Annotated in this window: 37 protein-coding genes and 3 tRNA genes; 18 read left to right on the top strand and 22 right to left on the bottom strand. The window is 69.8% G+C overall.

Annotated elements, in window-relative coordinates; translation table 11 throughout:
- The 4 genes from GWI24_RS07020 to GWI24_RS07005 all read right to left on the bottom strand — a co-directional run.
- Positions 1-849, bottom strand: an 849-nt coding sequence (locus tag GWI24_RS07020) for a glycosyltransferase family 39 protein (RefSeq protein WP_210945030.1), incomplete at its 3' end; no start/stop codon positions are given.
- A complete protein-coding gene (locus tag GWI24_RS07015) occupies positions 846-2144 on the bottom strand; it encodes a bifunctional glycosyltransferase family 2/GtrA family protein (RefSeq protein WP_210945029.1) in 1299 nt (432 codons plus the stop codon). The genes GWI24_RS07020 and GWI24_RS07015, both read right to left, overlap by 4 nt.
- 26 nt (positions 2145-2170) lie before the next feature.
- Entirely contained in the window at positions 2171-4063 is a 1893-nt protein-coding gene (locus GWI24_RS07010; RefSeq protein ID WP_247615995.1) for a HAMP domain-containing sensor histidine kinase, read from the bottom strand.
- A 152-nt stretch (positions 4064-4215) separates the two neighbouring features.
- On the bottom strand, positions 4216-4953 hold the full coding sequence (locus tag GWI24_RS07005) for a response regulator transcription factor (protein ID WP_138914898.1): 738 nt from the start codon (positions 4951-4953) through the stop codon (positions 4216-4218).
- A gap of 174 nt (positions 4954-5127) precedes the next feature.
- Between GWI24_RS07005 and GWI24_RS07000 the strand changes: the two genes are divergently transcribed.
- On the top strand, positions 5128-6000 hold the full coding sequence (locus GWI24_RS07000; RefSeq protein ID WP_210945027.1) for an LLM class F420-dependent oxidoreductase: 873 nt from the start codon (positions 5128-5130) through the stop codon (positions 5998-6000).
- Between the two features lie 112 nt (positions 6001-6112).
- On the opposite strand, the gene GWI24_RS06995 is transcribed toward GWI24_RS07000, so the two are convergent.
- Positions 6113-6979, bottom strand: coding sequence for an amidohydrolase family protein (locus tag GWI24_RS06995; RefSeq protein ID WP_210945026.1), 867 nt, complete (start codon positions 6977-6979; stop codon positions 6113-6115).
- Positions 6980-7134: 155 nt separating this feature from the next.
- Here GWI24_RS06995 and GWI24_RS06990 point away from each other — a divergent pair, with 155 nt between their 5' ends.
- Positions 7135-7842, top strand: coding sequence for a hypothetical protein (locus GWI24_RS06990; protein ID WP_308343528.1), 708 nt, complete (start codon positions 7135-7137; stop codon positions 7840-7842).
- Positions 7843-7929: 87 nt separating this feature from the next.
- Here the strand turns inward: GWI24_RS06990 and GWI24_RS06985 are convergent.
- Positions 7930-8003, bottom strand: a tRNA-Met gene (locus GWI24_RS06985).
- A gap of 69 nt (positions 8004-8072) precedes the next feature.
- Entirely contained in the window at positions 8073-8321 is a 249-nt protein-coding gene (locus GWI24_RS06980; RefSeq protein ID WP_247615994.1) for a hypothetical protein, read from the bottom strand.
- Between the two features lie 183 nt (positions 8322-8504).
- Between GWI24_RS06980 and GWI24_RS06975 the strand changes: the two genes are divergently transcribed.
- Positions 8505-9137 (top strand): hypothetical protein, encoded by a 633-nt coding sequence (locus GWI24_RS06975; RefSeq protein ID WP_210945024.1) that lies wholly within the window; start codon positions 8505-8507, stop codon positions 9135-9137.
- Positions 9138-9175: 38 nt separating this feature from the next.
- Here the strand turns inward: GWI24_RS06975 and GWI24_RS06970 are convergent, their stop codons facing one another.
- From GWI24_RS06970 to GWI24_RS06950, 5 genes are all read right to left on the bottom strand, one after another.
- Positions 9176-9856 carry a response regulator transcription factor gene (locus GWI24_RS06970; protein ID WP_210945023.1) on the bottom strand — a complete coding sequence of 227 codons (681 nt, stop codon included), beginning with the start codon at positions 9854-9856 and terminating at the stop codon, positions 9176-9178.
- On the bottom strand, positions 9853-11199 hold the full coding sequence (locus tag GWI24_RS06965) for a sensor histidine kinase (protein ID WP_210945022.1): 1347 nt from the start codon (positions 11197-11199) through the stop codon (positions 9853-9855). The genes GWI24_RS06970 and GWI24_RS06965 overlap by 4 nt, the downstream gene beginning before the upstream one ends.
- A gap of 206 nt (positions 11200-11405) precedes the next feature.
- Positions 11406-13697, bottom strand: a complete 2292-nt coding sequence (locus tag GWI24_RS06960; RefSeq protein WP_210945021.1) for an MMPL family transporter — start codon at positions 13695-13697, stop codon at positions 11406-11408.
- A gap of 309 nt (positions 13698-14006) precedes the next feature.
- Positions 14007-14648, bottom strand: coding sequence for a hypothetical protein (locus GWI24_RS06955; RefSeq protein ID WP_210945020.1), 642 nt, complete (start codon positions 14646-14648; stop codon positions 14007-14009).
- A gap of 173 nt (positions 14649-14821) precedes the next feature.
- The gene (locus GWI24_RS06950) at positions 14822-15520 is read right to left on the bottom strand and encodes an SDR family NAD(P)-dependent oxidoreductase (RefSeq protein WP_210945019.1); all 699 of its coding nucleotides are present in this window, start codon (positions 15518-15520) and stop codon (positions 14822-14824) included.
- Here GWI24_RS06950 and GWI24_RS06945 point away from each other — a divergent pair.
- The 5 genes from GWI24_RS06945 (at position 15504) to GWI24_RS06925 (ending at position 20995) form a co-directional block, all read left to right on the top strand.
- Positions 15504-15725, top strand: coding sequence for a hypothetical protein (locus GWI24_RS06945; protein WP_210945018.1), 222 nt, complete (start codon positions 15504-15506; stop codon positions 15723-15725). The genes GWI24_RS06950 and GWI24_RS06945 overlap by 17 nt on opposite strands.
- Positions 15726-15877: 152 nt before the next feature.
- Positions 15878-17329 carry an amidase gene (locus tag GWI24_RS06940; protein ID WP_210945017.1) on the top strand — a complete coding sequence of 484 codons (1452 nt, stop codon included), beginning with the start codon at positions 15878-15880 and terminating at the stop codon, positions 17327-17329.
- A 155-nt stretch (positions 17330-17484) separates the two neighbouring features.
- Positions 17485-17883: a hypothetical protein gene (locus GWI24_RS06935; RefSeq protein WP_210945016.1), complete on the top strand. Its 399-nt coding sequence runs from the start codon at positions 17485-17487 to the stop codon at positions 17881-17883.
- 727 nt (positions 17884-18610) lie between these two features.
- Positions 18611-20113, top strand: coding sequence for a PIN-like domain-containing protein (locus GWI24_RS06930; protein WP_210945015.1), 1503 nt, complete (start codon positions 18611-18613; stop codon positions 20111-20113).
- Between the two features lie 222 nt (positions 20114-20335).
- Positions 20336-20995: an HAD family hydrolase gene (locus tag GWI24_RS06925; protein ID WP_210945014.1), complete on the top strand. Its 660-nt coding sequence runs from the start codon at positions 20336-20338 to the stop codon at positions 20993-20995.
- Here GWI24_RS06925 and GWI24_RS06920 read toward each other — a convergent pair.
- Complete coding sequence (locus GWI24_RS06920; RefSeq protein WP_210945013.1) at positions 20976-22259, bottom strand: transcriptional regulator; 1284 nt, start codon at positions 22257-22259, stop codon at positions 20976-20978. The two genes, GWI24_RS06925 and GWI24_RS06920, sit on opposite strands and share 20 nt — an antisense overlap.
- A gap of 205 nt (positions 22260-22464) precedes the next feature.
- Here GWI24_RS06920 and GWI24_RS06915 point away from each other — a divergent pair, with 205 nt between their 5' ends.
- Positions 22465-22836 (top strand): DUF6415 family natural product biosynthesis protein, encoded by a 372-nt coding sequence (locus tag GWI24_RS06915; protein WP_210945012.1) that lies wholly within the window; start codon positions 22465-22467, stop codon positions 22834-22836.
- Between the two features lie 1200 nt (positions 22837-24036).
- Here GWI24_RS06915 and GWI24_RS06910 read toward each other — a convergent pair.
- Positions 24037-24465 (bottom strand): GntR family transcriptional regulator, encoded by a 429-nt coding sequence (locus GWI24_RS06910; RefSeq protein ID WP_210945011.1) that lies wholly within the window; start codon positions 24463-24465, stop codon positions 24037-24039.
- Between the two features lie 143 nt (positions 24466-24608).
- Between GWI24_RS06910 and GWI24_RS06905 the strand changes: the two genes are divergently transcribed.
- The 7 genes from GWI24_RS06905 (at position 24609) to xerC (ending at position 30320) form a co-directional block, all read left to right on the top strand.
- A complete protein-coding gene (locus GWI24_RS06905) occupies positions 24609-24947 on the top strand; it encodes a hypothetical protein (RefSeq protein ID WP_208515119.1) in 339 nt (112 codons plus the stop codon).
- A complete protein-coding gene (locus GWI24_RS06900) occupies positions 24944-25147 on the top strand; it encodes a hypothetical protein (protein WP_210945010.1) in 204 nt (67 codons plus the stop codon). Before GWI24_RS06905 ends, GWI24_RS06900 begins: the two co-directional genes overlap by 4 nt.
- Complete coding sequence (locus tag GWI24_RS06895; RefSeq protein ID WP_210945009.1) at positions 25144-26535, top strand: FtsK/SpoIIIE domain-containing protein; 1392 nt, start codon at positions 25144-25146, stop codon at positions 26533-26535. Before GWI24_RS06900 ends, GWI24_RS06895 begins: the two co-directional genes overlap by 4 nt.
- A 54-nt stretch (positions 26536-26589) precedes the next feature.
- Entirely contained in the window at positions 26590-27270 is a 681-nt protein-coding gene (locus GWI24_RS06890) for a DUF2637 domain-containing protein (RefSeq protein WP_210945008.1), read from the top strand.
- A gap of 133 nt (positions 27271-27403) precedes the next feature.
- Positions 27404-28867, top strand: coding sequence for a replication initiator (locus tag GWI24_RS06885; protein ID WP_210945007.1), 1464 nt, complete (start codon positions 27404-27406; stop codon positions 28865-28867).
- On the top strand, positions 28858-29046 hold the full coding sequence (locus GWI24_RS06880) for a helix-turn-helix domain-containing protein (RefSeq protein ID WP_374103277.1): 189 nt from the start codon (positions 28858-28860) through the stop codon (positions 29044-29046). Before GWI24_RS06885 ends, GWI24_RS06880 begins: the two co-directional genes overlap by 10 nt.
- On the top strand, positions 29046-30320 hold the full coding sequence (gene xerC / locus GWI24_RS06875; RefSeq protein WP_210945006.1) for a tyrosine recombinase XerC: 1275 nt from the start codon (positions 29046-29048) through the stop codon (positions 30318-30320). Before GWI24_RS06880 ends, xerC begins: the two co-directional genes overlap by 1 nt.
- Before the next feature lie 90 nt (positions 30321-30410).
- Here xerC and GWI24_RS06870 read toward each other — a convergent pair.
- Positions 30411-30483, bottom strand: a tRNA-Arg gene (locus GWI24_RS06870).
- Between the two features lie 327 nt (positions 30484-30810).
- A tRNA-Ser gene (locus GWI24_RS06865) sits at positions 30811-30901 on the bottom strand.
- 289 nt (positions 30902-31190) lie between these two features.
- On the opposite strand from GWI24_RS06865, the gene GWI24_RS06860 reads away from it, so the two are divergent.
- A complete protein-coding gene (locus tag GWI24_RS06860; protein ID WP_210945005.1) occupies positions 31191-31640 on the top strand; it encodes an SSI family serine proteinase inhibitor in 450 nt (149 codons plus the stop codon).
- A 213-nt stretch (positions 31641-31853) separates the two neighbouring features.
- On the top strand, positions 31854-35876 hold the full coding sequence (locus tag GWI24_RS06855; RefSeq protein ID WP_210945004.1) for a PAS domain-containing protein: 4023 nt from the start codon (positions 31854-31856) through the stop codon (positions 35874-35876).
- 144 nt (positions 35877-36020) lie between these two features.
- Here GWI24_RS06855 and GWI24_RS06850 read toward each other — a convergent pair whose 3' ends face one another.
- The 6 genes from GWI24_RS06850 to GWI24_RS06825 all read right to left on the bottom strand — a co-directional run bounded on the left by GWI24_RS06850 (position 36021) and on the right by GWI24_RS06825 (position 42116).
- Positions 36021-37676 carry a long-chain fatty acid--CoA ligase gene (locus GWI24_RS06850; RefSeq protein ID WP_210945003.1) on the bottom strand — a complete coding sequence of 552 codons (1656 nt, stop codon included), beginning with the start codon at positions 37674-37676 and terminating at the stop codon, positions 36021-36023.
- Positions 37677-37849: 173 nt separating this feature from the next.
- Positions 37850-38380 carry a SigE family RNA polymerase sigma factor gene (locus GWI24_RS06845; RefSeq protein ID WP_210945002.1) on the bottom strand — a complete coding sequence of 177 codons (531 nt, stop codon included), beginning with the start codon at positions 38378-38380 and terminating at the stop codon, positions 37850-37852.
- A gap of 222 nt (positions 38381-38602) precedes the next feature.
- Positions 38603-39454 carry a DUF1906 domain-containing protein gene (locus GWI24_RS06840; RefSeq protein WP_210945001.1) on the bottom strand — a complete coding sequence of 284 codons (852 nt, stop codon included), beginning with the start codon at positions 39452-39454 and terminating at the stop codon, positions 38603-38605.
- Positions 39455-39507: 53 nt separating this feature from the next.
- Positions 39508-40674: a lipid-transfer protein gene (locus tag GWI24_RS06835; RefSeq protein WP_210945000.1), complete on the bottom strand. Its 1167-nt coding sequence runs from the start codon at positions 40672-40674 to the stop codon at positions 39508-39510.
- Positions 40671-41123, bottom strand: a complete 453-nt coding sequence (locus tag GWI24_RS06830; protein WP_210944999.1) for a MaoC family dehydratase — start codon at positions 41121-41123, stop codon at positions 40671-40673. The genes GWI24_RS06835 and GWI24_RS06830 overlap by 4 nt, the downstream gene beginning before the upstream one ends.
- Positions 41124-41147: 24 nt before the next feature.
- Positions 41148-42116 carry a bifunctional MaoC family dehydratase N-terminal/OB-fold nucleic acid binding domain-containing protein gene (locus GWI24_RS06825; RefSeq protein WP_210944998.1) on the bottom strand — a complete coding sequence of 323 codons (969 nt, stop codon included), beginning with the start codon at positions 42114-42116 and terminating at the stop codon, positions 41148-41150.
- Positions 42117-42603 lie beyond the last annotated feature (487 nt).

Genomic DNA, 42603 nt, shown 5'->3' with positions numbered 1-42603 from the left:
GTTGTGCTGCGAACCGCCGATGTACGGGCGCGAGGACGCCGGCCACAGCTCGACGATCGCGACCCACCAGCCGCCGGACACCACCATCGCGAGCCCCGCGAGCAGCAGCTGCCCGATCCGCCGGCCGAACTTCGCCGGGGCGCACACCGCGTACACCACCGCGAGCGGCGGCAGGATCAGCCACGCCTGAAGCGTCTTGGTGAGGAAGCCGAGGCCGAAGCAGACCCCGGCCAGCACCAGCCACTTGGTGCGCGCGTCCTCCAGCGCGCGCAGCACGCAGTAGATGGCCGAGACCATCAGCAGACACAGCAGCGCGTCGGGGTTGTTGAAGCGGAACATCAGCGCCGCGACCGGGGTCACCGCGAGCGCCGCGCCCGCGATAAGCCCGGCGGCCGCGCCGAACCTGCGCCGTACGGCCGCGTACAGCACCCCGACCGTCGCGACGCCCATCAGCGCCTCGGGGGCGAGGACCGCCCAGGAGGAGAGGCCGAAGAGCCGCACCGACAGGGCCATCGGCCACAGCGCGGCCGGGGGCTTGTCGACGGTGATGGAGTTCGCGGCGTCGGAGGAGCCGAAGAAGAACGCCTTCCAGCTCTCGCCGCCCGCCTGCACGGCGGCCGAGTAGAACTGGTTGGCGTAGCCGGACGCGCCCAGGCTCCACAGATAGAGCACGGTGGTGGCGGCCAGCAGGGCCCACAGGGCGGGCCGCGCCCAGCGCGGGTCCTCCGGCCGTCCTCTCCAGGCCCGCGCCAGGCGCGAGCCGCCGGGTGCCTGCGGCCCCGGCCGGGGAGCGTCGGCGGGGATCGGCGGCGGCCCGGCTTCCCGGGTGCCGTAGTCGTAGGTGGTCATCGATCGGTCCTCGGGTCGTGGTCGGTCGTGGCCCCGCTGTCCGACGGGAAGACCCAGGCCCGGAAGAGCAGGAAGCGCAGTACGGTCGCGGCGAGGTTCGCCGCGATCAGCACGGCCAGTTCGGTGCCGTGCGAGGCGGTGCCGGGGACGGCGTCCAGGGCGGCGAGGGAGCCGCTGGTCAGCACGAGGCCGATGCCGAAGACGACCAGCCCCTGGGCCTGGTGGCGCATCGCGCGGTCCCGGCCGCGTACGCCGAAGGTGAGCCTCCGGTTGGCCGCGGTGTTGCCGAGCGCCGACAGCAGCAGCGCCAGGGCGTTGGCCACCTGCGGACCGGTGCCCATCCGGAAGAGGGAGTACAGCAGCAGATAGACCAGTGTGCTCAGCGCGCCGACCACACAGAACCCGACCAGCTGGCGGGCCAGGGCCTTCGGCACCCCGCTCAGCTCCCGGTCGCGCGGATCGTCGCCGAACGGACGGCGCACCCGGTCCAGCGGCAGCGCACCGGTGGCCAGCGCGCGCCCCACCCGCCACACACCCTTGAGGTCCTCCGTGGCCGTCTTCACGATGTGGACCGTGCTGTTGGGGTCGTCCACCCAGTCCACCGGCACCTCGTGGATGCGCAGCCCGGCCCGCTCGGCCAGCACCAGCATCTCGGTGTCGAAGAACCACCCGGTGTCCTCGACCAGTGGCAGCAGCCGCTCCGCGACGTCCTTACGGATCGCTTTGAACCCGCACTGGGCGTCGGAGAAGCGGGCGGCCAGGCTGCCGCGCAGGATCAGGTTGTACGCCCGCGAGATGAACTCGCGCTTGGGCCCGCGCACCACCCGTGAGCTGCGGGACAGCCGGGAGCCGATCGCCAGGTCGGAGTGACCGGAGATCAGCGGGGCCACCAGCGGCAGCAGCGCCTTGAGGTCCGTGGACAGATCGACGTCCATATAGGCGAGCACGGGCGCCTCGGACAGCGACCACACGGTGCGCAGCGCCCGCCCGCGCCCCTTCTGCTCCAGCCGGACCGCCGTCACCTCCTCGATGCTCTCGTCCAGGTAGGCCGCGAGGTCGGGCGTGCGGTCCGTACTGGCGTTGTCGGCGATGGTGATCCGGAAGCCGTACGGGAAGGTGCGGGCCAGATGGTCGTGCAGCCGTCGTACGCACCGCTCGAGGTCCGCTTCCTCGTTGTAGACGGGGATGACGACGTCCAGCACCGGACGGCCGCGCACGACCGTCACCGGCCCGCGCACGGGCAAGGTCTGCAGGGGTGTCTCGGGCGGAGCCCCGAGAGGGGTGTCGGTTCGCATGAGGTCGACGGTCGCGGGCCGCGCTGTCACGGCTGTGTGGTCAGCCTGTGGCCTGCCTGTGAGTCCGTTACGCCCTGGTGAACGACCCGGTGCACGGGCAGGTGGACGCCGAACACGGTGCGCCCGGGCACGCTGTCCACCGTCACCTGCCCGTCGTGCGCGGCCACGACCGCGTGCACGATGGCCAGGCCGAGCCCCGTGCTGCCCGCGGCGCGGGAGCGCGAGGCGTCGCCGCGCGCGAACCGCTCGAAGACATGCGGCAGCAGCTCGGACGGGATGCCCGGACCGTCGTCCTCGATCTCCAGCGAGACGTACGAGGGCGGCTGCGGCGGGCCGAAGGCCCCGGCGGCGCGGGCGGCCGCGTACGGGGAGCCGTAAGGCTGGGCGTACGGCTGGGCGTGCGGCTGGGCGTACGGCTGGGCGTGCGGCGAACCGCGCCCCTTACGGTGGCCATGGGAGGACGCCCCGTAAGGCATCCCATAGGAGAGCCCGTACGGCGCCGGATACGGCGACGCCTGCGGCCCGCCCCACAGCACCCGCGCCGTGACCGTGGTACCGGCCGGGGTGTGCGTCCGGGCGTTGGCGAGGAGGTTGACCAGCACCTGGCGCAGCCGGGCGTCGTCGCCGTAGACGACCGCCGGTTCATCGGGCAGCTCCAGCCGCCACTCGTGGTCGGAGCCGACCGCCCGCGCGTCGCTGACCGCGTCCACGACCAGCGGGGACAGATCGACCTCCGCGCATTCCAGCGGCCGTCCCGCGTCCAGCCGGGCCAGCAGCAGCAGATCCTCGACCAGCCCGGTCATCCGCCCGGCCTCGGACTCGACCCGGCCGAGGGCATGCCGGGTGTCGGGCCCGATCTCCTCCCGGCCGCGCCGGGTCAGCTCGGCGTAGCCGCGGATCGAGGCGAGCGGTGTACGGAGCTCATGGCTGGCGTCGGCGACGAACTGCCGCACCCGCGTCTCGCTCTCCTGGCGGGCCGCGAGCGCCGACTCCACATGGCCGAGCATGCGGTTGAGCGCCGCCCCCACCTGGCCGACCTCGGTGCGCGGATCGGCCTCCGAGGCCGGGACGCGCTCGCGCAGCGCCACCTCGCCGCTGTGCAGGGGGAGTTCGGAGACCCGGGTCGCGGTCGCGGCCACCCGGCGCAGCGGGCGCAGCGAGATGCCGACCATCGCGGCCCCGGCGATCCCGGCCGCGACCAGCCCGGCCGCGGCCACACAGACCTCCACGAGGATGAGGGTGTTGACCGTCTCCTGGGTCTGGTCGAGCGGGAAGGCGAGGATGATGCCGCCTTCCCGGTGGTCCGACTGGGCCACGGCCCGATAGCCGCCGAGGCCGGGCAGATCGATGGTGTGCACGTCTCCGTCCAGGGGGACGGCGGCGATCGCCTTCCGCTGACCGCTGGTCAGGGGGTCCACCCGGCTCTCGGCGTCGACCTCGTTCGTCATGGGCGAGTCATTGCTCTTGCCGGACATGGAGATCTCGCCGTTCTGGCCGAACCGCGCCCCGACCGTGCCGATGGGCTGGCCGGGCGAGGCGACGAAGAGCACATCGTCCCGGGGGAGCCCGCCCACCGGACCCGGCTTGTTCAGGAACCGCCCGACGGACGCGCGCAGATCGTCGTCCACCTGGCCCTGGAGATACGACTGCAGGGCGAGGGTGGTGACCGTGCCGATCACCGCGCAGACCACCGCGATCAGGGCGACGGCCGAGACGACCAGGCGGGTGCGCAGGGACCAGGGACGGCGCCCGCCCCGCTGAGTGCGCCCGGCGCGTTGAGCGGTCCCGGCTCGTGGAGCGGTCCCGGCTCGTTGAGCGGTCCCGGCTCGTTGAGCGCGTCCCGCCCGCTGGGCGCGCCGGGCGTGCGCGCGCCCCTGCGCCGCTCCCGCGCCCAGGGGCGGCTGGGAGGCGCCGGGCATCCCGGAAGTCCCAGGCGCCTCGGGGACGCCAGGAGTCCCGGACGCCCCGGGGACGCCAGGAGTCCCGGACGGCTCGGGGACGCCAGGCGTCCCGTGGGTGCCGGGCATGTCGGGGCCCCGGGGCGGCCGGGGCGGGGGGTGCGCCACGGTGTCTACTCCCCGGGCTTGATCAGATACCCGGCGCCGCGCCGGGTGTGGATCATCGGGCTGCGCCCCGCGTCGATCTTGCGCCGCAGATACGAGATGTAGAGCTCGACCACGTTGGCCTGGCCGCCGAAGTCATAGCTCCAGACCCGGTCGAGGATCTGCGCCTTGCTGAGCACCCGGCGCGGATTGCGCATGAGATAGCGCAGCAGCTCGAACTCGGTCGCGGTGAGATGGATCTCCTGCCCCCCGCGCGACACCTCGTGGCTGTCCTCGTCCAGGATCAGATCGCCAACGGCCAGCACCGACTCACTGCGCGCGGCCGCCGCCCCCGACCTGCGCAGCAGCCCGCGCAGCCGGGCGACGACCTCCTCCAGGCTGAACGGCTTGGTGACGTAGTCGTCCCCGCCCGCCGTCAGCCCCGCGATCCGGTCCTCCACCGCGTCCCGCGCGGTCAGGAACAGCACCGGGACATCGGGCAGTTCGCGGCGCAGCCGCCCCAGCACCGCGAGCCCGTCCATATCGGGCAGCATGATGTCCAGGACCACCGCGTCCGGGCGCAGCTCACGGGTGATGCGGATCGCCTCCGCGCCGTCACCCGCGGTGCGCACCTCCCACCCCTCGTAGCGCAGTGCCATCGACAGCAGGTCGGCGAGCGCCGACTCGTCGTCCACAACCAGCACCCGGACGGGGCTCCCGTCGGGGCGCAGCAGCTCGGTACGCCCATGAGGCGAGGTCGGCATCATGACCTCCACCCTCGGAGCGGGCCCTGAGAGGTCCCTTTCGGCTGCCTGTGAATTACCTGAGAATCCTGTGGAGGCGGGGACGGGACCGGCCGGGTGGCGAAACGGCGGATCCGGGGCACGGAACAGCTGTGGGAGCCACGGAATAACCGGAAGGACTCTCCGGCTTCCCTCTGTATGACTTCTCGTCCCGCACTTGGCAAGATCGGCATCTGGACCGCCGCCCTGAAGACGGACTTCGCCCCATCAGAGCAGGTCAGCGAGGCGGCGGCCGAGCTGGACGAGCTGGGGTACGGCGCCATCTGGCTCGGTGGCAGCCCCGGCCCGGATCAGGCCGGAGTCCTGCTGGACGCCACCTCCCGGATCACCGTCGCGACGGGAATCCTGAGCATCTGGGACCACGAGGCGGCCTACGTCGCCGAGCGGCACACCGCGCTCAACGCGGCCCACGACGGCCGCTTCCTCCTCGGCCTCGGCGTGAGCCACAGCGCGCTCGCCGGTGAGCGCTACCAGCGCCCGTACACGGCGATGAAGGAGTACCTGACCGCGCTGGACTCCGCCCCGGCACCGGTCCCCGCCGCCCAGCGGGTCCTGGCCGCCCTCGGCCCCAAGATGCTCAAGCTGTCCCGCGACCGCGCGGCCGGCGCGCATCCGTACCTCGTCACCCCCGAGCACACCGCAAAGGCCCGCGACGTCCTGGGCAAGGAGGCCGTGCTCGCGCCGGAGCTGAAGGTCGTCCTCGACACGGACCCGGACCGCGCCCGCGCCACCGCCCGCGACTACCTCGGCCGCTACCTGGCGCTGCCCAACTACACCAACAACTTCAAGCGGCTGGGCTTCGAGGACGCGGACTTCGCGGACGGCGGCAGCGACCGTCTCCTCTCCGCCATGTACGCCCTCGGCGACGCGGAGACGATCCGGGCGCGCGTGGACGAGTTCCTTGCCGCGGGCGCGGACCACATCGCGATCCAGGTGGTGAGCGACGACCAGGGTCTCCCCCGCGAGCAGTGGCGCACGCTGGCCGAGGCGCTGCCGCTGGACAAGAGCTGACCGATCCCCGCACCCCCCCCTCGCCCGGCGCCGACGCAGGCACCGGGCGAGCCCCATATCCAGACAGCCGCGCTCCATCCACAACCGGCGCATCCGGAGCGGCCACAACCCGTCATATCCCGAACAACCGCGCCGCGTTCCCGTAACACACCCCGCGCAGCCACTCCTCGTCCTGCCCGACCCGCGTCAGCGCGTCCAGCGCATGCCGGTATCCGTACGGGATGTTGGGGAAGTCGCTCCCGAACAGCACCCGGTCCCCCAGGGCGGCCAGCCTCCCCTGCCCCGACCGCGGAAACGGCCACCGGCTCTCGGTGAAGTCGGTGAAGGCCATCGTGGTGTCCAGGTGGACCTCCTCGTACCGCTCCGCCAGCCCCAGGAAGTCCGCGTACTCCGGCAGCCCCATATGCGCGATGACCAGGCGCAGCCGAGGATGACGGGCCAGCACCCGCCCCACCGGCTCCGGTCCGGTGTACTTGCCCGGGTGGGGCCCCGAGCCGCAGTGGATGACGACGGGCGTCCCGCTCTCGGCGAGCATGCCCCATACCGGGTCGAGCAGCGCGTCGCCCGGGTCGTACGCCCCCACCTGCACATGGGCCTTGAACACCCGCGCCCCGCCCTCGAGCGCCGCGCGCACATACCCCTCCACACCGGGCTCGGGGAAGAAGGTCGCGGTGTGCAGACAGTCGGGCGTACGGGCGGCGAAATCGGCCGCCCAGCCGTTCAGCCACCGCGCCATGTCCGGCTTGTGGGGGTAGAGCATGGCGGTGAAGGCCCGCGCCCCGAACGCCCGTAGCGTCGCGAGGCGTTCGTCCTCCTCCTCGCGGTAGGTGATGTGCCAGCGGGGCTCGACGGCGTCGAAGAAGGCCCACACCTTGTCCAGTACGCGCTGGGGCATGAAGTGGGTGTGCACATCGATGAGTCCGGGCAGCCCGAGTTCCTGCCAGAACCGCTGCACCGACACCACGGCGGGATCGTCCATACGGATCACGGTAGTTGCCCCGGGCGTATTGCTACAGCCTCGTCTCAAGCTCTCGCCTCGAGTTGATCACAGCCTCGACCAGTGGTTTTGTCACGCCCATGATGATCTGTAGCAAGATCACCACAACGGGAACCGAGAAGGTGAACTGACGCTCCGTGACCGGCGTATCCATCTACGGCAGTCATCACTCGCTCGACGTCATCACCGATCGACCACCATCAACCACCGGGGGACCGTCCATGCCCAACTGCCCGCCTCGCGCCGCCGCCCGATCCGGGACCGCCCTCGTCTGCGCCCTCGGCGTCACCCTCCTCGCCCTCGCCACCGCCGGCTGCGAGGACGACACCGCCGCGTCCGGCCGACGGCGGCCCGCGACCCGCGCCGACATGGCGGCCGACAGCGACGGCGGCAAGACCCTCCGGCTCGGCGAGCCCACGTCGGTCACCTACAAGCGCGGCTCGGACCATATGCGCGGCGCCCTGCGGGTCACGGCGGTGAGCGTGCGCAAGGGCACCCATGCCGAGCTGAGGACGGCGGGTGTGGAGCCGTCCGACGTACGGACCACCCAGCCGTACTACGTCACCATGACCTTCGAGAACGTCGGCGAGAACTCCCTCCACTACCCCTTCCTCAACACCCCCACCGGCCTCGAGGACACGAGCGGTGTGGACGACCAGCCGCTCATCACCGGCGACACCGAGGTGACGGCCTGCCCGGGCAAGGACCCGGACGACTTCGCGGTAGGGGCGAAGGTCTCCCTGTGCAAGGTGTTCCTGGTGCCCAACGGCATACGGCCGTCGGTAGTGACGTACAGCACAGGCGATGACACCAAGCGCCCGGTGAGCTGGAAGGTCACGCGCTGACGGCGGCGGGGCCCTCGGCGCGACCGAACTCTCGGCGAACGACCGAGGGCCCGGCACTGAAGAAGTGCCGGGCCCTCGATATCTGAGTAGCGGGGACAGGATTTGAACCTGCGACCTCTGGGTTATGAGCCCAGCGAGCTACCGAGCTGCTCCACCCCGCGTCGGTAGACGTAACTCTACGTCGTTCTCGCCGCTAAGGGAAATCCATACCGCCGCCCCCGGCCGACCACTCAGAAAAGCGCCTCAACCAGGGCCGAGACAGCACCGACGACCGCCCCGTACCCAAGGACCGTCAGCAGCGGCCAGGGAACGGGCCGGGGAACGGGCACCCGCCAGTGGAAGCCGTAGTCCCGGTACTCGGCCATGCCCTCCGTCCCGGGCAGCACCATGAACCGGGGCCGGACCGTGCAGAACAGCCACCAGTCCAGAACCACCAGGTCGAAGACGACGAGCGCGAGCCAGACGAGGGCCCCGGACAAGAGCGCGGGACCCCCGGCTAGCCGCCACCGGCTCATGGCACCGCAGCATCGGTAACCACTCCACTCCGACGGCCCGTCCGGGCATTAGTGGAGCGTTAGCCGTACGGCGGTAGATCATCAGCGATGACCGACAGCCTTGTTCTCACGAGCCCGAACCACCACATCACGAGAACGGGGAAGACCATGTCGCACCGCACCGCCCTCCGCCACACCCGCCACGCCCGCCACGCCCGCAAGGCCGCCGCCGCCATGATCATCGCCGTGGCCGCGCTCGGGCTCACCGCATGCCAGGACGGCGAGACCGGCTCCTCGTCCTCACCCTCCACCTCCGCCTCCGCGAGCGCCCCGCAGTCCCCCGCATCCACGGCGAATGCCCAGGACCAAGCCAAGGACTCCGCCAAGGGCACCCCGTCAGGCACCCCCAGGAAGTCCGGGATGCGCTGCACGGACCAGATCAACTACGCCGGGGACTCCCGGTCCAACGCCGAGATCAACTCCATCGGCGAGGACACCGGCTACTGCCCGGAACCGGAAAAGACCGACACCCCCTCGGGCACCCCCAAGAAGCCCGACGTGAAGTGCACGGACCAGATCAACTACGCGGGCGACTCCCGGTCCAACGCCGAAATCAACTCCATCGGCGAGGACACCGGCTACTGCCCGGAACCGGAAAAGACCGACACCCCCTCGGGCACCCCCAAGAAGCCCGACGTGAAGTGCACGGACCAGATCAACTACGCGGGCGACACCAGGCCCAACGCCGAAATCAACTCCATCGGCGAGGACACCGGCTACTGCCCGCCGGTCCAGAAGTGAGTTCTCGCGGTGACGCCGGTCGGCGGCCACGGCCACGGTCACGGTGTGGGCGGCGTCGCCCGTACCAGACCCGTCTGGTAGGCGATGACCACCAGTTGGGCGCGGTCGCGGGCGCCCAGCTTCGTCATCGCGCGGTGGATGTGGGTGCGCACGGTCAGCGGGCTGAGCGTGAGGACCTCGGCGATCTCGGTGTTGGACCGGCCCTCGGCGGCCAGGCCCATCACCTCGCGCTCGCGGACGGTGAGCTCCGACAGGCGCTGCGGGGGCGCGAGGTGGGCGTCGGGGGCGGGGGACATGAGGAAGTTCGTGATGAGGGTGCGGGTCGCGGCGGGTGACAGCAGCGCCTCGCCGGAGGCCACCGTGCGCAGTCCGGCCAGCAGGGTGTCGGCGGTGACGTCCTTGCCGAGGAAGCCACTCGCGCCGGCGCGCAGCGCCTGGGCGACGTAGTCCTCGGTCTCGAACGTCGTCAGGATGAGGACCCGGGTGGCGGCCAGCTCCGGGGCGGCGCAGATCGCGGAGGTGGCGGCGAGACCGTCCGTACCCGGCATCCGGATGTCCATGAGGACGATGTCAGGGTGGTGGGCGCGGGTCAGCTCCAGCGCCTCCGCGCCGTCCGACGCCTCCCCGACCACCGTCATGTCCTCGCAGGAGTCGATCAGGATCCGGAAGGTGGCCCGCAGCAAGGTCTGGTCATCGGCGAGCAGCACCCTGATGGTCATGACTCTTCTCCTCCCGCTGGAGCATCTGTGGCGCCTACGGCCGCTTCGGGTGCCGAGGGTGCCGAGGGTGCCGAGGGTGCCGAGGGTGCCGAGGACTGGAGCGGCAGCGCGGTGGTGACCTCGAAGCCGCCCTCCGGGCGGGGTCCCGCACAGAGCTCGCCGCCGATGGTGCGGGCGCGTTCACGCATCCCCATGACGCCGAAGCCCCGGCCCGGCACGGCCTTGGCGGTATCGGCGGCCTCGGCGGCATCGGTGGCCTCGGCGGCTCCGGTGGTGCCGGTGGTGTCCGGGCCGTCGTTGCTGACCGTGATCAGCAGGCGAGATCCGGAGTAGGCCAGACGTACCTGTGCGGAGTCCACGGCGGCGTGCTTGGAGACATTGGTGAGCGCCTCCTGCACGATCCGGAACGCGGTCAGGTCCACCCCGGGGGAGAGCGGGCGGGGCTCCCCTGTCGTGCTGACCGTGACGGCGAGCCCCGCCGACGCGCACGCCGAGACCAGTTCGGGCAGTCGGGCGAGGCCGGGAGACGGCTCCAGCGACGCGGAGGCCGGGTCGTCGCATCGGCGCAGCAGTCCCAGCGTGGCCTTCAGCTCGCGCAGCGCGGAGGACGTGGTGCCGGTCAGATCGGTGAGGATCTTCTTCGTCTGCTGCGGACTGGTGAGCGCGAGATGGGCGGCCGTACCGGCCTGCGCGTTGGCCAGGGCCATGTGATGGGCCACGACGTCGTGCAGCTCGCGGGCGATCCGCATGCGCTCCTCGGTGACGCGCAGCCGCGCCTCCTCCTCCCGGGTGCGCTCGGCGTGTTCGGCGCGGGCCTGCACCGAGGCCAGGTAGGCGCGCCGCAGCCGGGTCATGTTGCCGGCGGCGAGCGGCAGCAGCAGCCAGAAGAAGGGGCCGATCGTCCGGAGCACCAGGGACAGACTGTCCATGGAGTCGGAGACCGCTGACGCGGTCATCAGCGCCGCCATGATGGTGACGCCGAAGACGCGTGTGGTCTTGCGGTCGGTGAGCATGGCCAGCCAGTAGAGCGCCGCCATGACGGGTCCCAGCAGCAGGGGGGTGAGCAGGTACCCCAGCCAGATCGCGATCACGGTGCAGACCGCGGTCACGACGACCGCGGTGCGCGGATGGCCGCGGTACTTCAGCAGGGCGAGGCAGGACACGCCCATGAGGACGGTGGCGGTCTTGTCCTGGTCGGGTGGCTCGGCGCCGGGCATGGTGAGGTTGCTGCCGAGGACCGCACAGCCCATCAGCGCCAGGACCAGCACCACGTCGATGACATGGGGGTAGCGGTCGGCGTACTGCTCGAAACGGTCCGTGTAACGCTCAAGGCTGGTGCTCATCGGCTGGGCTCTCCGCTCGGTGCTGTGGGCCATCGTGACCGATTCGGTGCTCTGTGAGCCACTGTGACGGATTCGGTGCTCTGTGGGCCGCCGGGACCGATTCGGTGCTCTGGAGCCACCGCACTCGTTCCCCGCGCGGACCGCCGCCGGGGCCGCCCATGTCGTTCGCCACGGGCGGCCCCGGCGGGGGCGGGTCGGGCCGTCGATCAGGTGCGGGCCACTTCCCGGCCGGTCGTCCCGGCCGGTTCCGGGTCCGATCCCGCTCCCGCTCCCGCTTCCGCTTCCGCTCCCGCCTCCGCTTCCGATCCCGGTCCCGCTCCCGGTCCCGGTCCCGCTTCTGACCGGCGGCCGAGCGCCTCGCCCTCGACGTCGACCTTGGGCAGCAGCCGGTCCAGCCACTTCGGCAGCCACCAGGCCTTGTCGCCGAGCAGGGCGAGCACGGCGGGCACGATCGCCATCCGTACGACGAAGGCGTCGAACAGGACGGCGGAGGCGAGCCCGAACCCGATCATCTTGACCATGGAGTCGCTCTCGCCGACGAACCCGGCGAACACCGCGATCATGATCAGCGCGGCGGCCACCACCACGCGCGCGCTGTGCCGGAAGCCGGATGTGATCGCCTGGCCGGGCCGCTCGCCGTGGACGTACGCCTCCCGCATCCGCGAGACGAGGAACACCTCGTAGTCCATGGCCAGGCCGAAGATGATGCCCACCAGGAAGATCGGCATCAGGCTCATGATCGGGCCGGTCTGCTCCACGCCCAGGAGTCCGGCGCCGTGGCCCTGCTGGAAGACGAGGACGACCACGCCGAGGGAGGCCAGCACCGACAGCAGGAAGCCGAGGGCCGCCTTCAGCGGGACGAAGAGGGACCGGAAGACCACCAGCAGGAGCACGATCGCGAGGCCCACCACGACGACCAGGTAGGGGATCAGCGCGGCCTGCACCTTGTCGGAGACATCGATGTTCAGCGCGGTGGTGCCGGTGACCTCGAAGGTCGCCCCGGTCTCGGACTCGACCCCGGGTCGCTCCCCCCGAATGGTCGTGACCAGGTCCTTGGTCCTTTCGTCGGTCGGCGCCGTGGACGGCACGACCTGGAAGACGGCCGTGTCACCGGCCTTGTTGAAGCGGGCCGGGGAGACGGAGACAACACCCTCGGTACCGCCGATCTCCTTCGCGACCGTGTCGGCGGCGCCCTTCGGGTCGGTGTCCCCCTTCGCGTCCACGACGACGGTCAGTGGCCCGTTGAAGCCCGGCCCGAAGCCCTCGGCGAGCGCGTCGTAGGCCCGACGCTCGGTGGTGGAGGTCGACTTGGCCTCGTCCCCGGGCATGCCGAGTTGCAGATCCGTCATCGGCACCGCGAGGGCCCCGAGGCCCACCACGCCGAGCAGCAGTACGGGCAGCGGCCGCCGCAGCACGAACCGCGCCCAGCGGCTGCCCCCGTTGTCCCGGGTGCCCTCGTCCTCGATCCGTCCGCTCCGGCGGGCCCGCCGCTGGAGCACGGCGTTCGGCCAGAAGCCGAGGAACGCCGGGACCAGCGTCAGCGCGACCAGTACGGCGACGACGACCGCGCCCGCCGCGGCCAGGCCCATCTTGGTGAGCATCGGGATGCCGACCACCGCGAGTCCGGCCAGCGCGATGACGACGGTGAGCCCGGCGAACACGACCGCGGAACCGGCCGTGCCGACCGCCAGACCGGCCGCCTCCTGCGGCACCCGGCCCTTGGCGCGCTCCTCGCGGTAACGGGAGACGACGAACAGGGCGTAGTCGATGCCGACCGCGAGACCCAGCATCATCGCCAGGGTGCCGGTCGTCGTGGACAGGCCCAGCGCCTCGGACAGGGTCAGGATGGTGGCCATGCTCACGCCGACGCCGATGATGGCGGTCAGCAGCGGCAGTCCCGCGGCGGCCAGCGAACCGAAGGTGACCAGCAGCACGACGGCGGCTATCGCGACACCGATCACCTCGGCCGCACCACCGGGCCCGGCACCGTCGTCCATCGCGCTTCCACCGGCCTCGACGGTCAGCCCGGAGTCCTGGGCCGTGTGGATGGCCCGCTCCAGCTCGTTCTTGCTGGCGCCGGTGAGGTCGTTGGCGGCGACCTTGTAGGTGACCGTCGCGTACGCCGTCGTGCCGTCCTTACTGACGGCCTTCGCCTGGAACGGGTCGACGGCGCTCGCGACCTGTGCCCCGTCGCCCAGATTGGCCACGGCCTTCTCGACGGCCTGCCTGTTCTCGGTGGCGGTGACCTTCTCACCGCTCGGCGCGACGAAGACGACCCGGGCGGTCGCGCCATCGGCGGAGGCTCCGGGGAAGCGCTGTTCCATCAGGTCGAACGCCTTCTGGGACTCGATGCCCGGCATCGAGAACTCCTCGTCGGAAGCCCCCGAGGCCTTGAGCGCGCCCAGCCCGACGGCGGCCAGGACGGCCGCCCAGACCAGAGCGACGTACCAGCGCCGCCGGAAGGCCAGACGGCCCACTTGGTAAAGGAATGTAGCCACGACAGGAGGTCTCCACATCTGGTGCCGACTGTCCGCATCTGGTGCCGACTGTCGGCATCTGGTGCCGACTGTCCGCCCAGACTCTCCGGGAGCGGGCCGTCCTGTCGTCGTGCGCCTGCCGACATTTCGCGCTACTGAGAACGCAGTACACACCGGCCGATCGGGTCCGCCGCTGGTACGACACACCCGCCCGGGTGGCGGCAATGGCCATCGACCGCTGTTGTCACCGCATAGCGTGCGTGATCGCGCGAGCATGCGCGCCCGGCGGGCGGAGGGCCCACCGGGCGCGCGGAGTGTGGAACGCAGGGCTTACGGGTGGTACTTCTCCTCGACCGTCTCGGCGGCGCCGGACTTGGGGTTCATGGTGACGCGGACGGTCACGCTGTTGGTCTTCGCGGCCTTCTCCAGTTGCTCCACGGTGCACTTGGAGGTGCCGTAACCGTCGTCGCCGATGGACACGGTGCCGCCGTCGTCGGAGCAGATCGCGGCCGCGCCGAGGATCCGCGTGGCGTTGGAGATCAGGAATGCCTGCTCCCTGTTGCCGCTCTCGGGCTTGACGGTCAGCTTGCCGGGCGCGAGGTACTTCAGTGTGCCGACGTACGTGCGGTGGTTCCCCGCGTTGGCGGCGCCGCCCCCGGGGGCGGCGGACCCACCACCGGTACCGCCACCGTTGCCACCACCGGTGCCGCCACCGGTGCCGCCACCGGTGCCGGCGGCGGGTGGCGCCGTGTCGGTCTTGCCGCCGTTCTGGCCCTGCGAACCGGAGTTGTCCGAGGAGGAGCCGTTCGTGGGCTGGGCCGAGGCCGAGGAGCCGGAGGAGTCGGCCCCGGAGTCTTCCGGCCCGCAGGCCGTGGCCCCCAAGCTCAGCGCCGCGGCGGCGACAAGGGCGGCGGCGATACGGCGGCCGGCGCGGCCGCGAAAGCGGTTGGTGGTGGTGGCGGCGGTGTTCATCGTGACCTCTTCGTTGCTGTGTTCTGTCGTCTCGCTCCCGGACGACAATCAGCTTCGAAGATCGCGTTGGCGTTCCACTAAGATCGCGTTGGCGTTCCGCTAACGGACAACTAATCCCGTGCAGCGGCGGCGCAACCAGTAGCCCCAAGGCCAGGACCTGCCGAACTGGGGCCTCATGCCATGGCTGTCCTCGGGTAGTGCGGACGGAGGCCGGCCGCGAGGATGCGGTCGAGCATCCGATCGGGCAGTACCCGCGACAGGCGTGTGATCAGGGCCGCGTCACGGCCGACGGTGTAGCGGGTGCGAGGCTTTCCGGCGGTCACGGCCTTCGCGATCAACCGGGCCGCGCCGTCGGCGGGCCTGCCACGTTTTATGTGGGTGGCGGAATGCGCGTTGGTCGCCTGGATCAGCCTTCCGTAGCGGTCCCGCTGCTCCGGTGACATGGCAGCGGCCAGCCGGTTCGCGGTGGTGATGAGCCGGTCCGACATCTCCGTACGGACCGCGCCGGGCTCGACGACGACCACTCGCACGCCCAGCGGCGCCAGCTCCCGGCGCAGCGAGTCGCTGACCGCCGCGAGGGCGAACTTCGTGCCCGCGTAGGGGCCGTACGTGGCCATGGCGACCCGCCCGCCGACCGAGCTGATGTTGACCACCCGGCCCGAGTGGCGCAGCAGCGCGGGCAGCGGCGCCTGGGTGACGGCGATGTGGCCGAAGAGGTTGACCTCGAACTGCCGGCGCCACTCGCTCAACGGCAGAGCCTCGACAGGGGAGTTGAGCTGGATGGCGGCATTGTTCACCAGCGCCCGCAGCGCACCCGCCCGCGAGTCATCGTCGAGGCGGGAGGCCAGCCGCGCGATGTGGTCCGGCCGCACCCAGGACGAGTTCCTCGCCATCGTCGGTGATCTGGTCGGCGAACGGCACGCCCGGCGATTCGCGGCACTGCTGCTGACCAGCACGCATGGCATGACGGGCATGGAGGTCAGTGGGCACCTTCCCGCGGAGAAGTGGCACGTTTCGGCCGAGGAACTCGTCTCGACCCTGGTGTCCATGATCGACAGGCAGACCCGAAGCGAGTAGCGGTACCCGAGAGCTGCCGGCTGACCGAGGGCGGCCAACGGTCGAGCGAATTATCTGTGGCCGGAGAGGAACACAATGAGCATTGAGCCCTCCACCCCATTGTGCGAAACGGCGTTTTATGACCTCTCCCAGAGGTCGATACGGTCGGATTCATGGAGTGGAATTTTCTGACGGCCGAAAAACTCGCGGCTGCCTTGCGTGCCGGTGAAGTGACCTCGGCGGAACTGACCGACGAGGCGATCGCCCGTATCGAGCGGGACGACAAGGCGATCAACGCGATCTGTGTGCCGGACTTCGACCGTGCACGGGCCGCCGCGCGCGATGCCGACCAGGCGCGCGCCCGCGGTGAGGACCGGCCGCTGCTCGGCATTCCGGTGACGGTCAAAGAGTCCTACAACATCGCCGGACTGCCCACGACCTGGGGCATGCCGCCACACCGGAACTACATACCGGCCGAGGACGCGGTGCAGGTGTCGCGGCTCAAGGCCGCGGGCGCGGTGGTGCTTGGAAAGACCAATGTGCCCTTGGGGCTGCAAGATGTGCAGAGCTTCAACGAGATCTACGGCACCACCAACAACCCGTGGGATCACGGTCGTACGCCGGGTGGATCCTCCGGTGGATCGGCGGCGGCCCTGGCGTCCGGATTCGGCGCGCTGTCCATCGGTTCCGACATCGGCGGTTCGTTGCGCACCCCCGCGCATTTCTGCGGTGTCTACGCGCACAAGCCGACGCTCGGGCTGGCGGCGAACCGCGGTATGGTCCCGCCGCCCGCGCCGGCCTTGCCGGTCGACCTCGACCTCGCCGTCGTCGGTCCGATGGCGCGCACCGCCCGCGACCTCACGCTCCTGCTCGACGTCATGGCCGGACCGGACCCGCTGACGCTCGGCGTGGCGCACGATGTGACGCTGCCGCCCGCGCGCCACGAGCGACTCCGCGACTTCCGGGTCCTGGTCCTCGACGAGCATCCGCTCATCCCGACCGGGTCCGCTGTGCGGGCGGGCGTGAACCGGGTGGCCGACGCGCTCGCCGACGACGGCGCCCGCGTCGAACGGCACAGCCCGCTGCTGCCCGATCTGAGCGAAGCCGCGGTGCTCTACATGCAGTTGCTGTTTTCGGGCTTCAGTGCGCGTTTTCCCGCCGAAGCGTATGAGCAGCTACGGACCCGCGCCGCCGGACTGGGCGCGGACGACCTGAGTCTCGATGCGGCGCGGCTGCGCGGCATCGTGTTCAGCCACCGCGACTGGATCGAGGCGGACAGCCGTCGCGAGCTCCACCGCCACGGCTGGCGGCGGCTCTTCGCCGAGTTCGACGCCGTGGTGTGTCCCATCACGCCCACTCCCGCGTTCCCGCACGACCACAACCCCGATCTTCTGGAACGCCGGATCGACATCGACGGCGCCGCCTACCCGTACTTGGACCAGCTCGTCTGGGCCGGCCTGGCCACCATGCCCGGCCTACCCGCCACCGCCATACCAGCGGCCCGGTCCCCCGAGGGCCTGCCGGTGGGAGTGCAGCTCATCGGCCCGATGCTCGAGGACCGCACCCCACTGCGGCTGGCCGAACTGCTCGAACAGAAGATCGGCGGCTTCCAGGCACCGAAGTAGGGCGTAAGCAAGTGGTTCGACCGCAGCCGCTGTGTGTGGTGCATCGACAACCCGTCCAACTCATCCGATCGCCAGGCCCCCTTCTCCACACCTTCTGGTCCGCTTTGAGTACGGGTACTCAGGCATGCGAGGGCTGGGCTGTGCATGGTGAAGCCATGTTGAGCAGCAGGTTAGGCCGCTGGGCAAAGGGCATCGTCGTCTCGGCGGCCGCGGCCCATGCGACGTACTGGGTCTGGGAATCCGCCGAGCGGTGGGAGTCGGAAGCGCAACAGGCCAATCCGGACGCGGGTATCGGCGCAGGGTTCATCGAAGGGGCGCTGGCCACACTCGCCTGGCTGACACTGGTGCCCCTGCTGCTGTGGGCAGGGATGCGATTGCTGCGGGAGCGAGACAATCAACTGCTGGTGAGCATGGGATCAGCGATGTGGATCATTCTCGGGACCCAGCTGACCGAGGGCAGCATCAGCAGGATGGAAACGGAGCTGTTCCTTCTCGCGTTCGCCCTGCTTGGCGGCTTCCTGGCACTGTTCCGTCCCACCGCACCAGCAGAGTGATCGCTCCGAGAGCCGATGTCACCGCATACGCAAGAGGCCCCTTCCAATGATCGGAAGGGGCCTCTGAGCTGCTGCGCGCTCGGCAGGATTCGAACCTGCAACCTCTTGATCCGTAGGTTCGGGCAGGGGGCTGGTAACAGCCTCGGCCGTGCTCCGAAGCAGTGCCTGTACTGGGCCCCCGGAAGGCACCGTGTGCCGACGTTGCTGTCAACGTTGCTGTCACCCGCAGCCCACTGACCGTAAGACATTCGAAAGCATCGCCATGGTTTGGATGGTGACTTACCGAGTCGCCAGTCGCTGGGCTTGTGGCCACACATCGATTCCTCAGCAACCGCATCCGCGCGGGTCACGGCCTCTTCGTCCCGAACTACGGGCCGGGCGGTTGCTGAGGTCTGCTGGGCTGGTCAGCCGGTCGGCCGGGGCCGGTGTCGGCCGACTGTGGTTGAGGTGGTTGCTGTACTTCGCTGCTGTACAGCAGCACTGACCAGCGCTTTAGGAGTTCGTCCGGGTGATGCAGCGTTCAGGGGCGCCGCTGCATCTACCTACCGGCGTGGTGCGTAAGCGGCTCTCCTGATAAGGCAATGTGCGCCGGTGTTGCCGTCACGAAGTGCTGTCAAGCTCAGGAGGTCGGCACTGCGGCCAAGCTGGGTCAGCACATGCAAACCGCTGCCGTCACCGGCATTGGGTGCAAAACTGTCTACGGAGTCTTGCTGGCACAGGGGGATGAATGACCGACGAAGCAACCGCATCGGGAGGGGTGCCCGAGCTAGCCCCGACGCGGGGTATCTATGACTGCGACGACGCCTACCGGACACCATCGAAGGCAGATTACGAGCGGCTGTTTGCATCCGGAATCATCGTCCTTGACACCAACGTTCTTTTGAATCTTTACCGCTCCAACGAGCGCACTCGAAAGGACACCTTCACAGTTCTCGGTAAGGTGAGAGAGCGTCTTTGGATACCCCATCAGGTCCTCTCCGAATTTTGGCGTAACCGCGATCTTCCTTCTGTGCGTGGCCACCATAAATCTAAGGCCCGAGACGCCTGTTCCGCCCTCGACAAGACTTCGCGCGCCATGAAGGACGCGCTGGATCGCTGGCTGAAAGACGTTCATCTCGTCAACGATGAGAGAGCAAATAAGCACGTTAATTCGGCCAGGGAATCGGTGGCCAAGACGCTGGCGCAGTTGAAGGAATTTATTGAAAGTCAAGCACAAAAAGATGCCCTGGATGGAACCGCTTCGACCCTTACTGACCCAATCCTTCAGGGCCTAGAGCCCCTTTTGGAAGGGAGAGTCGGAAGTGCTTTCACGGAAGAGGAGCACACGAAATCCCTCACCGAAGCTGCCCGGCGGGCTAACGAAAAGATCCCGCCGGGCTACGAAGACAGCGAAAAGGATCCGAAGCGAGCGGCCGGTGATTATCTGGTTTGGGCGCAGCTTCTCAATGAGGCCGAACAGCGCGGGCAGGATGTTCTTCTTGTCACCGGAGACGTAAAGGAAGACTGGTGGGAGTCACTTGACGGTCGCGGCCTTGCGCGGCCGAGAACTGAATTGCGAGTCGAGCTAAGAAGGCGAGCGGGCGTTGATCTGTATATGATGACGCCAAGTCAGCTACTTACTCAAGCTGATCGCGTATTTGGGCTGAAGGTTGACGAGCGGTCCGTAAACGACCTGGCCACGAGTGAGGCAGTCGAATCGGCAAAGTGGTTGCCTAAGTCCCTGATTTCGACCATTCCTTCGCTTCTGTCGCAGGCGCACGACCGAGCCGCTCGGGCAGCAAATTCTGTGAGCGTGAAGAATTCGCCCTATGGGCAGCTTGTCCAAGCCGCCTTCTTGGAGGCTATCAACGATGCCGTGAACGCTCTTGGCGGGACCTCTGCTTTCGTGAACGGTGAGACATACCCTGTTATCGGCAATCGCCTGCTTGTCCCGTTTCGATACTCGACTCACTATTCGAACATAGATCACGCTCTGAGATACCTGAACAACCAGAAACCCATACGGCACACCCTAGCTGCCCTCCTCAGGCAGCCTGAAGCTATGAATTTCTCAGAAATCCGCCTGAAATCGGAGGTGTCAGGCCTAATGAGCCCGCTTAGTCCTGACGTTAGGCCCATGTTGATTCTGTTTACGTCAAATGCAGAGGAAGGAGTCCGGCAAGCCTACTTGGCAACGCTGGTGATTGACTACAGGGGTGAATTGGATTTCGAGTACGTGCGGGAGCTTTGAAGCTCCATCGGGAGTAGTCCCAATTCGGGTATAATGACCCGGTCGCGCAATGTAGGGTTACGCGTCTCCTCGACCAGCCGGTTTCAGACTGAGATCGGGTCGGATGGCGTTGAGTGCCGCGATGACGGCAGTGGCCTCTGGCTTCCTGTCAGCCTTGCTTGGGTGAGCTTAGGAGAGGGCCCCAGCGGCGATTCGCGCTCCGTTTGGCCTACCCTGCTCATCATGATCCGAGCTGTGGTTTTCGATGTCGGTGAGTGCCTGGTCGATGAGACGCGCGAGTACGGCACGTGGGCGGACTGGCTGGGGGTGCCCCGGCACACGTTCGCGGCGATGTTCGGTGCCGTGATCGCTCAGGGGCGGGACTACCGCGAGACGTTCCAGGTCTTCCGCCCTGGCTTTGATCTGTACGAAGAGCGGGAGAAGCGGGCCGGGGCCGGCCAGCCTGAGCACTTTGATGACAGCGATCTGTACGCGGATGTCCGTCCGACGCTGGCGGCGCTGCGGGAGGCTGGTCTTTGGGTGGGTATCGCGGGCAACCAGACGGTTCGGGCCGGGGGCATACTGCGCTCGCTCGACCTCCCAGCCGACTTCATCGCCACGTCCGACGACTGGGGCGTGTCCAAGCCCGATCCGGCGTTCTTCTCTCATGTGGCGGACGCGGCTCCCTGCCCGGCCGAGGAGATCCTTTACGTCGGTGATCGGCTGGACAACGACATCCGCCCGGCGGACAAGGTGCGCATGAAGACGGCGCTGGTCCGGCGTGGTCCGTGGGCCACGATCCAGTGGGACGAGCCGGATGCCGTCGCGGTGCCGACCTTCCGCGTGCGCAGCCTTGCCGAGTTGCCGGGGTTGGTTGCCAGTCTCAGCGCTGAAGAGCACTGACGGTCGTTCCCCAGCCGTACATCCGGTCGTCCAGGCTGCGGACGTACGGTTCGTCGCGCCATGCGTGCAGCCGCTTGCGGACGTCGCGTATCCGGTCCATGCCGACGGCGTACCAGGTCACGCTGAGCTGATCGAGCGCTTCGTTGGCCCATCGGCAGGCTTCCTCTGGCCTACCGGCTGCGGCTTCCACGGCGGCCAGGTCGCCGAGGATGATGGTCCGCTGCTTGCCGTCGTCGGCAGGCAGGTTGTCAAGGACTCCCAGCAGCGTGGCCCGAGCCTGGGCCGTGTGTCCGGCGATCAGCTGGGTGTTGCCTTTGAACGCGGCGAGGCGGACGGGGCTGAACCAGTCCATCCACACCGGGCATGGCTCGTCCGTATCGCCTTCGGCCAGTACGCCTTCGGCGTGGGAGATCAGGCGCAGCGCTGTACGGGTGTCGTTGCACCGTGTCATGCACTCGGCCTCGACGGCGTCAAGCCAAGCGAGCATCATCGCGGGGGCGTTGCCCCTGCGGGCGTACGCACGGGCAGCAGACATGCGCTCTTCGGCGTCTTCCCTATGGCCCTCCCAGCCTGGGATGAACGCGGTATGCGCCAGGATCGCCGCTCCCAAAAGCGCGTCGTCGGCTTCCCCCGCGGCCTGGAGGCCACGCACAAACGCGTTGTTCGCGGCATTGGGCTGCTGGAGGTCGAAGAAGTCAATACGTCCGGCCAGAAGGTAGGACTCGGCGAGTGCGGCGGCCAGGGCCGTACGGCAGCGGCCGGACGTCTCACCAATGAGCGCTGTGCCCAGACGTGTGTGCTCCACAACGGTGGCGTGGAGTTGGGAGGGCTGCACGGACCAGTACAGGCGTCGGTGAGCGGCCGTGATCGCGGCGAAGTCACTGCCTACCGTGGCTGGTTGCGTGGCATTGCTCGCGGTGGGAAACGGCCCGGGAACGGGGCCGATCGGGGGCGCTCCCGATGCTGCGACGGGCCGTCGACTGGCACCCTCCCGCGTCGAACTCGTGCCGTCCCACGGGGCGGTGAAGCCCAGTTCCTCGATGGACTGGCCCAGCAGATGCGTCAATACCCGCTGAACGTCAGGCTGTGGCCATGGTGGATTCGCTGACTCCCAGCGGCGGACTTGGCGCACGCTGATCTGCAACGACCGTATGCCGAGCTGAGGAGCGGTGTTACGGATGGCCTCCGCCAACGCTTCCTGAGACGCGTATCCCGCCGCCTGCCGGGCGGCCTTGAGTCGAACGTTTCCCACTGGCCTGGGCACTGGACTTCCTCACAGTTTCGATGGGGCTGGTCAGCTCCGCCAACGGTAGCTTTGAAGGGCCCATTTGGGGACCCTCACCTTCCTGACCTCGCCATCAGGTCCCATAGAAGTCCTCTTTAAGTCCTCTAAGCGGCCTTCATTGGGACGTCCTGTAACCCCACCATGTCTAAGGCCGAACAGACAGCAAACATGCGGGGTGAAGGCCATGAGCGCGGCGGTGCAACGCGCAGGCGAGCAGCAAGACGAAGTGGACGTCGAGGAGATCAAGAGGACGATCGTCAACGCCTTAGTGACGCGGACGGTACTGCCGCCGTACGAAGAACTGCGCGACCTGCACAAAGCGTTGCTGGGGCACATTCATACGTTGATGCCGCTGGCAGAGACGCGGATCGACCGTCTGAACCGGGCCACTGTGGCCTGGTACTCGAAGCGCAGCAGGTTGAACACCATCCCGCATGAGGTGCGTCAGGGGCTGGGCTCCGGCTTGCGGTCGGCTGAGTGGCACGTTCGGAGCTTGGGCTACACGTGTCAGTTCCTGCTCAACAACTCCGGTCTCGCCCAGGAAGGTGACGGGTGACCTAATGACCGGGCGGGAGCTGCTGCCCATGGGAAGGACCCGCAGCTCCCGCCCTCCCTGGGCGCGGTGACTACGCGGCGACAACGCCCCGTTCGCCTCGTGGATGTCACCCACCACGCCCAGGAGCGGCGGACACTGCCCCGTCCGCCGTCAGCGGTCCGGCTCCCCATGCCCGCGCCCAACAGACGATCCGCGAGGCCGGGAGTCGGACCGCACAGCAGAACAACCGCATACGCAAAACCGGGCTACCCCTCAAAACCCTGGCAGGCCAAGGGGTAGCCCGGTGGGAAGTCCGTGATCAGGACCCCGGTGCCGATGGTACCGGGGTGGTTGTCGTACTCGTTTCGACGCCGCCCATTTCCAGGTGAGTTCAGGCGGAGCAAAGGGGTGGTGACGAGTGCGAGGCAGATACGGAGTGGCGGGCTCGATGGTGGCGGTCACCAGAGCGTCTACGACACGCAGGTCGGCCACCGCGATACGGAAACCGACGCGGAGCGACCACGATGGCCTGAGCCACCGCGCGGCAGCAGCTGCTCCCCGCCCGCCAGGACCGGGCAGTTCGGTCTGCTCACGCGCTCTCATCCGTGACGGCGACAGGACGGCGGCCGGCCGTACCGGGCCGGGGCCGACGATCGACATACCCCCGGCCGGGCACCCCTCCCCTCCCCGCTGGCCGTTCCTACGCGCACAACGGCGATGGCCGCAGTCGGCGGACGGCCGGTCATGTAAACCGCTCCGCGTAGCCGCCCCTCGACGGCTGGCAGGACTGGGCATGTGGCCTTGGCCGTGTTGCTACGTCGACGCGTCCACTGCGGTCGGCAGGAGCTCTGTGGGAGCTGTTCCAGATGCTGACTGCGCTAGGTGCGCTGCTGGTGCGGAGTGGCGCGCTGAGTGGCACGGGGGCGCCGCTGAGCGGGGCGGCAGACAGGAGCGGGCGGCGGCCACGGGCCGCCAGCGCGCGCGGCCCGCGCAAGCGGGCCGCCTTGATCCAGTAAGGAAACTCTGAACAGCTCGCACCAGAAGATCGCCGGAGGATCGCAATGCAGGATGCGCGCGACCAACGCGCAGACGACAAGGGGGAACTGGTGCTGACCGAGCAGGAGCGGGCGCTGCTGGCCGAGATCGCGGCTATGGCTGAGCGCCTGCGCGGTGAGCTGGAGGAGATTCGCGCTGAGGTGGCGGAGATCCAGAAAGGACGCCCTACGAGCGCTGCTGCGATTTCAGTTCGGCGACTTCCCGCTTGAGAGTCTGGACTTCCGCGTTCAAGGCTCGGAGCTGGTCACGGACAGCCTGAAGGGTTTCGATCAAGGCCCCGTCTGCCTGAGCGCTGCCGGGGTCCGAAACCGTTCTTGCCTGCACCACCGGACCTGACACAACTCCCACGACCGTGTTGGGTCCGAAGTCTGCGACATAGCTGCCACGCCCCTGCACTGTGTAGATCAAGCCTTCTTCGCGGAGCACGCGCAGGGCGCTGCGGGCGGTCATGTTGGCGATGCCGAACCGCTCTTGCAGCTCGCGATGCGAGGGGAGCTGTTCCCCCGGCTTGAGCTTGCCCGCCTTGATCTCGGCCCGGATGGCCTCGGCTGCCTGCTGATACGGCGGGCGGGCGTCGTGCGTCGACGGCGTCATGGTCCCAGGGTAGCCGTGTTAGCCCACCTAACACACCCAGACCCTTGAACTCCCATAGCTAGCTCGCTTGACCTAGCTAGCCTGGCTAGGTCATAGTTGTGACCCGATCGCACAAGCGGTCGGCCACGAAAGGGAGTTCGAGCATGGCTATGACCCGTATCCGCGTGGGGCTGCTGCCCTCCACTCAGTTCATCGCTGGCACCCTCCCGGTGCCGAAGATCAAGGACCCCAACACGGGTGAGGTCGCCACCGACCGCGACACCGGGGAGACCCTGCACACCCTGACCGTCTTCCTCATGGAAGAGGGCCGCGCCGAGCAGATGAAGATCACCGTTCCCGAGAGCGGCCTGCCGGGTGGTCTTCAGCCGGGGATGCCGGTGCGGGTGGCGGAGCTGTTCGCCACTCCGTGGGCGCGGCTCTTCAACGGTCAGCTGTCCGATGGCGTGGCCTACCGGGCGGCGTCGCTGGAGCTGGTCAAGTGACGGCCGCCACCCCTGAGCCGGTCTATCCGGTCGAGCCGGAGAGCGGGGATGACGATTCGCGGTTCACCAACGGCTTGCTCTTCGACGTGGCCAAGGTGATCGAGTCGCATGGTTACCCCAGGCTCGCATCGGGCCGTGACCTGCTGGAACTGCGGATATCCCTGTACCGATTCCTCTACACGAACAAGGACGTGCTGTGACTGTGCAGGAGGTGTTCGGGTCTGCCCCGGCTGTTGCCGGGGCGGCCTTGGCCCTGATCGGCATATGGGCCCTGTGGTGGCTGGTGCGCTATGTGCGTGCCGACACCATGACGCGGGCGAGCATCCGGCAGGCCATCGGTGTACGGCGGCGGTGGCGTCGGCTGGCTCCGATGGTGGGGCTGTCGGTGACCGACAAGACGCCCCCGGCGGTGATCGTGGCGCCGGACGGGAAGGTGCCCAAGCCTCGCGTCCTGATCCCGAAGATCCGGGTGACCGCCGACCGGTACGGGGTGCTGGTGCACGCGGTGTGCCTGCCGAAGGTGGGTCTGGCGGAGTTCCAGCGGGCGGCGCCGTATCTGGCTGATGCGTGGCGGTGCACGCGGGTGTCGGTCCTCCCGGACCAGCCAGGGTCACTGGTGATCCGTGGGGTGCGGATTGATCCGCTGATCGTTCCCACCGAGCACATCCCTACCGGCACTGTGCCGGAGGAGTTGGCGGTGTGGGATCTGGGCGTGGACGAGTACGCGCAGCCGGTGAGCGTGAGCCTGGCCAACGTGCCGGGCGTCACCGTGGCCGGGTTGCCCGGGTTCGGTAAGACGTCTCTGGTCAACCGGTTCATCTGCGATACGGCGCCGTCCGGTGCGGTGCAGTACGCGGTGGCGGACGGCAAGGTGACCTCGTCCCATGAGGGGGACTACGCCGATCTGACCGAGCGGGTCTTCGCGTTCGTCGGTGACGATCTGGAAGAGGCGAACGCGCTGTTCTCGCGGTTGGTGAAGCTGCGGCGGGACCGGTCGGCTTCCATCCGGGCCCTGCTGGGCGTGAAGAACATGTGGCACGTCGGGCCCTCGGCCGCCTGGCCGTTGACCGTGCTCATCGTGGACGAAGCGCACACCTACTTCCGCGACTACAAGGGGTCGGACACCCGGACGAAGAGGCTTGCCGCGCTTGCTGCTGAGAATGCGCGGCTGGTGGAGGATCTGGTGAAGAAGGGCCGGAACGTCGGCATCCTGGTGATCATCGCGACGCAGAAGGCGACCGGGGATGCCATCCCCACGTTCATCCGGGACGTGTGCCCGGTGGGCCTGTCCTTCGCCCAGAAGACCGCCGAAGCGGCCGTGGTCGCGCTGGGGGAGGACATCCGCAACTGGCCGGACGCCAACCCCACCGCACTCCAGGATCCCGCGTATGTCGGTGTGGCCGCCATGGCTCACCAGGGGCGGCCCGGCTTCGCTCGCATCCGCACGCCGTATGTGGCCGACGCGGACGCGGCCCGCATCGCCACCGAGACCGCGCATTTGACCCGCGACCCCGCCGAGCTGCTGGAGGAACTGGCGGTCTCCGCGATGCGGGTGGATGACTCGTTCACCAAGCGGGAGGCAGCTTGACCCGTCCCGTCCCCGGCCTGCTTGTCACGAGATCTGGAAGGAGGTGAATCCCTCATGTCCGAGGACCGGATCACTCAGCGCACCGTGACCGTGATCATGGGCATCATCGCGGCCCTGGCCTTCGTCTTCTCCTTCGGCAACGTCTGGGCCCTGGCCCTGCGCCTCGGCGTCCCCCACTCCATCGCGCCGCTGATCGCCCCGATGGTGGACCTGTCCGTCGTCGGCCTCCTGGTCGCCCTGCGGTACCTGTCCCTGCACGGCGTCTCGGCGGAGCAGATCAAGGGCGCTACTCGGCTGATGCACGTGTCCGGGCTGCTGACCCTGGCTCTCAATGTCGCCGAGCCGATCGTTGCCGGGCACTACGGCCGGGCCGCTGTGGACGCGGTCGCCCCGTTGCTCCTGCTGGGCTGGGGAGCAGTCGGCCCGCAACTCCTGCGCCACTTCCACACCGTGAGCCACACCACCCCGACCCCGGCCGAGTCCGCCCCAGACGCTCAGGCCACGCCAGACACTCCGGTCGAGACGGCCCCGGCCCCCGAGCCGGTATCGTCCCCGGCCGCGCGGAAGCCGGAGACTTCCCCGGCGGTCGCGGTGCCCGTGCCGCTGCTGAACGCGGCCCGCACCATCGCCGACACCTACCGTGCCGAGCACGGCGAGCCCATCACCCCAGCTCAGCTCCGGACCCGCCTGGGCGTCGCGTTGCCGCTGGCCACCGCCGCACACGCCCAGCTCTGACCCCATGCCGGCCGTCCCGGCAATCCAGAACCCCCCGCCCCGACCGGGCCGGATTCGTCATGCCCCGAGCAGCACCCGCAGCCCTGGCCCAGTGCTGCCCGGGGCCCCTCTTCCCCGAAAGGACACCCCATCCGTGAAAGCCCCTCTGGACCTGCGCCACGTGGCGAGCCTGGCCCTGCGGGACCTCATCGAACTCGCCCACCTCCCCGACTTCGACCGCGTCCAAGACCAGATCAGCCGAATCCGCGGTTGTACCCGGCCGGTTCAGCTCGTCGGCTCGACCGAGACCCGCGACACGACGACGGACACCATCGTCCGCTCGTACAGCACCGCCGACGAACCCACCGGGCGCCTGCTGACCGCCTGCGGGAATCGCCGCTCCTCCCGCTGCCCGTCGTGCTCGCGCCTCTACGCAGCCGACACCTACCACCTGATCCGGGCCGGACTCTCCGGCGGCAAGAGCGTGCCAGAAACCGTCCGCACACACCCCCGCCTCTTCGTCACCCTGACCGCACCCTCGTTCGGGCCGGTCCACAATCGCCGCACCACCGAGGCGGGCGAGAACCTGGCCTGCCGCTGCGGCACCCGCCACCCCGCCGACGACCCCGCCTTGGGCACCCCGCTGTCCCCGTCCACCTACGACTACACCGGCGCCGTGCTCTGGAACGCCCACGCCGGAGCCCTCTGGGCACGCTTCACCACCTACCTCCGCCGCGAACTGGCCGCCCACCTCGGCATGACCCAGAAAGCGCTGAACGCGGCGCTGCGGGTCTCCTTCGCGAAGGTCGCCGAGTACCAGCGGCGCGGCCTGGTCCACTTCCACGCCGTGATCCGCCTCGACGGCCCCGAGGGCAGCAACGAGCCCCCGCCCCCGTGGGCCACCGCCGACGCCCTCACCCACGCGGTCACCAAGGCGGCCGAACGCGCCGTGCTCACGGTCACCTCCAACGCCATCGGCGAACGCCAACTCACCTGGGGCGATCAGCTCGACATCCGCGAGATCGCCGCCCTGGGCGACGGCGAACTAACTGATCAGAAGGTGGCCGCCTACGTCGCGAAGTACGCCACCAAGAGCGCTGAGGACTCCGGCACGGTAGACCGCTCCCTGCGCTGCTCCCACTGCGCCGGGCGCGGCTACCGGCGCGGTCCTGACGGCTTCCGGGACCTGTGCGACGAGTGCGAGGGCACCGGCCAGTCCGAACCCATCGCGGACCTGCCCGTGCACAGCCACGTCCGCCAGATGATCCGCACCGCCTGGAACCTCGGCCACCTGCCCGAGTTCGCCGAACTCAAGCTCTGGAAGTGGGCCCACATGCTCGGCTTCCGAGGCCACTTCTCCAGCAAATCCCGCCGCTACTCCACCACCCTCAGCGCACTCCGCGACACCCGCCGCACCTGGCGCACCGAACAAGCACGCACCGCAGAGAACCGGCCCGAGCTGGACGAGGAAACCACCCTCGTCATCTCCCACTGGCACTACCTGGCCTCCGGCTACAGCCCCGGCGAAGAACTCCTCGCCGCCCAGGTACGCCACGACAACGCCCAAACCCGCGACCACGCCAACCGCCGCAAGACAGAAGGAGACCCGTGGCTGTGACCCCGGGCCTGCTCAACGTGGACCAGGTCGCCGCCCGGCTCCAGGTGAGCCGCTGGACGGTCTACAACCTCATCCGCTCGCGCGAACTGGCCTCCCTGACCATCGGCCGCTGCCGACGCATCACCGAATCCGCCCTGCACGACTACATCACCCGCCAGACCGAAGGAGAGGCCGCCTGATGGCGAAGAGGAACGCGAACGGCGAAGGCTCGATCTGGCAGCGGAAGGACGGCCGGTGGGTCGGCTCGGCCTTCGTCCTCACCGCCGATGGGACGTACAAGCGGCGGGATGTCTACGGCAAGTCATGGGATGACGTCCACGACAAACTGACTCGTCTCAAGGCGGACTCTCAGAAGGGCGTCCCTGTCGTCACGAGCAAGCTGAGCCTGGGCGAGTTCCTGACGTACTGGCTGGCCAATGTCGCACGCCTCAAGGTCCGTCCGGCCACGTACGCGGCCTATGAAACGCTCGTGCGGATCTACCTCACTCCGGGCCTCGGGAAGAAGAAGCTGGCGCGGCTCACCGCACGGGATATCCGGACCTTCCTCGCCACCACGGCGCGGACGTGCCGGTGCTGCGCTCAGGGGAAGGACAAGGCTCGGCCGGAGCGGAAACGCCGCTGCTGCGCGCTGGGCAAGTGCTGCGAGTCGTACCCGTCCGATCGGACGGTGCGGTTCCTGCTGGTGCTGCTGCGCGCCGCACTGGCGCACGCCGTGCGCGAAGACGAGTTGCCGCGCAACGTGGCCAAGAACGTCGAGCTGGGCATGGGTACGAAGCGCGAGATAGAGCCGCTGACGGTGCAGGAGGGACGTCAGCTCCTGGCGACGGCACGCGGAAACCGGCTCTGGGCGGCGTACGAGCTGGCCGTACGGATCGGCCTGCGGCGCGGGGAAGTTCTCGGGCTCCGGTGGAAGGACGTGGACCTGGCGGACGGCACGGTCACCATCCGCCAGACGCTCCAGCGCGTTGGCGGGGAACTGCTGATCGCGGCCCCGAAGACTCAGCGCTCGGCCCGGCGGGTGGCGCTGCCTGCCGAGTGCGTGACGGCGCTCCGGGCTCGCCGAGCCCAACAACGGGGAGACCGGCTTGCGGCGGGGAAAAAGTGGAAGGACAACGGCAGCGATCTTGTCTTCACCACGAAGAACGGTACGCCTATCGAGCCGCGCAACCTGAACCGGGCCTTCACCCTCCTGTGCGACAAGGCTGGGGTACGGCGCGTCCGCTTCCATGACCTCCGGCACACCTGCGCGTCCCTCCTCCACGAGCAGGGAGCCGACGCACGGATGATCATGGAAGTCCTCGGTCACAGCTCGATCCGCGTGACCATGGACATCTACACCTTCGTCCGGCTGGACTCCCAGCGCTCCGCCTTCGATCGCGTCGGCGATGCCCTGCGTGACAGCAACGAGGATGACGGCGGGGAGGGATTGGGCGGAGTCCCGGCAGCGGTCTGAGAGAGGCGCACGGCGGTTGCTGTCACCGTTGCTGTCATCGCATACACCAGAGGCCCCTTCCGATGATCGGAAGGGGCCTCTGAGCTGGTGCGCGCTCGGCAGGATTCGAACCTGCAACCTCTTGATCCGTAGTCAAGTGCTCTATCCGTTAAGCTACGAGCGCTTGGCTTCCCGGCGGTTTTTCTTGCCGGTCGGCGTCGCGGGGACAACATTACATGACCTGCGCCGTCAGGCGAAATCCGTTTCCCTCACCCGCGCTGACCTGCGAAAAGTCCATTTTCGAGGGCTCGCGGAGTCGCCCTTGCGAGACCTCCGGGAGCTCGCCTTCGCGTCGCCAGGTGCTTGAGGAGTGACGGCGGTCGCTACGGAAAGCCATGGGAGGGTCACTTTGTGTTGCACCCCGCCAGCGGTGCGGTTGCGTGATCACCCGCGGGGGTCCGGGAACGACACAGGGGGCCCGCGCCATAGGCACGGGCCCCCTGTCGGAGAGCGGAGGCTGAGGGATTTGAACCCTCGATGGGCTTTAAGGCCCAAACCGCATTAGCAGTGCGGCGCCATAGACCAGACTAGGCGAAGCCTCCAACACACCGGCTTCACTCGCGCGAGCGCGAGGTGGTGTGTGCAGATGATGTCACAGCCCAGTGGGATGTCACCAATCGCGGACTACGGTACTCGGCGGGCGGGGCCCATCGCAAAGCCCTAATAGGGGGCGAGGGAAGCTCGGCCCGTACGGCGGAGCGCACTCCTTACGGCCGAGCGCGGCCCTTACGGCGAGCACGGCCCCTTACGGCGGAGCAACGCGCGCGGCGGCGGCGCGTTAGACGGGGCGGGGGCAGCGCGCCCCCGACTGATCACACCAGGAGTGCCTCCATGCCCCTGCTGCACCGCCTCGCCGTCACCGCCGCACTGACGACCGCCGCCACCGCGGGCGCGCTGGCCCCCGCCGCGGCCACGCCGCTGCCGCTGCCCCTGCCGTTCGACGGGGAGAGCTCCGACCGGCTTGTGATCACCGTGAGTGAGACCGGTGAGGCCGACGACGCCGCGACCTTTCTGCTGAGCTGCCACCCGACCGGCGGTACGCACCCCCGGGCGCGGGCCGCGTGTGGGCAGCTGGACTCGCAGACCGTGTGGGGCCGGGATCCGTTCGCGCCGGTGTCGCCCGACGCGATGTGCACCGGGCAGTACGGCGGGCCGGCCACGGCTCGGGTGACGGGCCACTGGGCGGGGCGTCCCGTCAACGCCTGGTTCAACCGCACCAACGGGTGTGAAATCGCCCGATGGAATCGGTTCTCCGTCGTTTTGCGCACGCCTGGGAGCTGACCTGGGGATTGGGCCGGGAGTGAGAGGAGAAGAGCCCGGTGAAGTTTGTCCGGGCGTGCGTCGAGACGCGTACGTCGCGCTGCGACCTCCCTCTCATCCGCCGTCGCGTCCGGCGCTGGTGCCCGTAGACTCCCCTAGAGACACTCCGCAGATGGGACGGCAGAATGACCGCGGGTGTCAGCAAGGTGCGGTAGTCAGGGAGGAAGCGTCGTCGTGAGCAGCAGGCCATCCCGAGGCGCTGCTCGCCTCGCGGCGATACTCGACGCCCTCCCGGACGCGCTGTTGCTGGTCAACTGCAACGGCACGATCGTCAACGCCAACCACCACGCGCTGGAGTCCTTCGAGGCTCCGGGCACCGCCCTGGTCGGCCGTGGTCTGCTCGATCTGCTCCCCTCCTTCGATCCCAATCGCATTCCCGGGTCGATGCGGCGCCCCGACGAGGCACAGGGGGACGGCAGCAAGCCGACCCGGATGATGGCCCGGCGCACCGACGGGGCGCAGTTCCCCGTCGAGGTGACCAGCGCGAATCTGGAGGACGGGCGGACTCCGTACGCCGATCAGTACAGCTACACCGGCGATGAGCTGCTGATGCTCATCGTGCGCGACCTGACCGGGACGCTCGACACCGAGGCCGAACTCGCCCGTCAGCAGCGCCAGACCGAGATGATCCTGCGCGCGGCGGCGGAGGGCGTGGTCGGCGTGGACACCGAGGGCAAGGTGGTCCTCGTCAACCCGTCCGCCGCGCAGATCCTCGGCTACCGGGCCAGCGACATGGGCGGTCAGGAGCTTCACTCTCTTGTACACCACTCGCGCCCGGACGGTTCCCCCTTCCCGTACGAGGAATCGCCCCTCGCCGACACCCTGCGCTCCGGCCGCAAGCACCGGGTGCGCGGCCAGGTGCTGTGGGCGAAGGACGGAAGCCAGGTCCCGGTCGATCTGACCACCGCGCCCGTCCGCGACGGTGACCAACTCGTGGGCGCCGTGCTGACCTTCACCGACCGGCGGGCCGAGAAGGCCATGGCGGCCAAGCACGCCGAGGAGGTCGAGAGCCTCACCTTCCGGCACACGGAGAAGGTGGAGAGCCTCACCACCCAGCACACCGAGGAGCTGGAGGGGCTCACCGCCCAGCACACGAAGGCCCTGGAGGAGCTGCGGGCGCAGCTCGCCGAGGAGCGCGCGCGGTACGCGGCACAGCTGGAGTCCGTCACCGCCCGGAACGGCCAGCTGCTCGCCGTGCTGGACCAGTCCCTGCGCGGACCGCTGCTGCAGCTGCGCCGTGAGCTCGGTGTGCTCGCCGACGACCCGGCCGGGCAGCTGTGGCCCGAGGCCAACCAGATCCTGCACCACCTCGCCGCCGGCTACACCCGGATGACCACGCTCGTCGACAACGTCCTGAGCTATCAGCGGCTCGACTCGAGCGGCGAGGAGCTGGCCCGCCGTACGGTCTCGATGGACGAGGTCGTATCGGCCGCTGTCGAGGGCGCGGTCGAGCTGATCGGGCCGGGGCGCGCGCAGTTCGCCGTGCACGCCCCGCCGATCGACGCCGAGGTGGACGCGGAGCGGCTGGCCCAGGCGCTCGCCCATCTGATCGCGGACGTGGCCGGGGTCGACTCCACCGGCAACGCCGCCTCGGGCGTCGCGGCGAGCGACTCGACGATCGTGGTCGCGGCGGCGCAGCGCGGCGATGTCGTACGGATCGAGGTCCGCGGACCGTACGCGGGCGGCGACCCGGTGCACGAGCCGATCGTGCGCGGGATCGTGCGCCTGCACGGGGGCGTGCTCCAGACCCACGAGATGCCGGGCATGGGCGGGCACGCCTATGTCCTGGAGGTGCCGATCTCGGCGGCGGCCGCCGCCGAGCAGGAGCGCATGGACGGCGCCGCCGCCGGACCGGGCGACGGTACGCAGGGGCAGGGCGCCTCGGGCACGGGTGCGGGTACCGGCGCGGGTACGGGTGCGGGTACGAGCACCGCGGGCGGCAACGCCTCCGGCCAGACCCCGACCGGACGCCGCGCCCGGCGCGGAGCGGCCCCCAGCGACACGCCGGGCGACACCAGCGGCGGCGGCACACAGGGGAACGGCACTCAGGGCGGCGGCACTCAGGGCGGTACGCCTCCGCCCAACCTCCGTAAGGCCGACCCGCGTACGGCCGGTCCCCGTACGGTCGACCCGCGCACCGCCGCTCAGCAGGGCGCCCCGGGCGCGCCCGCCGCGCTGCCCGCGGTCGTCGGCGAGAACGCCGGTCCCCAGCAGCAGAACGCGGCCGAGTCCGCGAACCCGCCGCGGCCCACCGGACGGCGCAGGGCGCGTCCCCACCCCGACGAGGACCCGGCGGCGGCCGCGGCCGCGAACCCCGGCCAGAACGCCGAGGTAGCCGCGACCGGCAGCCATCGCCACGCTCGCGGCGGCGCACCGGAAGCGGCCGGTCCGCAGCCGACGGGCCCCGCCGCCATGGGCGTTGTGCCGCCTCAGGGCATTCCGGCCCAGCAGCAGCCCCAGGGCCGACGGGCCCGGCGCGGCGCCCCGGCGCAGGAGCAGGGCGGCCCTCAGGCCGCCGGTGCCCCCGCCCCCGCGCAGGGTGCGGGCGGCCGACCTGCCCTCGCCCTGCCCGCGGCCCCCTCCGACACGCCCCAGCAGCCCGCCCAGCCGGCCGCGTCGGGCATGCCCGCGCTGCCCGCCGCCCGCACCCCCGAGGAACAGCAGCCCAACTGGGGCCAGGACACCAGCGGCGGCCAGCCACAGGAGGTCCCGCCCACCGGACGGCGCCGCGCCCGGCGGCCGCTGGCCGAGGAGCAGCCGGAGGCGCCCCAGGCCCAGGGCCAGGGTGGCCAGCAACCCGCGGAGACCAGCGGGCGCCCGCCGGCCCAGCAGCCGGCGCAGCCCCCTGCGCAGTGGCCCGACGCGCCCGCGCAGCCCCGTCCGCAGCCGCTGCCCGCCGAGGCCCCGCCGAACGCCGACACCACCCAGGGGCGCGCGATCAGCGTGCGCACCCTGGGCCAAGGGGTGCCGTTCGCCCAGCAGGTGGGGGAGCAGCCCCAGGGCCGGCCCGCACAAGGCCAGCCGCAGGGACGCCCGCCGCAGGGTCAGCCGCAGACGCCCTCCGGAGGCACCAGCACGGGGGGCGGCAGGCGGCGCAAGCTGGCCGCCCGTCCCGAGATGACGGACCAGGGCACCTCGGCCGAACTGCAGCCGGCCGGCGACCGGGCGCATCCGCACACCGGCCCGCAGCCGCACCCCGGGCAGCCCACGCACGGCGGCCGGCAGCCCCACACCGGACCGCAGCCGCACCCCGGTCCGCAGCCGCACCCCGGTCCGCAGACCGGCGCCCAGCCCCGCCCCCAGCCCGGGCCGGGGGCGCAGCCGCAGCGTGCGGTGGGCCCGTCGCAGGGCTCCGGCCGTACGTTCGCCATCGGCGCGCCGGACGAGGGCGCCGAGGGACCGGAGCCGCTGGACGGGCCCAACGGCGCCGTCGAGATCGTCGACGACCGCACCCCGCCGCCCGACGCCGAACTGCCGCCGGAGCCGCTGGACAACCCGCGCCGCCTCCTGGTGTGGCCCGCGCCGGACATGTCCACCCAGCAGGCGCTGAGCGACCGCGGCTACCGTCCGGTGATCGTGAACTCCCGTGAGGAGGTGGACGCGCAGATCGCCGCGTACCCGGCGGCGCTGTTCGTGGACCCGCTGACCGGGCCGATCACCCGGACCGCACTGCAGTCGCTGCGTACGGCGGCGGTCGCCGCCGAGGTGCCGGTGCTGGTGACCGCGGGGCTCGGCCAGGCGACGCGGGAGGCGGCGTACGGCGCCGACCCGGCCGTCCTGCTCAAGGCGCTCGCCCCGCGCGACAGCGAGCAGCATCCGTCGCGCGTGCTGCTGATCGAGGAGCACGAGCCGATCGCGATGGCGCTGACGGCGACGCTCGAGCGGCGCGGGATGCAGGTCGCCCGCGCGGCGACGGACGCGGACGCGGTCTCGCTCGCGGCCCAGATGCGGCCGAACCTGGTGGTGATGGACCTGATGCAGGTACGCCGCCGCCGGGCCGGGATCGTCGACTGGCTGCGCGGTAACGGACTGCTCAACCGCACCCCGCTGGTCGTCTACACCTCCGCGGACATCGATCCGGCGAATCTGTCCCGGCTGGCCTCGGGCGAGACGGTGCTGTTCCTCGCGGAGCGCTCGACGAGCGCGGAAGTGCAGTCGCGGATCGTGGACCTGCTGGCCAAGATCGGCACCAACTGACGCCCGCGGCCCGCGCCGGTTACGTACGGCCGCCGTAAGGAGGCCGCCGTAAGGAGACACCCGCCTCCTTACAGCGGCCGCATTGCCCACGGGGTCCCCTTAAGGTGGCCACGTTGCCGACGCGCCCCCGGTCCCCGGCGTTCCTCAGCCCAGCGTGGTCACATCCAGGTCCCCATCCGCGTACTGCTTTCGGATGACCTTCTTGTCGAACTTCCCCACACTCGTCTTCGGCACCGCCGGAATCACCGCCCAGTGCTCCGGCAGCTGCCAGCGCGCGACCCGTTCGGCGAGGAAGGCCCGCAGGCCCTCGTAGCCGATCGTGGCGCCGTCCGTCAGGACCACCGTGGCCAGCGGCCGCTCGCCCCACTTCTCGTCCGGCACGGCCACCACCGCCGCCTCGGCGACCTCCGGGTGGCCCATCAGCTGGTTCTCCAGCTCGACCGAGGAGATCCACTCACCGCCGGACTTGATGACGTCCTTGGCCCGGTCCGTCAGCGTCAGATAGCAGTCGGGGCTGATGGTGCCGACGTCGCCGGTCTTCAGCCAGCCGTCCTCGGTGAACTTGTCCTCGGGACGGAACGGCTCGCCGTCCGCCCCTCCGTAGTACGCGCCCGCGATCCACGGACCGCGCACCTCCAGCTCACCCGGCGTCTTCCCGTCCCACGGCACGAGTTCGCCGTCCGCAGAGGTCAACCGGCACTCGACGGACGACGGGAAGCGGCCCTGCGTCAGCCGGTACGGCCAGGCGTCCTCCGCCGGGAGACCGCCCGGCGGATGGGCCACGGAGCCGAGCGGCGAGGTCTCCGTCATGCCCCACGCGTGGACGACGTGGATGCCGTGGCGCTCCCCGTACGCCTTCATCAGGGAGGGCGGGCAGGCCGCGCCGCCGATGAAGACGTTCTGCAGACAGCTCACCTCGCGCGGCCTCGCGTCGAGTTCGGCGAGCAGCCCCTGCCAGACGGTGGGGACGGCGGCGGCGAGGGTAGGACGCTCGCGTTCGATCATCTCGGCGAGCGGCTCGGGCTGGAGGAAGCGGTCGGGCATGAGCATCGAGGCGCCCGCCATGAAGGCGGCGTGCGGGGTGCCCCACGCGTTGGCGTGGAACATGGGCACCACCGGCAGCAGGATGTCGCCCCCGGACATCCCGAACGACTCGGCGCTGTTGACCTGCATCGAGTGCAGATAGATGGAGCGGTGGCTGTAGGCCACGCCCTTGGGGTGCCCGGTCGTACCTGAGGTGTAGCAGAGGGCCGCGGCCTGGCGCTCGTCGATCTCCGGCCAGGCGTAGCGCTGCGGCCGCCCCTCGATCAGCTCCTCGTACTCATGGACCCGGGCGGCACAGCCGTCCAGGACGGAACGGTCGCCGGGGCCCGCGACCACGATGTGCTTCACGGTGGTGAGGGTGGGGAGGAGCGGGGCGAGCAGCGGCAGTACGGAGCCGTTGACGATGATCACGCGGTCGGCGGCGTGGTTCACGATCCAGCCGAGCTGATCGGCGGGCAGCCGGAGGTTGAGGGTGTGCAGTACGGCGCCCATGGAGGGGACCGCGAGATACGCCTCCAGATGCTCGCCGTTGTTCCACATCAAGGTGGCCACGGCCTGCCCCGGCTCGACCCCGAGCTCATCGCGCAGCGCGTTCGCCAACTGGGTCGACCGCACCCCCACCTCGTGGAAGCTGCGTCGCTGGGGCTCGCCCTCTCCGGTCCAGGTGGTCACATGGGCCGTGCGGCCGTGCACGAGGGTCCCGTGCACGAGGATGCGGGTCACGGTCAGCGGTACGTCCTGCATCGTGCTGAGCACCGGGGCCTCCAGGGTTCCGGTTACGCGCGGGTAGAGGTTCCGCCGATTCTGCAGCCGACCACCTGGTATGTCACTACCCCCCGGACCCCGTCGGTCCCCCTGCTGTTTCCCCTGCCGTTTCGCCGGTCAGCCCCCGTGCAACCGCGTGCGCCGCCATCGCGTCGATCAGGCGATCATGCCGCGTGGCCGAGTTCCGGATCCTCGCGGAGCTTGCCGAGGGCGCGCGAGACCGCGCTCTTGACGGTGCCGACGGACACCCCGAGCACCTCCGCCGTCTGCGCCTCGCTCAGGTCCTCGTAATACCTGAGGACGACCATCGCCCGCTGACGGTCCGGCAGCCGCAGTACGGCCCGCCACAGCGCGTCGCGGAGCACCTGCCGTTCGGCGGGGTCCGGCGCGGGCACCGTCTCGGGCTCGGGCAGCTCCTCGCAGACGAATTCGTCGATCTTGCGCTTGCGCCACTGCGAGGTCCGGGTGTTGACCAGGGCGCGCCGCACATAGCCGTCCAGCGCGTTGTGGTCCTCGATGCGCTCCCACGCCAGGTACGTCTTGGTCAGCGCGGTCTGCAGCAGATCCTCGGCGTCGCACGCGTTGGAGGTCAGCGAGCGGGCGGTGCGCAGCAGCACAGGCCCCCGCGCCCGTACGTACGAGGTGAACGACGGGAACGCGGCGGCGGATACGCCTGTGCACACGGTCGTGGTCATGGCTCAACGCTAGGAGCGAGCAGGTCGGAGCGGATCGGCCATAAGTGCCGAAGGGCAATCAGCCTCAGGTTGTACGGGTGGTGCCGGCACCACCTCCTGCGGGGGGAGGGGGCGGTCGGACGGTCAGGGTTCTTCCCGAGGGCGCCCCACGTTCTTCCCGAGGGCGGCCCACGCTCTTCCCGAGGGCGACCCACGTTCTTCCCGAGGGCGGCCCGCGGGCGCTCACTTGATGATCGCGACCGGTGCGTCCACCTTGTTGCGGTCGATGCGCAGCGTCCGGCCGCCGTGCGTCACATCGATGTTGCCCCGGTACTGGTGGATGCGGCGGTGCGGATTCCACGCGCTCTTGGCCAGCGTCGACTCCCCGTACAGCGACGGCTTCCCGTTCCACCGCGCGAACCACATCACGGAGGGCAGGTCGTGGACCCCGGCCCGGCGGGCCTGCTCCATATGGCGCACCCCGGACTCGGCGCTGCTGTAGAAGCCGGGGAAGAAGCCGCGCGAGCGGACCTCGCGGTTCCAGCCGCGGATGAAGGAGAGCGTCTTGGCCGCGCAACTGGTCCGCTTCAGGTCGTACGCCTCCATGTCGAGGTAGAGCGCGCTGCGCTTCTTCAGGGAGAGCGCCTTGGCGCGCGCCACCGCGTCCTTGCCCTCCGCCTGCCCCTGGGAGAACGGCTTGCTGCCGATGGGCACGTGCTTCTTGTTGGTGTTGCGGACACAAGGAGACTGGGAGCCGACGAAGATGGGCAGCACCTGCCACTTCATGCTCTTGACGCCGCGCATCCAGGAGACGGTGAGGTTGGGCTGGCTGGCGCAGGCCCGGCCGCGGCCCGCGTAGTAGACGCCGAGAGCGCGGTAGCGGGAGCTGTTCCACGCGCGCAGGGTGGCGAGGGACGGCGCATGGCAGGTGTCGAAGGCCCAGCCCTTGAAGACCTTGGCGCCCAGCGGGCGGGGGTCGGGCAGGACCTCCGCCGAGGCGGCGGGGGTGGCACCGGCGATCGCGGTGGCGAGCGCCGCGGCCAGACCGGTGGCCCAGCCCGTGATCTGCCATCTGCTCTGCTTACTTCGGGTCATATGACGAGTGAAGGTGGACCTCGGCGGCCCGATACCGCCGACACGCGCGCGAGTCAGCCGTCTGCGCCGAGGAGAAGCCCGGATGTCGGTACCCCGGTGCCCGCGGTGACCAGGGTGCGGGCGGCCCCCGGCACCTGGTTGACGGAGCTGCCGCGGATCTGGCGGACGGCCTCGGCGATCCCGTTCATCCCGTGCAGATACGCCTCACCGAGCTGACCGCCGTGCGTATTGAGCGGCAGCGCGTCCTCGGCGACGAATCCGGCCGCCTCGCCGCGCCCGCATAAGCCGAACTCCTCCAGCTGCATCAGCACGAACGGCGTGAAGTGGTCGTAGAGGATGGCCACGTCGATGTCGGCCGGGGTCAGCCCGCTGCCCCGCCACAGCTGACCGGCGACCACCCCCATCTCGGGGAGCCCCGTCAGATCGTCGCGGTAGAAGCTCGTCATCTGCTCCTGGCCGCGGCCCGCGCCCTGCGCCGCAGCCGTGATCACGGCGGGCGGTCGCGGCAGGTCACGCGCCCGCTCCACGCTGGTCACCACGATCGCCTGGCCGCCATCCGTCTCCTGACAGCAGTCGAGCAGCCGCAGCGGCTCGACGATCCAGCGGGAGGCGGCGTGCTCGGCGAGGGTGATCGGCTTGCCGTGGAAGTACGCGGCCGGGTTGGTGGCCGCGTGGCGCCGGTCAGTGACGGCCACATGGCCGAAAACCTCCGGTGTCAGCCCATAGGCGTAGAGATAGCGCTGGGCGGCCATGGCGACCCACGAGGCCGGGGTCAGCAGCCCGAACGGCAGCGACCAGCCGAGCGCGGCACCCTCGGCGGACGGCTCGCGGTGCTGTACGCCGGAGCCGAAGCGGCGCCCGGAGCGCTCGTTGAACGCGCGGTAGCAGACCACGACCTCGGCGACACCGGTCGCGACGGCGAGCGCGGCCTGCTGCACGGTGGCGCAGGCCGCGCCGCCGCCGTAGTGCACGCGCGAGAAGAAGGTGAGATCGCCGATGCCGCACGCCTGCGCCACGGTGATCTCGGGGCTGGTGTCCATCGTGAAGGTGACGAGCCCGTCCACGTCGGCCGGGGTGAGCCCGGCGTCGTCCAGTGCCGCCTGGACGGCCTCGACGGCCAGCTTCAGCTCGCTGCGGCCCGAGTCCTTGGAGAACTCGGTGGCGCCGATGCCGACGATGGCGGCCCGGCCGCCCAGGGTGTCCGGCTTGCGGGCGCTCATCGCGGGGTGTCCGGGGTGGTGGTGGGGGCGGTCCTCGGGGCGTCGCCGGTTCCCGGGGCGTCGCTGGGGAGCTGCACCGTGACCGTGCCGGTCACATGGTGGCCGATGCCGTTCTTACCGATGACGGCGACCTCCGCCATGCCCTCCGCGACCGAGGTGACCTGGCCGGTCAGCACCATCTCGTCGCCGGGGTAGTTGGGCGCCCCGAGCCGGATCGCGACCTTACGGAGCCGGGCCGGCGGCCCGAAGTGATCGGTGATGTACCGGCCGACCAGCCCATTGGTGGTGAGGATGTTCATGAAGATGTCCGGGGAGCCCTTCTCCTCGGCCGCCTCGGCGTCGTGGTGCACATCCTGGTAGTCCCGGGACGCGAGGGCACCGGCGACGATCAGGGTCCGGGTGATCGGGATGCGCAGTGGGGGCAGCTCATCGCCCGTACGCACCGTCATACGATCGCCTCCTCGCGTCATCCGTTACGCCTCCGCGCACCGGAACACCGGCAGCTCCAGCTCCTCGTCCACGCGCAGGAACTCCAGCTCGACGGGCATGCCGATGCGCACCTTGTCGTAGGGCACCCCGGTGATGTCGCTGACCATCCGCACGCCCTCCGCGAGCTCGATCAGGGCGACCGCGTAGGGCGGGTCGAAGGCGGGGAAGGGCGGATGGTGCATGACCACATAGCTGAACACCGTGCCGGCGCCGGACGCCTCAAACGCCTCCCACCGCTGGGAGCCGCACGCCCCGCACCCCGGCAGCCACGGGAAGCGCGGGGTGGCACAGTCCAGGCAGCGCTGGATGAGCAGCTGATGCCGGGCGACACCCTCCCAGAAACCGGCGTTGTCGCGGTTGATGACGGGGCGAGGACGGCGGGGACGGTCGGCCGTCGGCTCCGGCTTTCGCGTCGGCTCCGGCTCCGGCTTCGCCGCTTTCTCGGGCCGCGCGGGTGCGTACTTGAGGATGCGGAAGCGGTGGGTGCCGACCAGCTCCCCGTCCCCGGCGCGGACGTTCATCCGGGTGGTGACGAAGTACCCGGTGCCCAGCTTCGTGGTCTTGCGTGCCGACACCGACTCGATGACCGCGTCGAAGGTGACCCGGTCGCCGGGGCGCAGCGGCCGCAGGTACTCCTGCTCGCAGTCGGTGGCCACCACCGAGGTGCAGCCCACGTCGTCGAGCAGCGCCAGCAGCTCGTCATACGCCTCGGATCGGGCCGAACCGCCGGGGTGCCCGGCCAGCCCGCCCATCGTCCACGCCTGGAGCATCGTGGGCGGTGCGGTGGCCGGATAGGCGGGGTTGGTGTCGCCCATCGCCTCGCACCAGTGCCTGATCATGGGCTCGTTGACGGGGTCCCTGCCCGCGCCGCCGCTCGCGGCCGTCCGCCCCTCGTACGCCTTCAGCCGTCCGTACAGCTCTTCCGGGTCAACGTCCAGGTCATCACGCGTCATCGCTTCCCCTGCCGCATGTCTGCCGTAGAAAGCAATCTGACTATCCGTCAGATAAATCGACGCTGTCAAGAACGAACGCCGAAGCGCCGGCATCATGCACGATCGCGCGATGGCGTTGACACGCCACCGCGCGACCGTACGACCTCACCCGTCCCGTTTCGCTCAATGAATCACCACAGCTCACTCAGATCGTTCGGACATCGCGCTGTTTCCGCGTTCCCTGCGTTCCGTGCGTTTCCCGCGTTTCCCTTACGGGTGCTCGCGGACGCCCGCGATGGCGGCGACCTGCCCCCGTGCGAGCGGGTCAGACCCCAGGAGCCGCACCCCGCCCTGGACGCGGAGAACGGTGGCTCGGCGAAGGTGCGACCGGGGCCCGTCCGGATGTCCGCCATCTCGATTCCTCCGATCCTCCGACTCCCGCGACCCCCGATGCCCGGAAAGGGCCGCGGAAGCAGAGTTGCCCACCGATTCCCGGACGATGCGCGCG

Origin of the sequence: Streptomyces sp. MK37H (assembly GCF_018035285.1) — a bacterium.
Lineage (GTDB): Bacteria > Actinomycetota > Actinomycetes > Streptomycetales > Streptomycetaceae > Streptomyces > Streptomyces endocoffeicus.
This window is presented reverse-complemented; position numbering and strand designations above follow the sequence as displayed.

Coding starts and splice junctions, on each gene's coding strand:
- GWI24_RS06935 (WP_210945016.1), top strand. CDS start 17,485: ATGTTGAGCAGCAGGTTAGGCCGCTGGGCAAAGGGCATCGTCGTCTCG.
- GWI24_RS06835 (WP_210945000.1), bottom strand. CDS start 40,674: ATGAGCGCCCGCAAGCCGGACACCCTGGGCGGCCGGGCCGCCATCGTC.
- GWI24_RS07005 (WP_138914898.1), bottom strand. CDS start 4,953: ATGATGCCGACCTCGCCTCATGGGCGTACCGAGCTGCTGCGCCCCGAC.
- xerC (WP_210945006.1), top strand. CDS start 29,046: ATGGCGAAGAGGAACGCGAACGGCGAAGGCTCGATCTGGCAGCGGAAG.
- GWI24_RS06925 (WP_210945014.1), top strand. CDS start 20,336: ATGATCCGAGCTGTGGTTTTCGATGTCGGTGAGTGCCTGGTCGATGAG.
- GWI24_RS06910 (WP_210945011.1), bottom strand. CDS start 24,465: ATGACGCCGTCGACGCACGACGCCCGCCCGCCGTATCAGCAGGCAGCC.
- GWI24_RS07015 (WP_210945029.1), bottom strand. CDS start 2,144: ATGCGAACCGACACCCCTCTCGGGGCTCCGCCCGAGACACCCCTGCAG.
- GWI24_RS06890 (WP_210945008.1), top strand. CDS start 26,590: ATGTCCGAGGACCGGATCACTCAGCGCACCGTGACCGTGATCATGGGC.
- GWI24_RS06825 (WP_210944998.1), bottom strand. CDS start 42,116: ATGACGCGTGATGACCTGGACGTTGACCCGGAAGAGCTGTACGGACGG.
- GWI24_RS06970 (WP_210945023.1), bottom strand. CDS start 9,856: ATGACCATCAGGGTGCTGCTCGCCGATGACCAGACCTTGCTGCGGGCC.
- GWI24_RS06860 (WP_210945005.1), top strand. CDS start 31,191: ATGCCCCTGCTGCACCGCCTCGCCGTCACCGCCGCACTGACGACCGCC.
- GWI24_RS06955 (WP_210945020.1), bottom strand. CDS start 14,648: ATGAACACCGCCGCCACCACCACCAACCGCTTTCGCGGCCGCGCCGGC.
- GWI24_RS06945 (WP_210945018.1), top strand. CDS start 15,504: ATGTGGTCCGGCCGCACCCAGGACGAGTTCCTCGCCATCGTCGGTGAT.
- GWI24_RS06965 (WP_210945022.1), bottom strand. CDS start 11,199: ATGAGCACCAGCCTTGAGCGTTACACGGACCGTTTCGAGCAGTACGCC.
- GWI24_RS06830 (WP_210944999.1), bottom strand. CDS start 41,123: ATGACGGTGCGTACGGGCGATGAGCTGCCCCCACTGCGCATCCCGATC.
- GWI24_RS06845 (WP_210945002.1), bottom strand. CDS start 38,380: ATGACCACGACCGTGTGCACAGGCGTATCCGCCGCCGCGTTCCCGTCG.
- GWI24_RS06905 (WP_208515119.1), top strand. CDS start 24,609: ATGGCTATGACCCGTATCCGCGTGGGGCTGCTGCCCTCCACTCAGTTC.
- GWI24_RS06995 (WP_210945026.1), bottom strand. CDS start 6,979: ATGGACGATCCCGCCGTGGTGTCGGTGCAGCGGTTCTGGCAGGAACTC.
- GWI24_RS06940 (WP_210945017.1), top strand. CDS start 15,878: ATGGAGTGGAATTTTCTGACGGCCGAAAAACTCGCGGCTGCCTTGCGT.
- GWI24_RS06975 (WP_210945024.1), top strand. CDS start 8,505: ATGTCGCACCGCACCGCCCTCCGCCACACCCGCCACGCCCGCCACGCC.
- GWI24_RS06915 (WP_210945012.1), top strand. CDS start 22,465: ATGAGCGCGGCGGTGCAACGCGCAGGCGAGCAGCAAGACGAAGTGGAC.
- GWI24_RS07010 (WP_247615995.1), bottom strand. CDS start 4,063: ATGCCCGGCGCCTCCCAGCCGCCCCTGGGCGCGGGAGCGGCGCAGGGG.
- GWI24_RS06930 (WP_210945015.1), top strand. CDS start 18,611: ATGACCGACGAAGCAACCGCATCGGGAGGGGTGCCCGAGCTAGCCCCG.
- GWI24_RS07000 (WP_210945027.1), top strand. CDS start 5,128: ATGACTTCTCGTCCCGCACTTGGCAAGATCGGCATCTGGACCGCCGCC.
- GWI24_RS06840 (WP_210945001.1), bottom strand. CDS start 39,454: ATGACCCGAAGTAAGCAGAGCAGATGGCAGATCACGGGCTGGGCCACC.